At 59.2% G+C, this 57,671-nt stretch carries 50 protein-coding genes and 2 tRNA genes (1 of these 52 running past the window's edge); 33 read left to right on the top strand and 19 right to left on the bottom strand.

Annotated elements, in window-relative coordinates; translation table 11 throughout:
- The 3 genes in view from carB to JJD66_RS02075 are tightly spaced (at most 28 nt apart) and all read left to right on the top strand, a layout consistent with a single transcriptional unit that may run on beyond the window.
- Positions 1–2,827 carry the 3' portion of a carbamoyl-phosphate synthase large subunit gene (carB, locus tag JJD66_RS02085; protein WP_003194205.1) on the top strand. Its footprint begins 395 nt before the window's first position, so the window shows 2,827 of its 3,222 coding nt (coding positions 396–3,222); its start codon lies beyond the left edge, outside the window; its stop codon occupies positions 2,825–2,827.
- A 2-nt stretch (positions 2,828–2,829) separates the two neighbouring features.
- Positions 2,830–3,306: a transcription elongation factor GreA gene (gene greA / locus JJD66_RS02080; RefSeq protein WP_032873232.1), complete on the top strand. Its 477-nt coding sequence runs from the start codon at positions 2,830–2,832 to the stop codon at positions 3,304–3,306.
- A gap of 28 nt (positions 3,307–3,334) precedes the next feature.
- Positions 3,335–3,739: an MFS transporter gene (locus JJD66_RS02075; RefSeq protein ID WP_200647502.1), complete on the top strand. Its 405-nt coding sequence runs from the start codon at positions 3,335–3,337 to the stop codon at positions 3,737–3,739.
- 9 nt (positions 3,740–3,748) lie between these two features.
- Here JJD66_RS02075 and JJD66_RS02070 read toward each other — a convergent pair whose 3' ends face one another.
- Entirely contained in the window at positions 3,749–4,057 is a 309-nt protein-coding gene (locus JJD66_RS02070) for a YhbY family RNA-binding protein (RefSeq protein WP_003176146.1), read from the bottom strand.
- A gap of 107 nt (positions 4,058–4,164) precedes the next feature.
- Here JJD66_RS02070 and rlmE point away from each other — a divergent pair, with 107 nt between their 5' ends.
- From rlmE to JJD66_RS01990, 16 genes are all read left to right on the top strand, one after another.
- Positions 4,165–4,815 carry a 23S rRNA (uridine(2552)-2'-O)-methyltransferase RlmE gene (gene rlmE / locus JJD66_RS02065; RefSeq protein WP_003194199.1) on the top strand — a complete coding sequence of 217 codons (651 nt, stop codon included), beginning with the start codon at positions 4,165–4,167 and terminating at the stop codon, positions 4,813–4,815.
- 200 nt (positions 4,816–5,015) lie between these two features.
- On the top strand, positions 5,016–6,926 hold the full coding sequence (gene ftsH, locus JJD66_RS02060) for an ATP-dependent zinc metalloprotease FtsH (protein WP_034127004.1): 1,911 nt from the start codon (positions 5,016–5,018) through the stop codon (positions 6,924–6,926).
- 8 nt (positions 6,927–6,934) lie between these two features.
- Entirely contained in the window at positions 6,935–7,786 is an 852-nt protein-coding gene (gene folP / locus JJD66_RS02055; RefSeq protein ID WP_054898020.1) for a dihydropteroate synthase, read from the top strand.
- A gap of 16 nt (positions 7,787–7,802) precedes the next feature.
- Entirely contained in the window at positions 7,803–9,140 is a 1,338-nt protein-coding gene (gene glmM / locus JJD66_RS02050) for a phosphoglucosamine mutase (RefSeq protein ID WP_003194195.1), read from the top strand.
- 66 nt (positions 9,141–9,206) lie between these two features.
- The gene (gene tpiA / locus JJD66_RS02045; RefSeq protein WP_003194193.1) at positions 9,207–9,962 is read left to right on the top strand and encodes a triose-phosphate isomerase; all 756 of its coding nucleotides are present in this window, start codon (positions 9,207–9,209) and stop codon (positions 9,960–9,962) included.
- Between the two features lie 4 nt (positions 9,963–9,966).
- Positions 9,967–10,350: a preprotein translocase subunit SecG gene (gene secG, locus JJD66_RS02040; protein WP_186607183.1), complete on the top strand. Its 384-nt coding sequence runs from the start codon at positions 9,967–9,969 to the stop codon at positions 10,348–10,350.
- A gap of 22 nt (positions 10,351–10,372) precedes the next feature.
- Positions 10,373–10,458, top strand: a tRNA-Leu gene (locus JJD66_RS02035).
- A gap of 96 nt (positions 10,459–10,554) precedes the next feature.
- Positions 10,555–10,631, top strand: a tRNA-Met gene (locus JJD66_RS02030).
- Positions 10,632–10,771: 140 nt separating this feature from the next.
- Positions 10,772–11,230 carry a ribosome maturation factor RimP gene (gene rimP / locus JJD66_RS02025; RefSeq protein ID WP_032873230.1) on the top strand — a complete coding sequence of 153 codons (459 nt, stop codon included), beginning with the start codon at positions 10,772–10,774 and terminating at the stop codon, positions 11,228–11,230.
- A 47-nt stretch (positions 11,231–11,277) separates the two neighbouring features.
- Positions 11,278–12,759, top strand: coding sequence for a transcription termination factor NusA (gene nusA, locus JJD66_RS02020; protein ID WP_003194187.1), 1,482 nt, complete (start codon positions 11,278–11,280; stop codon positions 12,757–12,759).
- A 27-nt stretch (positions 12,760–12,786) separates the two neighbouring features.
- Positions 12,787–15,303, top strand: coding sequence for a translation initiation factor IF-2 (infB, locus tag JJD66_RS02015; RefSeq protein ID WP_003194185.1), 2,517 nt, complete (start codon positions 12,787–12,789; stop codon positions 15,301–15,303).
- Positions 15,304–15,462: 159 nt separating this feature from the next.
- Positions 15,463–15,858 carry a 30S ribosome-binding factor RbfA gene (gene rbfA, locus JJD66_RS02010; protein ID WP_003176137.1) on the top strand — a complete coding sequence of 132 codons (396 nt, stop codon included), beginning with the start codon at positions 15,463–15,465 and terminating at the stop codon, positions 15,856–15,858.
- Between the two features lie 3 nt (positions 15,859–15,861).
- Entirely contained in the window at positions 15,862–16,779 is a 918-nt protein-coding gene (gene truB / locus JJD66_RS02005; RefSeq protein ID WP_003176136.1) for a tRNA pseudouridine(55) synthase TruB, read from the top strand.
- A gap of 115 nt (positions 16,780–16,894) precedes the next feature.
- Positions 16,895–17,164, top strand: a complete 270-nt coding sequence (gene rpsO / locus JJD66_RS02000; protein ID WP_003177875.1) for a 30S ribosomal protein S15 — start codon at positions 16,895–16,897, stop codon at positions 17,162–17,164.
- 195 nt (positions 17,165–17,359) lie between these two features.
- Positions 17,360–19,465, top strand: coding sequence for a polyribonucleotide nucleotidyltransferase (gene pnp, locus JJD66_RS01995; RefSeq protein ID WP_200647501.1), 2,106 nt, complete (start codon positions 17,360–17,362; stop codon positions 19,463–19,465).
- Positions 19,466–19,758: 293 nt separating this feature from the next.
- Positions 19,759–20,379, top strand: a complete 621-nt coding sequence (locus JJD66_RS01990; protein WP_054898021.1) for a BON domain-containing protein — start codon at positions 19,759–19,761, stop codon at positions 20,377–20,379.
- A 284-nt stretch (positions 20,380–20,663) separates the two neighbouring features.
- Here the strand turns inward: JJD66_RS01990 and JJD66_RS01985 are convergent, their stop codons facing one another.
- The 13 genes from JJD66_RS01985 to dksA form a co-directional block, all read right to left on the bottom strand.
- Entirely contained in the window at positions 20,664–23,585 is a 2,922-nt protein-coding gene (locus JJD66_RS01985) for a DUF748 domain-containing protein (RefSeq protein WP_200647500.1), read from the bottom strand.
- Between the two features lie 88 nt (positions 23,586–23,673).
- Positions 23,674–24,690 (bottom strand): class I SAM-dependent rRNA methyltransferase, encoded by a 1,017-nt coding sequence (locus tag JJD66_RS01980; RefSeq protein ID WP_014719947.1) that lies wholly within the window; start codon positions 24,688–24,690, stop codon positions 23,674–23,676.
- Positions 24,691–24,782: 92 nt separating this feature from the next.
- Positions 24,783–26,720, bottom strand: coding sequence for an acetate--CoA ligase (gene acs / locus JJD66_RS01975; protein WP_200647499.1), 1,938 nt, complete (start codon positions 26,718–26,720; stop codon positions 24,783–24,785).
- A gap of 105 nt (positions 26,721–26,825) precedes the next feature.
- Positions 26,826–28,490: a glucose-6-phosphate isomerase gene (gene pgi / locus JJD66_RS01970; RefSeq protein ID WP_034127010.1), complete on the bottom strand. Its 1,665-nt coding sequence runs from the start codon at positions 28,488–28,490 to the stop codon at positions 26,826–26,828.
- Positions 28,491–28,713: 223 nt separating this feature from the next.
- Positions 28,714–29,565 (bottom strand): pantoate--beta-alanine ligase, encoded by an 852-nt coding sequence (gene panC / locus JJD66_RS01965; protein ID WP_198715326.1) that lies wholly within the window; start codon positions 29,563–29,565, stop codon positions 28,714–28,716.
- Positions 29,562–30,362, bottom strand: coding sequence for a 3-methyl-2-oxobutanoate hydroxymethyltransferase (gene panB / locus JJD66_RS01960; protein ID WP_034127012.1), 801 nt, complete (start codon positions 30,360–30,362; stop codon positions 29,562–29,564). Before panB ends, panC begins: the two co-directional genes overlap by 4 nt.
- Positions 30,363–30,726: 364 nt before the next feature.
- Positions 30,727–31,212, bottom strand: a complete 486-nt coding sequence (gene folK / locus JJD66_RS01955) for a 2-amino-4-hydroxy-6-hydroxymethyldihydropteridine diphosphokinase (RefSeq protein ID WP_200647498.1) — start codon at positions 31,210–31,212, stop codon at positions 30,727–30,729.
- A 2-nt stretch (positions 31,213–31,214) separates the two neighbouring features.
- Entirely contained in the window at positions 31,215–32,618 is a 1,404-nt protein-coding gene (locus JJD66_RS01950; protein WP_003194157.1) for a polynucleotide adenylyltransferase PcnB, read from the bottom strand.
- Between the two features lie 697 nt (positions 32,619–33,315).
- Positions 33,316–34,752: a sigma-54-dependent transcriptional regulator gene (locus JJD66_RS01945; protein ID WP_200647497.1), complete on the bottom strand. Its 1,437-nt coding sequence runs from the start codon at positions 34,750–34,752 to the stop codon at positions 33,316–33,318.
- 22 nt (positions 34,753–34,774) lie between these two features.
- Positions 34,775–37,729, bottom strand: a complete 2,955-nt coding sequence (locus JJD66_RS01940) for a sensor histidine kinase (RefSeq protein WP_003194154.1) — start codon at positions 37,727–37,729, stop codon at positions 34,775–34,777.
- The gene (locus tag JJD66_RS01935; protein WP_003176118.1) at positions 37,713–37,889 is read right to left on the bottom strand and encodes a hypothetical protein; all 177 of its coding nucleotides are present in this window, start codon (positions 37,887–37,889) and stop codon (positions 37,713–37,715) included. The genes JJD66_RS01940 and JJD66_RS01935 overlap by 17 nt, the downstream gene beginning before the upstream one ends.
- Before the next feature lie 62 nt (positions 37,890–37,951).
- The gene (gene gluQRS, locus JJD66_RS01930) at positions 37,952–38,839 is read right to left on the bottom strand and encodes a tRNA glutamyl-Q(34) synthetase GluQRS (protein ID WP_034127016.1); all 888 of its coding nucleotides are present in this window, start codon (positions 38,837–38,839) and stop codon (positions 37,952–37,954) included.
- 83 nt (positions 38,840–38,922) lie between these two features.
- Positions 38,923–39,366 carry an RNA polymerase-binding protein DksA gene (gene dksA, locus JJD66_RS01925; RefSeq protein WP_003194150.1) on the bottom strand — a complete coding sequence of 148 codons (444 nt, stop codon included), beginning with the start codon at positions 39,364–39,366 and terminating at the stop codon, positions 38,923–38,925.
- 320 nt (positions 39,367–39,686) lie between these two features.
- On the opposite strand from dksA, the gene JJD66_RS01920 reads away from it, so the two are divergent.
- The gene (locus JJD66_RS01920) at positions 39,687–40,859 is read left to right on the top strand and encodes a pyridoxal phosphate-dependent aminotransferase (protein WP_200647496.1); all 1,173 of its coding nucleotides are present in this window, start codon (positions 39,687–39,689) and stop codon (positions 40,857–40,859) included.
- Entirely contained in the window at positions 40,859–41,572 is a 714-nt protein-coding gene (sfsA, locus tag JJD66_RS01915; protein ID WP_014719939.1) for a DNA/RNA nuclease SfsA, read from the top strand. The genes JJD66_RS01920 and sfsA overlap by 1 nt, the downstream gene beginning before the upstream one ends.
- Here sfsA and JJD66_RS01910 read toward each other — a convergent pair.
- Complete coding sequence (locus tag JJD66_RS01910; RefSeq protein ID WP_105228494.1) at positions 41,569–41,886, bottom strand: Rieske (2Fe-2S) protein; 318 nt, start codon at positions 41,884–41,886, stop codon at positions 41,569–41,571. The two genes, sfsA and JJD66_RS01910, sit on opposite strands and share 4 nt — an antisense overlap.
- Positions 41,887–42,042: 156 nt before the next feature.
- On the opposite strand from JJD66_RS01910, the gene JJD66_RS01905 reads away from it, so the two are divergent.
- From JJD66_RS01905 to JJD66_RS01895, 3 genes are read left to right on the top strand one after another with little or no spacing between them, the layout of a single operon-like run.
- Complete coding sequence (locus JJD66_RS01905; RefSeq protein ID WP_105228492.1) at positions 42,043–42,921, top strand: heme/hemin ABC transporter substrate-binding protein; 879 nt, start codon at positions 42,043–42,045, stop codon at positions 42,919–42,921.
- The gene (locus JJD66_RS01900) at positions 42,918–43,955 is read left to right on the top strand and encodes a FecCD family ABC transporter permease (RefSeq protein ID WP_105228490.1); all 1,038 of its coding nucleotides are present in this window, start codon (positions 42,918–42,920) and stop codon (positions 43,953–43,955) included. Before JJD66_RS01905 ends, JJD66_RS01900 begins: the two co-directional genes overlap by 4 nt.
- On the top strand, positions 43,955–44,722 hold the full coding sequence (locus tag JJD66_RS01895) for a heme ABC transporter ATP-binding protein (RefSeq protein WP_200647495.1): 768 nt from the start codon (positions 43,955–43,957) through the stop codon (positions 44,720–44,722). Before JJD66_RS01900 ends, JJD66_RS01895 begins: the two co-directional genes overlap by 1 nt.
- Before the next feature lie 243 nt (positions 44,723–44,965).
- Here JJD66_RS01895 and JJD66_RS01890 read toward each other — a convergent pair whose 3' ends face one another.
- From JJD66_RS01890 to JJD66_RS01880, 3 genes are all read right to left on the bottom strand, one after another.
- A complete protein-coding gene (locus JJD66_RS01890; RefSeq protein ID WP_003194139.1) occupies positions 44,966–45,238 on the bottom strand; it encodes a TfoX/Sxy family protein in 273 nt (90 codons plus the stop codon).
- A 204-nt stretch (positions 45,239–45,442) separates the two neighbouring features.
- Positions 45,443–45,787, bottom strand: a complete 345-nt coding sequence (locus tag JJD66_RS01885) for a pentapeptide repeat-containing protein (protein WP_198715320.1) — start codon at positions 45,785–45,787, stop codon at positions 45,443–45,445.
- Positions 45,788–45,879: 92 nt separating this feature from the next.
- Entirely contained in the window at positions 45,880–47,436 is a 1,557-nt protein-coding gene (locus tag JJD66_RS01880) for a bifunctional aminoglycoside phosphotransferase/ATP-binding protein (protein ID WP_200647494.1), read from the bottom strand.
- A 118-nt stretch (positions 47,437–47,554) separates the two neighbouring features.
- On the opposite strand from JJD66_RS01880, the gene mrcB reads away from it, so the two are divergent.
- The 9 genes from mrcB (at position 47,555) to msrQ (ending at position 57,372) form a co-directional block, all read left to right on the top strand.
- The gene (mrcB, locus tag JJD66_RS01875; protein WP_105228482.1) at positions 47,555–49,879 is read left to right on the top strand and encodes a penicillin-binding protein 1B; all 2,325 of its coding nucleotides are present in this window, start codon (positions 47,555–47,557) and stop codon (positions 49,877–49,879) included.
- Between the two features lie 16 nt (positions 49,880–49,895).
- A complete protein-coding gene (locus JJD66_RS01870; protein WP_105228480.1) occupies positions 49,896–50,630 on the top strand; it encodes a tetratricopeptide repeat protein in 735 nt (244 codons plus the stop codon).
- Positions 50,630–50,959 (top strand): YqcC family protein, encoded by a 330-nt coding sequence (locus JJD66_RS01865; RefSeq protein ID WP_057975454.1) that lies wholly within the window; start codon positions 50,630–50,632, stop codon positions 50,957–50,959. The genes JJD66_RS01870 and JJD66_RS01865 overlap by 1 nt, the downstream gene beginning before the upstream one ends.
- A 432-nt stretch (positions 50,960–51,391) precedes the next feature.
- Positions 51,392–53,116 carry an acetolactate synthase 3 large subunit gene (locus JJD66_RS01860; RefSeq protein ID WP_014719928.1) on the top strand — a complete coding sequence of 575 codons (1,725 nt, stop codon included), beginning with the start codon at positions 51,392–51,394 and terminating at the stop codon, positions 53,114–53,116.
- A gap of 2 nt (positions 53,117–53,118) precedes the next feature.
- Positions 53,119–53,610 (top strand): acetolactate synthase small subunit, encoded by a 492-nt coding sequence (gene ilvN / locus JJD66_RS01855; RefSeq protein ID WP_003176102.1) that lies wholly within the window; start codon positions 53,119–53,121, stop codon positions 53,608–53,610.
- Between the two features lie 46 nt (positions 53,611–53,656).
- A complete protein-coding gene (ilvC, locus tag JJD66_RS01850) occupies positions 53,657–54,673 on the top strand; it encodes a ketol-acid reductoisomerase (protein WP_003194132.1) in 1,017 nt (338 codons plus the stop codon).
- A gap of 144 nt (positions 54,674–54,817) precedes the next feature.
- The gene (gene pssA, locus JJD66_RS01845) at positions 54,818–55,675 is read left to right on the top strand and encodes a CDP-diacylglycerol--serine O-phosphatidyltransferase (RefSeq protein WP_014719927.1); all 858 of its coding nucleotides are present in this window, start codon (positions 54,818–54,820) and stop codon (positions 55,673–55,675) included.
- A gap of 63 nt (positions 55,676–55,738) precedes the next feature.
- Complete coding sequence (gene msrP / locus JJD66_RS01840; protein WP_200647493.1) at positions 55,739–56,752, top strand: protein-methionine-sulfoxide reductase catalytic subunit MsrP; 1,014 nt, start codon at positions 55,739–55,741, stop codon at positions 56,750–56,752.
- Positions 56,752–57,372, top strand: coding sequence for a protein-methionine-sulfoxide reductase heme-binding subunit MsrQ (gene msrQ / locus JJD66_RS01835; RefSeq protein WP_200647492.1), 621 nt, complete (start codon positions 56,752–56,754; stop codon positions 57,370–57,372). Before msrP ends, msrQ begins: the two co-directional genes overlap by 1 nt.
- A 28-nt stretch (positions 57,373–57,400) precedes the next feature.
- On the opposite strand, the gene JJD66_RS27955 is transcribed toward msrQ, so the two are convergent.
- A partial coding sequence (locus JJD66_RS27955) for a hypothetical protein (protein ID WP_234452144.1) occupies positions 57,401–57,671 on the bottom strand: 271 nt, incomplete at its 5' end.

Here is a 57,671-nt window from a genome sequence, read left to right as displayed (position 1 = left end):
CGACAAGGCCATGAAGTCCATCGGCCTGGCGTGCCCACGTTCCGGTATCGCCCACAGCATGGAGGAAGCCAATGCGGTCCTCGAGACCCTGGGCTTCCCGTGCATTATCCGTCCGTCCTTCACCATGGGCGGCACCGGCGGTGGTATTGCCTACAACCGTGAAGAGTTCGAAGAAATCTGCGCCCGTGGCCTCGACCTGTCGCCGACCAAAGAGCTGCTGATCGACGAATCGCTGATCGGCTGGAAAGAATATGAGATGGAGGTTGTCCGCGATAAGAAGGACAACTGCATCATCGTCTGCTCCATCGAAAACTTCGACCCGATGGGCGTGCACACCGGTGACTCGATCACTGTGGCGCCAGCACAGACCCTGACCGACAAGGAATACCAGATCCTGCGTAACGCCTCCCTGGCGGTATTGCGCGAGATCGGCGTTGAAACCGGCGGTTCCAACGTTCAGTTCGGTATCTGCCCGGACACCGGCCGCATGGTCGTGATCGAGATGAACCCACGTGTATCGCGTTCTTCGGCGCTGGCCTCGAAAGCGACCGGTTTCCCGATTGCGCGTATCGCCGCCAAGCTGGCTATCGGCTACACCTTGGACGAGCTGCAAAACGAAATCACCGGCGGCGCTATGCCGGCGTCTTTCGAGCCGTCTATCGACTACGTTGTGACCAAGCTGCCGCGCTTTGCCTTCGAGAAATTCGCCAAGGCGGATGCGCGCCTGACTACCCAGATGAAGTCTGTCGGTGAAGTCATGGCCATCGGTCGCACGTTCCAAGAGTCCCTGCAGAAAGCTCTGCGCGGCCTGGAAGTTGGTGTTTGCGGCCTGGACGAGAAGCTCGACCTGAGCAACCCGGAAAGCATGAGCATCCTCAAGCGCGAGCTGACCGTGCCGGGCGCCGAGCGTATCTGGTATGTGGCTGACGCCTTCCGTGCCGGCCTGAGCGTCGAAGATATCTTCGGCATGAATATGATCGACCCGTGGTTCCTGGTGCAGATCGAAGATCTGATCAAGGAAGAAGAGAAGGTCAAGACCCTCGGTCTGTCGTCTATCGACCGCGACCTGATGTTCCGCCTCAAGCGCAAAGGCTTCTCCGACCAGCGTCTGGCCAAGCTGCTGGGTGTGACCGAGAAGAACCTGCGCACTCATCGCCATAAGCTGGATATCTTTCCGGTCTACAAGCGCGTTGATACCTGCGCCGCAGAATTCGCCACCGACACGGCCTACATGTACTCCACCTACGAGGAAGAGTGCGAAGCCGCGCCGACAGGCCGCGACAAGATCATCATCCTGGGTGGCGGTCCGAACCGTATCGGCCAGGGCATCGAGTTCGACTACTGCTGCGTACACGCCGCCCTCGCCCTGCGCGAAGACGGGTACGAGACCATTATGGTCAACTGCAACCCGGAAACGGTTTCCACTGACTACGACACTTCCGACCGCTTGTACTTCGAGCCGGTAACGCTGGAAGACGTATTGGAAATTTGCCGCGTCGAGAAGCCTAAAGGCGTGATCGTCCAGTACGGCGGCCAGACCCCGTTGAAACTGGCGCGTGCCCTGGAAGCTGCCGGCGTGCCGATCATCGGTACCAGCCCGGACGCTATCGACCGTGCCGAAGACCGTGAGCGCTTCCAGCAGATGGTTGAGCGCCTGAACCTGCGTCAGCCGCCGAACGCCACCGTGCGCAGCGAAGACGAAGCCATCCGCGCGGCCAGCAAGATCGGCTACCCGCTGGTGGTGCGTCCGTCCTACGTACTGGGCGGCCGGGCGATGGAAATCGTCTACGAAGAAGAAGAACTCAAGCGCTACCTGCGTGATGCGGTGAAAGTCTCCAACGACAGCCCGGTGCTGCTGGACCACTTCCTCAACTGCGCCATCGAAATGGACGTGGACGCGGTGTGCGACGGTACTGACGTCGTGATCGGCGCGATCATGCAGCACATCGAGCAGGCCGGCGTTCACTCCGGTGACTCCGCCTGCTCCCTGCCGCCGTACTCGCTGCCGGCGCACATCCAGGACGAGATGCGCGAACAGGTCAAGAAAATGGCCCTGGAACTGGGTGTGGTCGGCCTGATGAACGTACAGTTGGCGCTGCAAGGCGAAGACATCTACGTCATCGAAGTCAACCCGCGCGCTTCGCGTACCGTACCGTTCGTGTCCAAGTGCATCGGTGTGTCCCTGGCCATGATCGCTGCGCGTGTGATGGCCGGTAAGACCCTGAAGGAAATCGGCTTTACCAAGGAAATCATTCCGAACTTCTACAGTGTGAAAGAGGCGGTGTTCCCGTTCGCCAAATTCCCTGGTGTGGACCCGATCCTGGGCCCGGAGATGAAGTCCACCGGTGAAGTGATGGGCGTGGGCGATACTTTCGGTGAAGCGTTCGCCAAGGCCCAGATGGGTGCCAGCGAAGTGCTGCCGACCGGCGGTACTGCGTTTATCAGCGTACGTGATGACGACAAGCCACTGGTTGCAGGGGTCGCCCGCGATCTGATCAACTTGGGTTTTGAAGTCGTGGCTACCGCCGGGACCGCCAAGCTGATCGAAGCTGCCGGCCTGAAAGTACGTCGCGTGAACAAGGTGACGGAAGGCCGTCCGCATGTGGTCGACATGATCAAGAATGACGAAGTCACCCTGATCATCAACACCACCGAGGGTCGCCAGTCGATCGCGGACTCCTATTCCATTCGTCGTAATGCCTTGCAGCACAAGATTTACTGCACCACTACCATTGCTGCTGGCGAAGCTATCTGTGAAGCGCTGAAGTTCGGTCCGGAAAAGACCGTGCGTCGCTTGCAGGATCTACACGCAGGATTGAAGGCATGAGCATAACCAAATACCCGATGACCGTTCAGGGCGCGCGCGCCCTGGAAGAGGAGCACGCCCATCTGACCAAGGTCGTACGTCCAAAGCTGAGCCAGGACATCGGTACGGCCCGCGAACTGGGTGACTTGAAGGAAAACGCCGAATACCACGCTGCTCGCGAGCAGCAGGGTATGGTCGAGGCGCGGATTCGTGACATCGAAGGCCGTATGCAGAATGCGGTGATCATCGATGTCACCACCATCCCGCATACCGGCAAGGTGATTTTCGGCACGACCGTGGAAATCGCCAACGTCGAGACCGACGAAAGCGTAACCTACCAGATCGTGGGTGAGGATGAGGCTGACTTCAAGCAAGGCAAGATCTCTGTCGGCTCGCCGATTGCTCGCGCCTTGATTGCCAAGGAAGAAGGCGACGTGGTTGCCGTGAAAACGCCGAGCGGCGTCATTGAGTACGAGATTGTCGAAGTTCGTCACATCTGAAAGACGGCGCCCGCTGCGTGCGGGCGCCATGCTTTGGCAGCTCTCTCAGATGCTTTGGGTGGGTGGCCTATGGCTGTTACATATTGGCGTGTTGCCGGCGTTGGGCCTGATTGGCCTGGCGCCGCTGCTGATCGATGAGATCGACGGATTGCTGAGTGCGCTGCTGGTGGGTTTTGCGGCGGCGTGCGTGATGCTTCAAGCGTTGGTGCTGATCGCGGCCGAAGGCTTGAAGAGTTTGTGGCGGGATATTCGCGGGCAACTGCTGTTGATGGCGCTGTATGCATGCGCAATGTTTTGTATGGTGCATGTGTGGCTGCCGCAAGCGTTGCGCTGGCAGTTGTTCAGCTATCTTGTGCTAGGGTTCTCTGGCTTGGTGCTGGTTACGCAGCCTGCGCCGGGATGGAGTGGCGGGGCGCGCGAAGCACGCCCTTGACCCTTTTCATCATTTGAAGCGATGAACGTTCGACAGTTGCTTGTTGACGCTGAAGTTCTTGCGATACAGCAGCGCCATCTTGCCGATGACCTGAACCAGGTCCGCTTTGCCGACCTTGCACAGTTCTGCAACGGCAGCCAGGCGCGCTTCGCGATCAAGGATGTTGACCTTGATCTTGATCAGTTCGTGATCGTTCAGTGCGCGCTCGAATTCGGCTAGCACACCCTCAGTCAAACCGTTGTCTGCCACAATCAGAACTGGTTTCAGATGGTGGCCAATGGATTTGTACTGTTTCTTCTGCTCTTGAGTGAGCGGCATAATCTGACCCCTGCGTCTGATCTTGTAAAAAGCGGCGGCCAGTTTACCCGAGCGAGTCCGGGACCGCCCAGTTAATCACGACCCGTTTTATTTTTTCGAGGTGGCCCGTGGCCCGTTCCAAAACCAGCCTTAAGTGGCTACAAGAACATTTCAATGATCCTTACGTCAAAAAGGCGCAAAAGGACGGCTATCGTTCCCGGGCCAGCTACAAGCTGCTGGAGATCCAGGACAAGGACAAATTGATTCGTCCAGGCATGAGCGTTATTGATCTCGGCGCGGCCCCCGGTGGCTGGTCCCAGGTGACCAGTCGTCTGATTGGTGGGCAAGGTCGATTGATCGCTTCGGACATCCTCGAGATGGACAGCATCCCGGACGTGACCTTTGTTCACGGCGATTTCACCGAGGACAAAGTATTGGCCGAGATCCTGGAGGCTGTGGGAAATTCGCAGGTAGACCTTGTGATTTCCGACATGGCCCCCAATATGAGTGGATTACCGGCTGTTGATATGCCGCGTGCCATGTTCCTGTGTGAACTGGCGCTGGATTTGGCAGGTCGGGTGTTACGTCCGGGGGGTGATTTCCTGGTGAAGGTCTTCCAGGGCGAAGGTTTCGACGAGTACCACAAGAACATTCGCAAGTTGTTCGACAAGGTACAGACCCGCAAGCCGGACTCTTCCCGTGACCGGTCCAGGGAGCAGTATCTGCTGTGCCGTGGCTACCGCGGCGTTGAAGGCGCGGCAAGTGAAGAGCGTTTTTGAGAAATTCGAGAGGGGCGATAGGTTTTTTTATATCGCTTTCGTCACGAAGCTTTACGAATATTGTGTAGTCAAAGTTTCACAAAGGGTTACAGACGGCGCCTGCCAGAGTTGTAGGTAATGTAGTAAGTTAGGCCGGTGAATATCATGCGAAGCGCGCGCCAGTAGCGGAGCTTGCTTCAGAGGGTAGTTAATTGAACGATATGGCAAAGAATCTGATCCTGTGGTTGATCATCGCGGCTGTCCTGGTGACGGTGATGAACAACTTCTCCAGCCCTAACGAGCCGCAGACCCTCAACTATTCCGACTTCATCCAGCAAGTTAAGGATGGCAAGGTCGAGCGCGTAGCGGTTGATGGCTACGTGATTACCGGTAAGCGCAACGATGGCGACAGCTTCAAGACCATTCGTCCTGCCATTCAGGACAACGGTCTCATCGGTGACCTGGTGGATAACAAGGTCATTGTGGAAGGCAAGCAGCCTGAACAGCAAAGCATCTGGACCCAGCTCCTGGTGGCCAGCTTCCCGATCCTGGTGATTATCGCCGTGTTCATGTTCTTCATGCGCCAGATGCAAGGCGGTGCGGGGGGCAAGGGCGGGCCGATGAGCTTCGGCAAGAGCAAGGCGCGCCTGCTCTCCGAGGACCAGGTGAAGACTACCCTGGCTGACGTTGCGGGTTGCGACGAAGCCAAGGAAGAAGTCGGTGAGTTGGTCGAGTTCCTGCGTGATCCGGGCAAGTTCCAGCGCCTGGGTGGCCGTATTCCTCGCGGTGTGCTGATGGTGGGCCCACCGGGTACCGGTAAAACCTTGCTGGCCAAGGCGATTGCCGGCGAAGCCAAGGTGCCTTTCTTCACGATTTCCGGTTCTGACTTTGTCGAGATGTTTGTCGGCGTCGGCGCCAGCCGTGTTCGCGATATGTTCGAGCAGGCCAAGAAGCACGCGCCATGCATCATCTTCATCGACGAAATCGATGCCGTTGGTCGCCATCGTGGCGCTGGCATGGGTGGTGGTCACGATGAGCGTGAGCAGACCCTCAACCAATTGCTGGTAGAGATGGATGGTTTCGAGATGAATGACGGCATTATCGTCATCGCCGCAACCAACCGTCCCGACGTTTTGGACCCTGCGTTGCTGCGTCCGGGCCGTTTCGACCGTCAGGTTGTGGTCGGCCTGCCGGATATCCGCGGTCGTGAGCAGATCCTGAAAGTGCACATGCGCAAGGTGCCAATGGGTGACGACGTGGCACCGGCTGTGATCGCCCGTGGTACTCCCGGTTTCTCCGGTGCTGATCTGGCGAACCTGGTGAACGAGGCTTCGCTGTTCGCTGCCCGTACTGGCAAGCGCATCGTTGAAATGAAAGAGTTCGAATTGGCGAAAGACAAGATCATGATGGGCGCCGAGCGCAAATCCATGGTCATGTCCGAGAAAGAGAAGCAGAACACCGCTTATCACGAGGCAGGTCATGCCATCGTAGGTCGCGTTGTGCCAGAACATGACCCAGTCTACAAAGTGTCGATCATCCCGCGTGGTCGGGCGCTGGGTGTGACCATGTTCCTGCCGGAAGAGGATCGTTACAGCCTCTCCAAGCGTGCGCTGATCAGCCAGATCTGCTCGCTGTATGGTGGCCGTATTGCCGAAGAAATGACCCTTGGTTTCGACGGTGTGACCACTGGCGCCTCAAACGACATCATGCGTGCCAGCCAGATCGCACGAAACATGGTGACCAAGTGGGGCTTGTCGGAAAAGCTCGGCCCATTGATGTACGCCGAAGAAGAAGGCGAAGTGTTCCTGGGTCGTGGCGGCGGTGGGCAAAGCGCCAGCTTCTCGGGTGAGACAGCCAAGCTGATCGACTCCGAGGTTCGCAGCATCATTGATCAGTGCTACGGCACGGCCAAGCAGATCCTGACTGACAACCGTGACAAGCTGGACGCCATGGCTGATGCGTTGATGAAGTACGAAACCATCGATGCCGACCAGATCGACGACATCATGTCGGGCCGTACGCCGCGTGAGCCGCGCGACTGGGAAGGTGGTTCGGGTACTTCGGGCACTCCGCCTGTGGTGCAGAATGAGCGCCCTGAAACGCCTATCGGCGGCCCGGCAGCTGATCACTAAGGTTTGAAATGACTTCTGCTTTGTCCTCTACCCGGTTGCCTTGCGGCAACCGGGTTCTTGATTTGGCCCGGACGCATGTCATGGGCATCCTCAATGTAACCCCTGACTCCTTTTCCGATGGTGGCCGCTTCAGCCAGTTGGATGCCGCGTTGCGTCATGCCGAGGCGATGGTGGCTGCCGGTGCGACGCTGATTGATGTGGGTGGGGAATCGACCCGCCCCGGTGCCCGCGTTGTTTCTCCTTTGGAGGAGCTGGAGCGGGTGGCGCCCGTGGTCGAACGTATTGCCCGTGAGCTGGATGTCATCATCTCGGTAGACACCTCCACCCCGGCAGTGATGCGCGAAACCGCGCGGCTGGGGGCTGGGTTGATCAACGATGTGCGTTCGCTGCAGCGTGATGGAGCCCTTGATGCGGCCGCCGCAACTGGCCTGCCCGTCTGTCTGATGCATATGCTGGGTGAGCCCGGCAACATGCAGGACAATCCGCACTACGACGATCTGGTCGGCGAGGTGAGTGGGTTTCTTGCTGAGAGGATTGCCCAATGTGTGGCTGTGGGTATTGCGCCTGAGCAGATCATCCTCGATCCGGGGTTTGGCTTTGCCAAGACCCTGCAGCACAATCTAAGCCTGTTCAAACACATGGAAGCGCTGCACGCCCTTGGTCGCCCGCTGTTGGTCGGTGTTTCGCGCAAGAGCATGATAGGGCTCGCCCTGAATCGCCCGGTCGGCGAACGCCTGTATGGCGGCCTGGCGCTTGCGGCGCTTGCCGTGACCAAGGGCGCACGTATTTTGCGTGTGCATGATGTCGCCGAAACGGTCGATGTGGTGCGCATGCTCGCTGCTGTAGAATCAGCCGAATAAGAATGATGGAGCACTTATGACTAAAAAATATTTTGGCACCGACGGCATTCGTGGTCGGGTCGGCGAATTCCCGATCACTCCTGATTTCATGCTCAAGCTGGGTTGGGCGGCAGGCATGGCGTTCCGCAGCATGGGCGCGTGTCGCATCCTGGTGGGCAAGGACACCCGTATTTCGGGCTACATGTTTGAGTCTGCGCTGGAGGCCGGCTTGTCCGCCGCCGGGGCCGACGTGATGCTGTTGGGCCCTATGCCCACGCCGGCAATCGCTTACCTGACGCGTACCTTTCACGCCGAAGCCGGTATTGTGATCAGCGCTTCCCACAATCCTCATGATGACAACGGCATCAAATTTTTCTCGGGGCAGGGCACCAAGCTGCCTGACGAGATCGAGTTGATGATCGAGGAGCTGCTGGATGCGCCGATGACGGTGGTTGAGTCCAGCAAGTTGGGCAAGGTGTCGCGCATTAACGACGCGTCAGGTCGCTATATCGAATTCTGTAAAAGCAGCGTTCCGAGCAGCACCAATTTCGCAGGCTTGAAGATTGTTGTCGATTGCGCCCATGGTGCGACCTACAAGGTGGCGCCGAGCGTCTTCAAGGAGTTGGGCGCACAGGTCACCGTGCTGTCGGCTCAGCCCAACGGCTTGAACATCAACGACAACTGCGGTTCCACCCACATGGAGCAGCTGCAGGCTGCAGTGCTGGCTGAGCATGCGGACCTGGGCATCGCTTTTGATGGTGATGGCGACCGCGTGCTGATGGTGGATCACACCGGCACGATCGTGGATGGTGATGACCTGTTGTTCATCATTGCCCGTGACCTGCATGAGCGTAACAAGCTGCAAGGTGGCGTGGTCGGCACCTTGATGAGTAATCTCGGGCTGGAGTTGGCGTTGGCAGAACTGGGGATTCCCTTTATTCGCGCCAATGTCGGTGATCGCTATGTGATCGCCGAGCTGCTGGAGCGTAACTGGTTGGTTGGTGGCGAGAACTCCGGGCATGTGGTCTGCTTCCAGCACACCACCACGGGTGACGCTATCATCGCCGCGCTACAGGTGCTGCTGGCCCTGCGTCGCCGCGAGGAGAGCCTGGCCCAGGCACGCCAAGCCCTGCGCAAGTGTCCGCAAGTGCTGCTCAATGTGCGTTTTGCCGGTGGCGAAAACCCCATCGAGCACCCTGCTGTCAAAGAGGCTTGCGAGCGCGTGACCCAGGCAATGGCGGGGCGCGGGCGCGTGTTGCTGCGCAAGTCCGGCACAGAGCCGCTGGTGCGCGTGATGGTCGAAGGTGAGGACGAAACACAGGTTCGCGGCCATGCCGAAGACCTGGCAAAGCTGGTAACTGAAGTTTGCGCCTGAATTCGGCTTGCCAGTGGTGATGTGGTTGGGTAACATCTGCGCCCACTTTGACCGACGGGGTACAGCATGCGTCGCACTATGGTAGCTGGTAACTGGAAGATGCACGGTACCCGCGCCAGTGTCGCTGAGCTGATCAACGGCCTTCGTCACTTGGCCTTGCCTAGCGGTGTTGACGTCGCGGTGTTCCCGCCTTGCTTGCATATCAACCAAGTGGTTGATGGCTTGAAGGGTAAGTCGATTCAGGTCGGCGCGCAGAACTCTGCGGTGGAACCGATGCAAGGTGCGTTGACCGGCGAGATTTCGCCGAGTCAGCTGGTTGATGCGGGTTGTTCCTATGTGCTTGTCGGGCACTCCGAGCGTCGCCAGATGATGGGCGAGCGGGATGGGACGCTCAACCGCAAGTTCGCCGCAGCACAGGCTTGTGGCTTGATTCCGGTGTTGTGCATAGGGGAGACCCTTGAGCAGCGCGAATCGGGCAAGACTCTTGAAGTTGTCTCGCGTCAGCTGGGCAGCATCATCGAGGAGCTGGGTGTTGGTGCATTTGCCAAGGCGGTCATTGCTTACGAGCCGGTCTGGGCCATTGGCACCGGGCTGACTGCTACACCGCAACAGGCGCAGGATGTGCACGCAGCCATCCGCGCGCAGTTGGCGGCAGAGAATTCTGAAGTCGCACAAGGTGTGCGGCTTCTATACGGCGGCAGCGTGAAGGCGGCCAATGCGGTCGAACTATTCGGCATGCCGGATATCGATGGGGGGCTCATTGGTGGAGCTTCCCTGAATGCAGATGAGTTCGGTGCGATCTGTCGCGCCGCGGGAAACTGAAAAAATGCTGGAAACAGTCGTAGTCGTTTTTCATCTGTTGGCTGCCCTGAGCGTAGTTGCTCTGGTTTTGTTGCAACAGGGTAAAGGTGCGGATGCTGGTGCGTCTTTCGGTGCAGGTGCTTCAAATACTGTGTTCGGAAGCCAAGGTTCCTCTACCTTTCTTAGTAAGTTTACTGCTATACTTGCCGCAGGTTTCTTCATAACCAGCTTAGGGTTAGGTTACTTTGCTAAAGAGAAAGCTCAAGTGCTGACTCAAGTAGGTTTGCCAAACCCAGCGGTGTTGGAAGTTCCAAAAGCAAAACCGGCTTCTGATGATGTCCCGGTGCTTCAAGAGCAAAAGTCGGCTACTCCAGCGACTGACGTACCTCCAGCTCAAGAGCAGAAGTAAGAAGGGTTGTAAGCGCTGTATTGCCGAGGTGGTGGAATTGGTAGACACGCAACCTTGAGGTGGTTGTGCCCATAGGGTGTAGGGGTTCGAGTCCCCTTCTCGGTACCAATTATCAGGAGAGCCCGCTGTTGCGGGCTTTCTTGTAGGTGGAAGGTTACATTGACCCTGTAAGGGATCGGTCGTATACTTCCGCCCCAGCTTTGTCGCGGGGTGGAGCAGTCTGGTAGCTCGTCGGGCTCATAACCCGAAGGTCGTCGGTTCAAATCCGGCCCCCGCAACCAGTTTTAGCGGAGCCCCTTTTAAGGGGCTTTTTGTTAGCTGGACACTTTCAACGCCGCTGTTCGACGGCGTTTCAAGGATGGGCGTTTCGCCCATTTTTTTATTTTGCACAGCATGCACATACATGCACGAGGGGGTTCAGGTGTCGAGCAAGCTAGAAGAGTTGCAGGCCTTGTTGGCCCCGGTGGTCGTGGCCCTAGGCTATGAATGCTGGGGTATTGAGTTTTCGGCTCAAGGTCGCCACTCAATGTTGCGCGTTTATATCGATAAAGAGGGCGGCGTGCTGGTGGACGATTGTGCCATTGTCAGCCGTCAGATCAGCGGTGTGCTGGATGTTGAAGATCCAATCTCCGTTGAATACACCCTTGAAGTTTCCTCGCCAGGCATGGAACGCCCACTGTTCACTATCGAGCAGTTTGCTAAATATGCCGGTGAACAAGTGAAGATCAAGCTGCGTTCCCCCTTTGAGGGGCGACGCAACTTTCAGGGCCTTCTGCGCGGTGTAGAAGAGCAGGATGTCGTGGTGCAGGTAGAAGACCACGAGTTCCTGTTGCCGATCGATATGATCGACAAGGCCAACATTATTCCCAGTTTTGACTGAGACGCGGATCCCGCGGATCCAATGGCTTGCGAAAGGCGAGGCGTACGATGAGCAAAGAAGTACTGCTGGTTGTTGAGTCGGTATCCAATGAAAAGGGTGTACCGGCAAGCGTGATTTTTGAAGCGTTGGAGCTGGCCCTGGCCACTGCTACCAAGAAACGTTTTGAAGACGAAGTAGATCTGCGTGTGGAAATCAACCGCCACACCGGTGCCTATGAGACTTTCCGTCGTTGGACGGTGGTCGAAGAGGACGATCTTGATGATCCGGCCATCGAAACCTGGCCAAGCAAGGTTGCGCAAACGCATCCGGGCGCCCAGGTTGGCGATGTTGTCGAAGAAAAGATCGAGTCGATCGAATTCGGCCGTATTGCTGCACAGACCGCCAAGCAGGTCATCGTGCAGAAGGTTCGCGAAGCCGAGCGCGCTCAAGTCGTTGACGCCTATCGCGAACGCCTGGGTGAAATCATCTCTGGCACCGTAAAGAAAGTTACCCGCGATAACGTGATCGTTGACCTGGGCAACAACGCCGAAGCGTTGCTGGCCCGCGAAGACATCATCTCTCGCGAAACCTTCCGTGTCGGCGTGCGTCTGCGTGCGCTGCTCAAGGAAATCCGCACCGAGAACCGCGGCCCGCAGTTGATCCTGTCGCGTACCGCGCCGGAAATGCTGATCGAGCTGTTCCGTATCGAAGTGCCGGAAATCGCCGAAGGCCTGATCGAAGTGATGGCGGCGTCCCGTGACCCGGGTTCGCGTGCCAAGATCGCGGTCCGCTCCAAGGACAAACGCATCGACCCGCAAGGCGCTTGCATCGGTATGCGCGGTTCGCGCGTCCAGGCAGTGTCGGGCGAATTGGGCGGTGAGCGTGTGGACATCGTCCTGTGGGACGATAACCCGGCGCAGTTCGTGATCAACGCCATGTCGCCAGCTGAAGTGGCGGCAATTATCGTTGACGAAGATGCCCATGCAATGGACATCGCCGTTGGCGCAGACAATCTGGCTCAGGCCATTGGTCGTGGTGGTCAGAACGTGCGTCTGGCCAGCCAACTGACCGGTTGGACCCTGAACGTGATGACCGAATCGGACATCCAGGCTAAGCAGCAAGCTGAAACCGGTGACATCCTGCGCAACTTCATCGAAGAGTTGGAAGTCGATGAAGAGCTGGCACAGGTGCTGGTAGATGAAGGCTTCACCAGCCTGGAAGAGATTGCCTACGTACCGTTGGAAGAAATGCTCAACATCGACGGCTTTGACGAAGATATCGTCAACGAGCTCCGCGCTCGGGCCAAGGATCGTTTGTTGACTAAAGCCATCGCTACTGAGGAAAAGCTGGCAGACGCCCATCCGGCCGAAGACCTGCTCTCGCTTGAGGGTATGGACAAGGATTTGGCGATGGAACTGGCGGTGCGCGGCGTAATTACCCGCGAAGACCTGGCCGAGCAGTCTATTGACGATCTGCTCGACATCGACGGCATTGACGAAGATCGTGCCGGCAAGTTGATCATGGCCGCCCGAGCCCATTGGTTCGAGTAATTAGGCGCGGCCTGAGGAGAGAAGTGCATGACGCAAGTCACGGTGAAACAACTGGCCGATGAGGTCAAAACACCGGTAGAGCGCCTGTTGCAGCAGATGCGTGAGGCAGGTCTGCCGCACACCGCCGCCGATGAAGGTGTGAGCGATAGTGAGAAGCAGTCTTTGCTGACTCACTTGAAGAGCAGCCACAAGGCGAAAGTGGAAGAACCGCGCAAGATTACATTGCAGCGCAAAACCACCAGCACCCTGCGGGTTGCGGGTAGCAAGAGCATCAGCGTTGAAGTACGCAAGAAGAAAGTCTTCGTACAGCGCAGCCCGGAAGAAATCGAAGCCGAGCGCAAACGCGAGCTGGAAGAACGTCGCGCAGTAGAAAATGCTGCACGTCAGAAGGCTGAAGAAGAAGCCAAGCGTCGCGCCGAAGAAGAAGCGCGTCGCCAGCCTGCTGCTGCGCAACCTGCTGCCACTGACGCGGTCGCCGCCCCTGTTGAAGCTGTGCGTGAGGCTGCCCCGGCTGCCGCCGCACCTGCTCCTGCAGCAGACGCCCGCAAGCGCGACGAACCTCGTCGTCCGGACAAACCACGTGCTGACGATAACAATCGTCGCGGTGGTGGTGGCGATGGCGAGCGTAAAAACGCTCCGCACCGCGCCTCGGTCAAAGAGAAAGCGCCTGCGCCACGTGTTGCCCCACGTACTACCGACGAAGAAAGCGATGGCTTCCGTCGTGGTGGTCGCGGCAAAGCCAAGCTGAAGAAACGCAACGCCCACGGTTTCCAGAGCCCAACCGGCCCTGTCGTGCGTGAAGTGAAGATCGGCGAGACCATCACTGTGGGCGATCTGGCCCAGCAGATGTCGGTCAAGGCTGCTGAAATCATCAAGTTCATGTTCAAGCTGGGCACCCCAGCCACGATCAACCAGGTACTGGATCAGGAAACTGCCCAGTTGGTTGCTGAAGAGCTGGGCCACAAAGTGACCCTGGTCAGCGACACCGCCCTGGAAGATTCCCTGGCCGAGTCCCTGAAGTTTGAAGGCGAGGCAGTTTCCCGTGCGCCGGTTGTGACCGTAATGGGCCACGTTGACCACGGTAAAACTTCCCTGCTCGACTACATCCGTCGTGCCAAGGTTGCCGCGGGCGAAGCCGGTGGTATTACCCAACACATCGGTGCATACCACGTTGAAACCGAGCGCGGCATGGTCACCTTCCTCGACACCCCAGGTCACGCCGCGTTTACCGCAATGCGTGCCCGTGGTGCCAAGGCGACCGACATCGTTATCCTGGTGGTTGCAGCGGACGACGGCGTAATGCCGCAGACCATTGAAGCTGTCCAGCACGCCAAGGCTGCCGGTGTTCCTCTAGTCGTTGCCGTGAACAAAATCGACAAGCCGGGCGCCGATCTCGATCGCATCCGTAGCGAACTGTCGGTTCACGGCGTGACGTCCGAGGAATGGGGTGGCGAGACGCCATTCGTATCGGTCTCGGCGAAAATGGGTACCGGCGTTGACGAACTGCTCGAAGCGGTGCTGTTGCAAGCCGAAGTCCTGGAACTGACCGCTACTCCATCGGCTCCTGGCCGTGGCGTCGTGGTTGAGTCCCGTCTCGACAAGGGCCGTGGCCCGGTTGCCACCGTGCTGGTTCAAGACGGTACCCTGCGCCAAGGCGACATGGTACTGGTCGGTTCGAACTACGGCCGTGTACGTGCCATGCTCGACGAGAACGGCAAGCCAATCAAGGAAGCAGGTCCTGCCATCCCAGTCGAGATTCTCGGCCTGGACGGCACGCCGGACGCTGGCGACGAGATGAGCGTAGTGGCTGACGAGAAGAAAGCCCGTGAAGTGGCTCTGTTCCGTCAAGGCAAGTTCCGCGAAGTCAAGCTGGCCCGTGCTCACGCCGGCAAGCTGGAAAACATCTTCGAGAACATGGGCCAGGAAGAGAAGAAGACGCTTAACATCGTCCTCAAGTCTGACGTTCGTGGTTCCCTCGAAGCGTTGAACGGTGCCTTGAACGGCCTGGGTAACGACGAAGTGCAAGTGCGTGTTGTCGGTGGCGGTGTCGGTGGTATCACCGAATCCGACGCCAACCTGGCACTGGCCTCCAACGCTGTACTGTTCGGCTTCAACGTGCGTGCCGATGCTGGCGCTCGCAAGATCGTCGAGCAGGAAGGCCTGGACATGCGTTACTACAACGTCATCTACGACATCATCGAAGACGTCAAGAAAGCCCTTACCGGCATGCTTGGCAGTGACGTCCGGGAGAACATCCTGGGTATCGCCGAGGTGCGTGATGTGTTCCGCTCGCCGAAATTCGGTGCGATCGCCGGCTGTATGGTGGTTGAAGGCACTGTGTACCGTAACCGTCCAATCCGTGTACTGCGTGAAGACATCGTTATCTTCGAAGGCGAGCTGGAATCCCTGCGCCGCTTCAAGGATGACGCTGCCGAAGTACGTGCCGGCATGGAATGCGGTATCGGCGTCAAGAGCTACAACGACGTCAAGGTTGGCGACAAGATCGAAGTCTTCGAGAAGGTTCAGGTTGCTCGCAGCCTCTAACTCGCGCACTTCAGGAGCCGCGCAGCGTGTGGGCATGCAGATGCCCCGCACAGCGTCAGGACTCTAAACGCAACGCCCGGTCTGGCTTTTGTCAGGCCGGGCGTTTGCCGCTTTCAGACCCCACGGGTTTCACCGTGTGGCAGTAACAGGTAACAAGACATGGCAAAAGAATACAGCCGTACCCAGCGTATCGGCGATCAGATGCAGCGTGAGCTGGCCCAACTGATCCGCCGCGAAGTCAAAGACCCACGCGTTGGCCTGGTCACCATTACCGCTGTTGAAGTGAGCCGTGACGTGGGTCACGCCAAGATCTTCATCACCGTAATGGGGCAGGACAACAGCGAAGAAATCGCGCAAAGCATCAAGGTGCTCAACTCCGCCGCAGGTTTCCTGCGGATGCAGTTGGCCCGTGAAATGAAGCTGCGCAGCGTTCCACAGCTGCACTTCCACTACGACGAAAGCGTCGTGCGTGGCGCGCACCTGTCGGCACTGATCGAACGCGCCGTGGCTGAAGACAGCCAGCATCCGTCCACACCTGAAGACGCCAAGGAGTAAGCGGTGGCTCAGGTCAAACGTATCCGTCGCAACGTCAGTGGCATCATTCTGCTCGACAAACCCATTGGTTTTACCTCCAATGCCGCGTTGCAGAAGGTTCGCTGGCTGCTCAATGCCGAGAAGGCCGGGCATACCGGCAGCCTTGATCCATTGGCCACCGGTGTATTGCCGTTGTGCTTTGGCGAGGCCACCAAGTTTTCGCAATACCTGCTTGATTCCGACAAGGGTTATGAAACCCTGATGCAACTGGGCAAGACCACCACCACGGCAGATGCCGAAGGTGATGTTTTGCAGGTTCGCGACGTGACCGTTGGTCGTGCGGATATCGAAGCTGCCTTACCCGCTTTTCGTGGGCAAATCAGTCAGATACCGCCGATGTACTCGGCACTCAAGCGCGATGGCCAGCCACTTTACAAGCTGGCACGTGCGGGCGAAGTAGTGGAGCGCGAACCGCGTTCTGTTACTATTGCGCGCTTGGAATTGCTCGCTTGTGAAGGCGACACTGCCCGTTTGGCCGTGGACTGCAGCAAAGGCACCTATATCCGTACCCTGGTGGAAGATATTGGTGAGCAACTTGGCTGTGGCGCATACGTTGCCGAACTGCGACGTACACAAGCCGGACCTTTCACCTTGGCCCAGACGGTCACGCTGGAAGAGCTCGAGGCAGTGCACGCCGAAGGCGGCAACGAAGCGGTTGATCGCTTCCTGATGCCATCGGACAGCGGTTTGCTGGATTGGCCATTGCTGCACTTCTCGGAGCACAGCGCGTTCTACTGGCTCAACGGCCAGCCGGTACGCGCCCCGGATGCCCCGAAATTCGGCATGGTGCGAGTACAGGATCATAACGGTCGCTTTATCGGTATCGGTGAAGTGAGCGAAGACGGGCGCATCGCGCCGCGTCGGCTGATTCGGTCAGAATGACCGAACGAGTGTGGCTGTTAACAGGCATGGTCAACACTCATTTTTAGATACAGGGATTTGTCCCTGGCCTGTTGAAACTGCCCTTTGGGTGGTTTCCTGAAAAAAGGATTGCCTCATGGCTCTCGACGTTCAAGAAAAAGCACAAATCGTAGCTGACTATCAGCAAGCTGTTGGTGACACTGGTTCGCCAGAAGTGCAAGTTGCACTGCTGACCCACAACATCAACAAACTGCAAGGTCACTTCAAGGCCAACGGTAAAGACCACCACTCCCGTCGTGGTCTGATCCGCATGGTAAACCAGCGCCGTAAGCTGCTGGACTACCTGAAAGGCAAGGATCTGGGTCGTTATCAGACTCTGATCGGTCGCCTGGGTCTGCGTCGCTAATAAGCGATTGCGCTAGAGGTTGGTTGTCTGCCGCGTGTCATCGGGATTCCCGTTGGCCCGTGGTAGGCTCCCAGCCTCAAGTTTTATCTGGATACACGTTTTACCCTGGACGAGCGTCGGGCCGATTCCCGGCATTGCCCAAGAATTTCGCAAGAAGACAAGTTCCCCCAAGAGCCACAAAGAAGGTAGGACACCGTGAACCCGGTTATCAAAAAATTCCAGTTCGGTCAGTCGACCGTTACCCTCGAGACAGGCCGTATCGCCCGTCAAGCCTCCGGCGCAGTGCTGGTTACCGTTGACGACGACGTGACCGTATTGGTGACCGTTGTTGGCGCCAAGACCGCTGACCCGAGCAAGGGCTTCTTCCCTCTGTCCGTTCACTACCAGGAAAAGACTTACGCTGCCGGTAAGATCCCTGGCGGTTTCTTCAAGCGCGAAGGCCGTCCTTCCGAAAAAGAAACCCTGACTTCCCGACTGATCGATCGTCCGATCCGTCCGCTGTTCCCAGAAGGCTTCATGAACGAAGTGCAGGTTGTCTGCACCGTCGTTTCCACCAGCAAGAAGACCGATCCGGACATCGCTGCGATGATCGGTACCTCGGCTGCCCTGGCCATCTCCGGCATTCCTTTCGATGGCCCGATCGGCGCTGCCCGCGTTGCGTTCCACGAAAGCACTGGCTACCTGCTGAACCCGACTTACGAGCAACAGAAAGCATCGAGCCTGGACATGGTCGTTGCCGGTACGTCCGAAGCCGTATTGATGGTTGAATCGGAAGCCAAAGAGCTGACCGAAGACCAGATGCTGGGTGCCGTACTGTTTGCTCACGACGAGTTCCAGGTTGTGATCAAAGCGGTTAAAGAATTGGCTGCCGAAGCTGCCAAGCCGACCTGGACCTGGGCTGCCGCCCCGGAAGCGACCGAACTGCTGGGCGCTATCCGCTCCGAGTTCGGCGCTGCCATCTCCGACGCCTACACCATCACCGTCAAGGCCGACCGTTATGCTCGCCTGGGTGAGCTGAAGGACCAGGTCGTGGCCAAGCTGTCCGGTGAAGAAGGCCAGCCTTCTTCCAGCGAAGTCAAAGCTGCTTTCGGTGAGATCGAATACCGCACCGTTCGCGAAAACATCGTTAACGGCAAGCCACGTATCGACGGTCGCGACACCCGCACCGTGCGTCCGCTGAACATCGAAGTCGGCGTTCTGCCGAAGACTCACGGTTCGGCGCTGTTCACCCGTGGCGAAACCCAGGCCCTGGTCGTTGCGACCCTGGGTACTGCCCGTGATGCACAACTGCTGGACACCCTGGAAGGCGAGAAAAAAGACCCCTTCATGCTGCACTACAACTTCCCTCCGTTCTCGGTGGGCGAGTGTGGTCGTATGGGCGGTGCAGGTCGTCGCGAAATCGGTCACGGCCGTCTGGCCCGTCGTTCGGTTCAGGCCATGCTGCCTGCCGCTGACGTGTTCCCGTACACCATCCGTGTCGTATCGGAAATCACCGAGTCCAACGGTTCCAGCTCCATGGCTTCGGTCTGCGGTGCTTCCCTGGCTCTGATGGACGCTGGTGTGCCAATGAAGGCGCCGGTTGCCGGTATCGCCATGGGCCTGGTTAAAGAAGGCGAGAAGTTCGCCATCCTGACCGACATCCTGGGTGACGAAGACCACCTGGGCGACATGGACTTCAAAGTAGCTGGTACCGCCAAAGGTGTGACCGCGCTGCAGATGGACATCAAGATCAAAGGCATCACCGAAGAGATCATGGAAATCGCTCTGGGCCAAGCCCTGGAAGCGCGCCTGAACATCCTCGGCCAGATGAACCAGATCATTGGTCAGTCCCGCACCGAACTGTCGGAAAATGCTCCGACCATGATCGCGATGAAAATCGACACCGACAAAATCCGTGATGTCATCGGTAAAGGCGGCGCGACCATCCGTGCGATCTGTGAAGAAACCAAGGCTTCGATCGACATCGAAGACGACGGTTCGATCAAGATCTTCGGTGAAACCAAGGAAGCGGCTGAAGCAGCACGCCAGCGCGTCCTGGGTATCACCGCTGAGGCCGAGATCGGCAAGATCTACGTTGGTAAGGTTGAGCGCATCGTCGACTTCGGCGCGTTCGTCAACATCCTTCCGGGCAAAGACGGTCTGGTTCACATCTCCATGCTGAGCGATGCTCGTGTTGAGAAAGTGACCGACATTCTGAAAGAAGGCCAGGAAGTGGAAGTGCTGGTACTGGACGTGGACAACCGCGGCCGTATCAAGCTGTCCATCAAGGACGTAGCAGCAGCCAAGGCTTCGGGCGTTTAATCACCCGCAGGCTTCACGCTGAAAAAAGGACTCCTCGGAGTCCTTTTTTATGAGCGCGAGAAAATGAAGCAGAATCAGCTGTTTAGCGCCGCCCAAAAGCCGCAACTTGCATGCAGGCACGATGGGCTTCATGCAAGTTGCACGATTTCGAAAATTCACACATTTCATAACTCGTTGTTTATTAAGGAATTTAACCTGTTCGGCGAGTTGGCACACTGCCTGCAATATCCCTGGTAGCGCTGCAGCATGAAGGTTTACGCCTGCAGACTTTTAATAAAACAGGAGTTACTCGTATGAAGAAGTTCGCTCTCGCTACTGCTACCGCTCTGACCCTGGCCATGGGTGCTAACGTAGCCTTTGCTCAGACTTCCCAAGCCCCTATGACTTTGGCGGCCGGTGAAGCGACCAAGGCTAAGGAAAGCGTTTCGGATACTTGGATCACCACTAAAGTCAAAGCTGACCTGCTGACCGAAAAAGGCATTCCAGGTTCGGACATCAAGGTTGAGACCAACAAAGGTGTGGTTTCCCTGTCCTCCGACGTAGCTATCTCGGATTCGCAGAAAGAAATGGCTGTAGGGATCACCAAGAAAATCAAAGGTGTGACTGCTGTTTCTGCTGACGGCCTGCTGGCTGGCGGCGCTACCAAAGCTGACGGCATCGACAAAACCAAAGGCGCTGCCCACGACGCTAAAGAGACCACCAGCGATACCTGGATCACTACCAAAGTGAAGGCTGACCTGGTAACTGAAAAAGGCATTCCTGGCACCGACATCAAGGTTGAAACCAACAAAGGTGTTGTATCCCTGTCGTCGCCTACCGCTGTGACCGCTTCGCAGAAAGAAACGGCTGTAGCGATCACCAAGAAGATCAAAGGCGTTAAAGCTGTATCGGCCGATGGCCTGAAAGCAGAGTAATGCTGACGTTTCGTTTGAACTGAATAGCGGCGGCTTAGGGTGAGTTAGATATCCACCTGACGCACCTCTGGAGTTCATGCGACCGACCACACGGATGTGGTCATTACAGGCCCCGGCACTTGTGTCGGGGCCTGTTCTATTTCAGGCTGAAACAGAATGATCAGGCCAAAAAAATGTGGGAGCTGGCTTGCCTGCGATGCTGGCACCTCGGTCATTCAGTTGCACCGAGGTGATGCTATCGCAGGCAAGCCAGCTCCCACATTAGGATGGGCGGTGCTTAGAAGTTACTCAGCGTCCAAGTGCATTGGAGTGATCACTCGGCCATCTTTCTCGGCCTGCCCCAACTGCGCATCAATGAAGTACACGCGGTCATCTTCCAACTGGCCCTTGTCTACCAGGTAATCCTTGATCGTGCTGGCTCGGTCCTGCCCCAACTGGCGCAGTAGCACGTCACTGCCACTCCAGAACTTGATCACACCGTCCTTGAGCTTCGCCGAGCGCTCATCGCTGCCCAGGTCTTTCCATTCGGCCGGGGGTTGCTGTTTGAGGCGGGTGCGGTAGATGCCTTCCAGCAATGGTGCTTTTTCCTTCTCCGGCACCTCAAGCAACGAGGCCTGGGCCGGGACTTTGTCGCCACGGCGCTGGAGGATCTTGTAATAGTTGTATTGGTATTCACGTTCCAGTCGCTGTGCGGCCAGGAACGGCCCGTCGCTGCTGGCGGCAGCTGTGCCTTCAATTTCCAGGCGCAGGGCAGGGCGTTCTTTCAGCGCCTTGGCCAGGGTGTTCAGGGCGCCTTCGGCGTCTTTGTTCAGTTCACTGGAGCCTGCGGCGAACGACACATTGCCCAAGTCTTCAGAGCCGCCACCAGTGACCAGCCCACCAATGAACTTGAAGGGCGCGGTTGCCGCGCGCACCACGAGGTTGCGCAGGGTCTGCCATACAATCGGCATCACGCTGAATTGCGGGTTGTTCAGGTCGCCGCTTACCGGCAGTTCGATGGAGATCTTGCCGTCGGAGTCCTTGAGCAGGGCGACAGCCAGGCGAATCGGTAAGTCGACGGCATCAGAGCTGTCGACTTTTTCACCCAACTGCAGTTGCTCGACCACCACTTTGTTTTCAGCCTTCAATTGGCCTTTGGTGATCACGTAGTGCAGATCGAGATTCAGGCGGCCCTTGCGGATGCGGAAGCCTGCGAATTTACCTGAGTAAGGCGTCAGGTTGGTCAGCTCGACACGCTTGAAGCTGGTGGCGATGTCCAGCGCGGCCATCGGATCAAACGGATTCACGCTGCCTTTGATCGTCACTGGCGCGTAACGGTCCACCTTGCCTTTGATATCGACGCTGGCCGGTTTGGCCTGGCGACTGTCGATGGTGCCAATCTGGCCGTTGAGCTGTTGAATCGCGGTGGCAAAGTTGGGGGTGAGGCTGAAGTCGGCAAAGTTGGCCGAACCGTCGTTGATCGCGATCTGCCCGATATGAATGCCCAGGGGCTTGTCGTTACTGGCGGCAGGTTTGGCTGCCGACTTGCTGCCGCTGTCGGCCGGCTGCGGAATCAGCAGGTCGTCGATGTTAGTGGTGCGATCTTCGTTGATCATGAAGCGCGCATACGGCTGCAACAGGTTGACCTTGTCGATCGACAGGCTTTGGCCGTGCTGGTAGTTCACGCCCTCTAGCACCAGGCGCTGCCACTTGAGGAAGTCGCGGGTCTTCAGGGTGTCCAGGGTATGCAACTGGTCAACCTGGGCGCGGCCGGTGACCTGGAGGGCCAGTGGCTCGGTGCTTTTGAGGTTTACGTCCAGGTTGCTGCCCAGCATGCCGCTGCGCAATTCCAGGCGAATAAACGGGCTGATATAGGCCTGGGCGACCCGCAGGTCGATGTCCTGGGTGTTGACTTTCAGCTTGGCGCTGACCGGGTTGAGGTTAACTTCGCCTGTTGCCTGGATCTTGCCTTGCTTACCCAGGCCGGTGTCGACCTTCAAGGCGAAGGGGCTCTGGTTGAGGCTGTCAAAGTTTTGTACGTCGACATTCAACGGGCCCAGTTCCAGCGCGACCGCAGGTTTAGCCTGTCGGTCTGCCAGGTGAACCTGATAGTTACGCAGTTGCACATCCTTGAGCAGCACTTGCCACGGCTTGCTAGGTGCAGTCGGTTGCGCCGAAGGCGCGTCGGCAGCGGCTGGCTCCGGTGCCTTGGCCGGTTTGCTCGGTTGGCTGGCGAACAGTTTCTGCCAGTCCAGTTGACCATCGGCCTCACGGGCGGCCCAGGTTTCCAGCTTGTTGCTGCGGATCTTGCCGACAATGACCTGCTGCTTGGCCAGGTCTACTGTGGTTTCGCTGACGTCCAGGCGCTCCAGGCGTGCCAGTGGCCGGCCATCGGGGGCCTTGATCGCAAAGGGGGCGATGCTGGCGGCGGTGTTGGTCAGGTTCAGCTCGGTTTCTTTGGCCAGGCTGAATTTGTAGTCAGTGCTGAAGTTGAGCACCCCGTCTTCCAGCACCAGTGGCAGGGCGTCACGTACATACGGCCACCAGGCTTTCATCTTGCCGTCGGTAACCTTCAAGGTACCTTCGGAGGTGATCGGTACCAGGCTGAAGTTGCCTTTCCAGTCGATTTGCCCACCTTCGGGGCCGGCGGCGACCAGCGTCATGTCGGCATTGTCGTCAGGCAAGGTGCTGAGGTTTTTCAGCTCGAAGTCGAGTTCGTCGTAGAGGAATTCGATGGGCTCGCTGGGGCGCAGGTCCTGGAAGTGCAGGTTACCGCCCGCCAGCTTGATGCTGTCGATACGCAGTGGGAACGGCTTGGCATCGGGATCGTCCGGGGTTGGCTCGCTCGGTGGCAGTTTGAACAACTGCGCCAGGTTCAGTTGGCCGGACTTGTCGAACAGCAGTTCGGTCTTGGGCTTGTCCAGTTGCACATCGGCCAAGTGCAGGGCGCGGGTCCAGAGGCTGTCGATCTGCAGGTTGGCGTAGAGGCGTTCGAAACCTACTTGCTCTTTGCCTGGCTCACCGATCTTCAGGCCCCACAGCGTCAGTTCCAGGCTGAAGGGGTTGAGCTCGATGCGCTCGATTCGCGACGGCACCGTGGCGTAATTGGCCAACTGTTGGTTGGCAATGCGAAGGGCGATGCCGGGTAATATCAGAAAGCCCAGCAAGCTGTACAAAGCAAGGGCGGTCAACAAGGCGCCTACGGCGCGGATCAATCCTTTGGGCATGGGTGAACGCCATCTATGTCGAACGAGAGTGCCTTGGAGTATGGCACGGGAATTCGGTTCCGAAGAACCGTGGGCGCTGGGAAACTTCCTACAAATGCAGGATCAGCGTCTTCAGCGGAGGCTGTTGGTCCCTGGAGGGAAAGTCGGCTCCGGGTGTCATAACCTGCCATTCGCGCACCGGGCGCCCGGCTTTTTCTGCGCAGCGCAGCACCTGTTCACGCCAGTCCTCCATGCTGACCTTTGCCAGGTTGTTGCAGCAAATCAGCACGCCATTGTCGGCGGTGGCCAGCAGTGCGGGTTTGAGCAGGCTTTGATAGTCGCGCAACAGGTCGACAGTGCCGAAAGCGCTCTTGGCCCAAGCGGGAGGATCGAGCAGTACCAGGTCGTACTGGCGCTGCTCCAGGCGTGGATAGCTCGGCAGTTTCTGCCCGCGACGCTGGGTGATCGGCAGGCCCGCCAGTTGGCGAATCGCCGGGAAGTAATCGGACTGTACAAACTCCATGCTCGGCAACTGCGGGTTGAGCTGGCCGTTTTCACGCCCTACCGCCAGGTTGCCCTCGGCAAAATCCAGGTTGCACACCTCGCGTGCGCCGCCCGCTGCCGCGCTCAAACCTACACCGCAGGTATAGGCGAACAGGTTCAGCACGCTTTTGCCGGCGCTGTGGTCCTTGACCCAGCCCCGGGTGTTGCGCAGGTCGAGGAACAGCAGTGGGTCTTGCCCGGCGTGGCGCCCACGCACACGGTAGTTGAGGCCCCACTCGTGGCCGACCAGGTCTTCCAATGCGCCAGGCTCCGCGCGGTACACCGTGTCTTCGCGGTCGATGCGCGAGTTGCCGCGGGCACGGTCGTTGTACACCAGCAACAATTCCAGGCCCATGTATTGGTTGATCAGTTGGTGCAGGTCCAGCAGGTCTGCCGTTTCCAGGGACTGGTGGAAGCTTTGTACCAGCAATTGCGGACCGTAGCGGTCGATGGTCAAGCCACCGGCGCCTTCCTGGCTGCCGTGAAACAGCCGATAGCAGTCCGTACCCTGGGCGTGCAGCGTGTTGATCAGGTCTTGGCGGTGATCGAGGGCGGCGCGCAGCGCCTGATTCAAGGGAGTCATGGAGCGCGCCTTGCTGGTTGATGAATAAGAAAAATGGGGCGCGAAGTTTAACAGCTAACCCCGGCCTGCACAGGCCGGGGATAATTCTGGCGCTATCGGTTGAGGCGTTTGTCGATCAAACCGTCCACCACGCTGGGGTCGGCCAGGGTGGAGGTGTCGCCCAGGCTGTCCAGTTCGTTACAGGCGATCTTGCGCAAGATGCGCCGCATGATCTTGCCGGAGCGGGTTTTCGGCAGGGCAGGGGCCCATTGGATCAATTCCGGTTTGGCGAAGCTGCCAATCTCCTTGCTGACCAACTCCAGCAGGTGCTTTTTCAACGCGTCGCTGGGTTCGACGCCATTCATGGGGGTGACAAAGGCGTAGATGCCCTGGCCCTTGACGTCGTGGGGGTAGCCCACCACGGCGGCTTCGGCGACCTGATCATGCAGCACCAGCGCACTTTCCACCTCGGCGGTGCCGATGCGATGGCCGGACACGTTGATCACATCGTCGATCCGCCCGGTGATCCAGTAGTCGCCGTCTTCATCGCGCCGTGCGCCATCCCCGGTGAAGTAGTAGCCGGGGTAGGGCTTGAAGTAGGTGTCGATCATGCGCTGCGGGTCGCCGTAGACGCTGCGAATCTGCCCCGGCCAGCTTGATCTGATGGCGAGTACACCACTGCCGGCGCCACTGATTTCCTTGCCCTGTTCATCGAGCAACACCGGTTGTACGCCGAACATGGGCTGTGTCGCGCAGCCCGGTTTGATGCGCTGGGCGCTGACCAGCGGGCTGAGCATGATGCCGCCGGTTTCGGTCTGCCACCAGGTATCGACAATCGGGCAGCGCTGTTCGCCGACGGCGTTGAAATACCAGTCCCAGGCTTCCGGGTTGATCGGCTCACCTACGCTGCCCAGCAGGCGCAGGCTGGCGCGCGATGTGCTCTGCAGCGGGCCGTGGCCTTCACGCATCAGGGCGCGCAAGGCGGTGGGTGCTGTGTAGAAGATATTCACCTGGTGTTTATCGATGACCTGCCAGAAGCGCGAACTGTCCGGATAACTCGGCACGCCTTCGAACATCAGCGAGGTGGCGCCATTGGCCAGCGGGCCGTAGACGATATAGCTGTGGCCGGTGACCCAGCCCACGTCGGCGGTGCACCAGAACACTTCGCCTTCCTGGTAATCGAGCACGTACTTGAAGGTCATCGCCGCTTGCAGCAGGTAGCCAGCGGTGGTGTGCAACACGCCTTTGGGTTTGCCGGTGCTGCCGGAGGTATAGAGGATGAACAGCGGGTCTTCAGCGTCCATCGGCTCGGGTGGGCAGTTGTCGCTGGCGGCGTCCAGGGCAGCTTGGTACTTTAGGTCGCGGCCCTCGTGCCAATTCACGCCCGCCCCGGTGCGCTCTACCACCAGTACCGTGCTGACGTTCGGGCAACTGGCCAGGGCTTTGTCGACGTTCTGTTTCAACGCCACGGGCTTGCCACCGCGTACGCCCTCGTCGGCGGTGATCACGGTGCGGCAATCAGCGTCGAGGATGCGGTCGCGCAGGGCGTCCGGAGAGAAACCACCAAACACCACCGAGTGCACCGCGCCAATTCGCGTGCAGGCCAGCATGGCGTAGGCCGCCTCGGGGATCATCGGCATGTAGATGCAAACGCGATCACCTTTGTTCACGCCACGGCTTTTCAACACATTGGCCAGGCGGCTGACGTTTTGGTGCAGTTGACGGTAAGTAATCGTGCAGGATTTTGACGGATCATCGCCTTCCCAGATGAAGGCCGGCTGATCGGCGCGTTGCGCCAGGTGGCGGTCGATGCAGTTGTAGCTGACGTTCAACTGACCGCCGGCAAACCATTGGGCGGCACCGGTGTGGATGTCTGACTGCTGGACGTTGTGCCAGGGTTTTATCCAGTCGAGAAAACCCTTGGCCTGTTCGGCCCAGAAGGTGTCTGGCTGGTCGATGGATTGGCGATAGAGGCGCTGGTAGTCCTCTTGACTGAGTTGCGCAGCCCGGCGGACGGCATCGGCGGTGGGAAAGGTGCTGATATCGAACATGAGCGCTCCTTATTCTTGTTTTTGCGACAAGTCATAAAGATGCACCCTGGGGCGGGAGGGTTCAAGGCCAACGTCCAAACGCACGTTGGCCTTGAATGAACGGCTTCAGCCGCGGTGACGACCACGGAAGTAGTTGATCAAGCCCTGGGTCGAAGCATCTTCGGCCAAGGTTTCTTCGGCGCCGGTCAGGCGGTTGTACACGCCTTTGCCCAACTCCTTGCCCAGTTCAACACCCCATTGGTCGAAGGCGTTGATGCCCCACACCACGCTCTGCACGAACACCTTGTGTTCATACATAGCCACCAGTGCGCCAAGGCGACGCGGGCTGATGCGCTCGACCACCAGGGTGTTGCTCGGACGGTTACCCGGGATCACCTTGTGCGGTGCCAGCTTCTGTACTTCGGCTTCCGGCAGGCCCTTCTCACGCAGCTCGGTTTCGGCCTCGCTGCGGGTCTTGCCGAGCATCAGCGCCTGGCTCTGGGACAGGCAGTTGGCGTACAGCCACTGATGGTGGTCGGACACGGGGTTGAAGCTGACGATCGGCACGATGAAGTCGGCCGGGATCAGTTGAGTCCCTTGGTGCAGCAACTGGTGGTAAGCGTGCTGGCCGTTGCAGCCTACGCCGCCCCAGATCACCGGGCCGGTATCGGTGGACACTGGCGTACCGTCCTGGCGCACGCTCTTGCCATTGGATTCCATGTCCAGCTGCTGCAAATGCTTGGTGATGTTACGCAGGTAATGGTCGTACGGCAGGATCGCATGGCTCTGCGCACCCCAGAAGTTGCCGTACCACACCCCCAGCAAGCCCAGCAGCACGGGCATGTTGGCTTCGAACGGCGCGTTCAGGAAGTGCTGGTCCATGGTGTAGGCACCCGACAGCAGTTCCTTGAAGTTGGACATGCCGATAGCCAGGGCAATTGGCAAACCGATGGCAGACCACAGCGAGTAGCGCCCACCGACCCAGTCCCACATTGGGAAGATGTTTTCTTCGCGAATACCGAAAGCCACGGCCGCGGCATTGTTGCTCGAGACGGCGATGAAGTGGCGATACAGCTCGGCTTCCGAGCCCCCCTGGGCCAGGTACCAGGCGCGGGCGGCCTGGGCGTTTTTCAGCGTTTCCAGGGTGTTGAAGGATTTGGACGAGACGATAAACAGCGTGGTCTCGGCGCGCAGCTTCATGGTCAGTTCGTGGAACTCGCTGCCGTCGATGTTCGCCAGGTAGTGGCAACGCACGCCTTTATGGGCGTAGGACAGCAAGGCCTCCGAGACCAGTTCCGGGCCGAGGAATGAGCCACCGATACCGATGTTCACCACGTCGGTGATCGGCTTCTCGGTGTAGCCGCGCCACAGGCCGTCGTGGATACGGCCGACCAGGTCAGTGATCTGGTTCAGCACCTTGTGCACGTCCGGCATGATGTTCACGCCGTTGACCGACAGCTTGTCGCCCACCGGGCGGCGCAGGGCGGTGTGCAGGGCAGGGCGGCCCTCGGAGGAGTTGACCGGTTCGCCAGCGTACTGCGCGTCGATCGCCGCCTTGAGATTGACTTCCTTGGCCAGGCCCACTAACAGGTCGCGGGTTTCGCTGGTGATCAGGTTTTTCGAGTAATCGAGGAAAAGTCCGCAGCTGCTCAAGGTGAACTGGGAAAAACGCTGAGGATCGGCATTGAACGCCTCGCGCATGCTGAAATCCTGCATGGCTTGGCGATGTTGAACAAGCGCTTGCCAGGCGGGCAGCGCGGTAACGTCATGAGGGGTGCGGTAGTACGCCATCGCTGCGGGTTTCCTTTTATTACGGGGACTGCCTTTAGGACACTTCAAAGCCCGGAACATCCAGTCCTATCGCAAGGATTGGGTTCCAGACAGCGCTAACCATAGCGCAGGGCAGTTACATTAAACCTAGCGTGTGGATATGTCTTGGCTTTGTCTGCGCTGTGGCCGGTACTTTTTTATACCGGCACAGCCGTCGGGGCAACAGGTTGAGGTAAAGCGGGCGTCAGGCGAGGTTCAGGTGCAGGTTATCGATGAGGCGTGTTGCCCCCAGATAAGCGGCGACCAGGATCACCACATCACGATCTTCAGCCGTGGCTGGGCGCAGATGTACGCCTTGGCGCACTTCCAGGTAGTCCATGCGCAGCCCTGCGGCTTCAATCTGCTGGATGTGCTCGGCGCGAAGCCTGGCAAAATCGTGATTGCCACCTTGGATGGCCGTGGCGATCTGGCTGAGCGCGCGGTACAGCACTGGCGCGACCGCCCTTTGCTCATCGGTGAGGTAACCGTTGCGTGATGACAGCGCGAGGCCGTCCTCGGCGCGCACGGTGGGCTCGCCGATGATCTGGATCGGCATGTTCAGGTCGCGGACCATAGCGCGGATCACCGCCAACTGCTGGTAGTCCTTCTGGCCAAATACGGCCATGTCCGGCTGGACCATGTTGAACAGCTTGCTGACCACCGTGGCCACCCCTTCAAAGTGCCCTGGGCGGCTGGCGCCGCACAAGCCTTCGGACAGCTGAGGCACGCTGACGCGGGTTTGGCCGTTCATGCCGTCGGGGTACATTTCCTCGACCGTGGGCGCGAACAGCAGGTTGCAGCCGGCCTGCAGGAGTTTTTCCTGGTCGGCGGCCAAGGTGCGCGGGTATTTGTCCAGGTCTTCGCCAGCACCGAATTGCAGTGGATTGACGAAAATGCTCGCCACCACGAAATCCGCTTGCTGCGCGGCCTTGGTCACCAGGGTGGCGTGGCCGCTGTGCAGGTTGCCCATGGTGGGTACAAAGCCGATGCGCTTGCCGGCGCTACGGGCGTGGGTTACGGCAGCCCGCAGTTCGCGGACGGTTTTAACGGTGTTCATGCCGAGAATCCGTGTTCAACGCCTGGGAACGTCACGTTTTTGACTTCGCTGACGTAGGCGCTCAAGGCGGCGTGGATGCTGTCCTGGCCAGCCATGAAGTTCTTCACGAACTTCGGCACGTGGCCGGTGATCGACAGGCCGAGCATGTCGTGCAGGACCAGCACCTGTCCGTCGGTGGCGGAACCGGCGCCAATCCCAATCACGGGCACTTTGACGGCCTGGGTGATTTCGGCAGCCAGTTCGCTAGGCACGCACTCCAGCAGAATCATCGCTGCACCGGCCTGTTCCAGGGCGATGGCATCGGCGCGCATCTGGCGGGCCTGGGCTTCATTGCGGCCCTGCACTTTGTAGCCACCGAGGATATTCACCGACTGCGGTGTCAGGCCCATGTGCGCACACACTGGCACGCCGCGCTCGGCCAGCAGCCGGATCGACTCGGCCAGCCACACGGCACCTTCGACTTTGATCATGTGCGCGCCGGCCTGCATCAGCTTGCCGGCGTTCAGGAAGGTTTGCTCAAGGGTGGCGTAACCCATGAACGGCAGGTCCGCGATGATAAAGGCGCCATCGTTGCCACGCTTGACGCTGGCGGTGTGGTAGGCGAGTTCATCGGTGGTCACAGGCAGCGTGCTGTCATTCCCTTGAAGAACCATGCCCAGGGAGTCGCCCACCAGCAGCACTTCGACTCCAGCCTGGCAACTGGCGTGGGCGAAAGTGGCGTCATAGCAGGTCAGCATGGTGATTTTTTCACCTTTGAGCTTGAGGCTCTGCAAGGTGGTCAGGGTAATGTCTGGCATGAAAGGGTCCTCGTTCAGGCGCTTGGAAACAGCGAGTAACGCGCGTGAGTCTTCGTTTATACAGGCGCACTGTCTTGAAAGCAGTGCTTATATGGCCTGGATTGCGCCCTGTCGCGCCGGGTTGGCGGCAGCGGGACGCCTATAGTCGTGAGGAGGACACGGGAAGTCAATTGGATGTGTTACCGCATTGTTACGATGGCGGTGTTACCGCTGTTACTGACGCGATTCAGCAAGATGGGCACAGGTTGGGGGCGCACTGAATATCTGATGTGGGAGCTGGCTTGCCTGCGATGGCATCACCTCGGTGTGGCTGATACACCGTGTCGCTAGCATCGCAGGCAAGCCAACTCCCACATTGACCGAGTCATTCTTGAGGGAGGCGTTCCAGGCCGACGAACGGGCAGGCGGTGAGCAGGTCGCTCAAACGCTGGCCGTCAGGTAGCTGCAGGTCGGCAGGCGCCAACTCAGCCAACGGATACAGCACAAACGCGCGCAGATGCATCTGGTAGTGCGGCACCTTGAGGCGCGGCTCGTCGATCAGGCGATCACCGAACAGCAGGATATCCAGGTCCAAGGTGCGCGGGCCCCAGCGTTCCAGGCGTTCGCGGCCCTGATCGCTCTCGATGGCTTGCAGCGCATCAAGCAGGTCCAATGGCGCCAGGTGACTGTCCAGAGCCGCAACGGCGTTGGTGTAGCGCGGTTGGCCTGGCAGCAACGAGTCGCTTTGATAGAAGGCGGACACACCGGCGAGGTGGGTGCCAGGCAGTTGCGCCAGCGCCTCGACCGCGCTGCGCAATTGTTGTTGCGGGGCAGCCAGGTTGCTGCCCATGCCGATGTAGATACGTTCCACGTTTATTCGCCCGCAGCGCCCGACGCATCGGCACTGCTGCGTTTACGCTTGGTGCCGCTGCGGCGACGCTTTTTCGGCCCTTCGCCGGCGCTATCGCCTTTGCTGCCCAACTCGCGAATCATTTCGCGGCGCTGGCTGTCATTGGCGTCCTGATAATCGGTCCACCATTCGCCCAGGCCATCGGTCTGCTCGCCCGCGCTTTCACGTAGCAGCAGGAAGTCGTAGCCGGCACGGAAACGCGGGTTGTCCAGCAACAGATCGGCGCGTTTGCCGCTGCGGCGTGGCAGGCGCTCCTGCATGTCCCAGATTTCGCGGATCGGCATGGTGAAACGTTTGGGGATGGCGATGCGTTGGCACTGTTCGGCGATCAGCTCGTGAGCCGCTTCCTGCATGGCCGGGATCGGCGGCATGCCACGGTCCTGCAGGCGCAGTACGCGTTTGGGCAGGGCCGGCCACAACAAGGCGGCAAACAGGAATGCCGGGGTCACCGGTTTGTTCTGCTTGATGCGCAGGTCGGTGTTGATCAAGGCTTCGCTGATCAAGGTGTGGGTGTACGTCGGGTTGTACTCCAAGGCCTCGGCGCTGGCCGGGAACAGGGGGTCGAACAACTGCAGGTCCACCAGCATTTCAAAGGTGTCGGCGGCGTAGCCCGAAAGGAACAGCTTGAGCACTTCCTCAAACAGGCGTGCCGAGGGGATTTCCCGCAGCATCGGCGCCAGTTCGCGAATCGGCGCGGCGGTGTGTTTTTCGATGCCGAAGTTGAGCTTGGCGGCGAATCGCACGGCACGCAGCATGCGCACCGGGTCTTCCTGGTAGCGCTGCGTCGGGTCGCCGATCAGCCGGATCAGGTTGTTGCGAATGTCGTGTACGCCGTTGGCGTAATCGAGGATGCGCTCGCTGACCGGGTCGTAATACAAGGCGTTGATGGTGAAGTCGCGACGTTGCGCGTCCTCTTCCAGAGTGCCATACACGTTATCGCGCAGGATGCGCCCGCTTTCGTTACGGGAAGACTGGTTAGTGTCCTCCTCTTCATCGTTTTGCGGGTGACCGGCGCGGAAGGTCGCGACCTCGATGATTTCGCGACCAAAGTGGATATGCACCAGCTTGAAGCGCCGGCCGATGATTCGTGCATTACGAAACTCGGCGCGCACTTGTTCAGGCGTGGCGCTGGTGGCGACGTCGAAATCCTTGGGCGTGATATTGAGCAGCATGTCGCGTACGCAACCACCCACCAGGTAGGCCTGGTAGCCGGCGTTCTGCAAACGTTCGACGATGTTCACTGCATAACGGCTGAATTGAGCGCGCTGCAGCGAATGCTGGCTGCTGTTGAGCACTTCAGGCGTGCTGCGTTTGTGTTGCGTTCGACGCAAGGGAGAACGGAATGACTGGAACAACTTCTTCAGCATGGGATGCACTGTTTGAAGGAATGTTCGGCCATAACGAAGAATGACCGCATGATGGGCGGGGATTCTAGCATTTAGTCAGGGGATGGTGTAGGAACAAGCTAAAGGCATTGCGCCATAAGCGTTTGAAGGTCAAATCCCGGAAACTACAAGGGGAGCCGAAGCTCCCCCAGAAGTAGTTGCGTGCTCTATTTTTATTATTGATGTCGGGCTTCTTGTTTTTGTTGATCGCCCTCGCCACGAAGCTTCACCTTCATGACACTCCCAATCGGGAGCCAAGAGCAAACGGATTGCTTTGGTCGCTGTGTTGCTGATCTACGATCCAACCAGTTCAGGCTCTGCCTTAGGGCAGTTTTTGTTGTTCTCGGCCTGGTTGCGGGGCAAGCCCCAAATGCAACGCCTCTCCAAAAGAATCAGTTAGCTGCGCCTCCGCCGTGTTGTTTTTGTTATGCGTGAGTCGATTCGTCTTATTTTTATTGTCTTGTACAAAGCTTGTTATTGTTTTTGTACTAAGCATATAGCAGGGTGCGTGCCAACTTTTGCGCCGACCAGCAAAACCGGGGGTTTGGGTTGGTTTCGCCAGATTGAGGGCCAAAAAAAAGCCGGGGCTTCGTTACCGTAAGCCCCGGCTTTTGTTACGTGAAAAGTCAGCGGTAACAGTTTTTTCACATCAACAGGTGTTACCTGTGGGGCCGCACCCTCAGCTTTCGCTGGCCACCCCGGTCTTGCGCCGCGGAATGCCCAGGCGCTGACGCCGTTCCCACAGGCATTTGCGACTCACGCCCAGCTTGCGTGCCAGCTCGGTCTCGGTCATATGGTCCTGATGCTCGAGCACGAAGTGCTGGAAGTAGTCTTCCAGTGACAAATCTTCCGTCGGTTCATGGCTGGTATTGCTACCGCCGCCCTGCTGCGGGGCCAGGCCGATGAAGTCGTCGTCATCCAGGTCGCTGAGCTCAATGTCGATGCCCAGCAACTCGGCGGAGATCTCCGCGCTCTCCGACAGAATCACGGCGCGCTCGACGGCGTTCTCCAGCTCACGCACGTTCCCTGGCCACGAGTAGTGACGGATCGCCTGTTCGGCGTCCGCGGCAAATTTCAGGTCGGTGCGGTCAATGCGTGCGCCTTGGCGCAACAGGAACGCGTTGGCGATTTCGTTGACGTCGGCGCCACGCTCGCGCAGGGCCGGCAGTTTGAGCGCGATGACATGCAGGCGGTAATACAAGTCCTCACGGAACTGGCCGATCTTGGCCAGGCTCTTGAGGTCACGGTGTGTCGCCGCGATCAATCGAACATCGACCTTCTGCGATTGCACCGAGCCGACCCGGCGAATTTCGCCTTCCTGCAGCACGCGCAGCAAACGCGCCTGTGCTTCCAGGGGCAACTCGCCAATTTCATCAAGGAACAACGTGCCGCCGTCCGCGGCCTCCACCAGGCCCGCACGCCCGGCGCTCGCACCGGTGAACGCACCTTTCTCGTGGCCGAACAGCTCGGACTCGATCAGGGATTCGGGGATCGCCGCGCAGTTCACCGAGATCATCGGCGCCTTGGCGCGCTTGGACAGGTTGTGCAGGGCGCGGGCCACCAGCTCTTTGCCGGTGCCCGACTCGCCCTGGATCAATACATTGGAGTCAGTCGGCGCCACCTTGCGGATCTTGCTGTACAAGTCCTGCATCGGAGGGCAGGAGCCGATAATGCCGATCTCGCCATTGCTGTTGTTGGCACCTGGTTTTTCGGCGCCGCTGGTCTTGCCGGTGGGGCGTGGCTCGGCAGGCGCACTGCTGGCCGACACACGGTCACGCAGGATGCGGGCCACGGCCTGGAGCATCTCGTCGTGATCGAAAGGCTTGGCGATGTAATCCACCGCGCCCATCTTCATCGAGTCCACCGCCGAGCGCAGGCTGGCGTAGCTGGTCATGATCAGCACCGGGGTGCCCTGGCCCAGCTTGATCAGCTCGGTGCCCGGGGCGCCTGGCAGGCGCAGGTCACTGACAATCAGGTCGAACGTGGGAATGCTGAATCGCTCTTGGGCTTCCTGCACCGAGCCGGCTTCGCTGACCTGGTACTGATTACGTTCAAGCAGGCGACGCAAGGCAGAGCGGATAATGGTTTCGTCTTCGACGATCAAAATGTGCGGCATTGATTCAATTCTCTCGACGGTCTCAGTTCACAGCGGACGTCGCTTCGACATGACGCGGCAAGGTCACCCGGATACGGGTGCCGCGTTGGCTTTGTGTGTCAGCCGGGCTGTCGATGGTGATTTGTCCATAATGCTCTTCAACGATGGAATAGACCAGTGCAAGGCCCAGACCGGTACCTTCACCGGGGTCCTTGGTGGTGAAGAAGGGTTCGAACAATCGGTCCATGATGTTCTGTGGGATGCCGCTGCCTTCGTCTTCCACGATCAGGTCGACCGTGTGCTCGAAAGCCTCGCTCTTGACGCGTACAGCACTGCCGGCCGGCGACGCGTCGCGGGCGTTGGACAGCAGGTTGATCAGCACCTGGGCCAGGCGTTGTGAGTCGCCATCGACCCAATGGTCCGGATCGCACAGGTTAAAGAACTGTACTTCGAAATTGCGCCGGTTCAAGGCCAACAGCCCAATGGCATCCTGGGCCACTTCGGCCAGGCACACCGCTTCGTCCTGATTCTGATGGGCGCCGGAGTGGGCAAAGCTCATCAGCGACTGGACGATGCGTGAAACCCGCTTGGTCTGTTCAAGGATTTGCCCGCTGATTTCGGTGATTTCCCCGTCTTCTTCACGCTCTTCCCGCAGGTTTTGCGCCAGGCAGGCGATACCGGTGATCGGGTTACCGATTTCATGAGCCACGCCGGCCGCCAGGCGCCCAATGCTGGCCAGGCGTTCGGAGTGCACCAGCTTGTCTTCGAGCATCTGTGTATCGGTCAAATCTTCGACCAGCAGCACCAGGCCGCTGTTACCCGGCGCCAGGGGCTCGTCGATGGCCGCTTTGTGCAAGTTGAGCCAGCGGGTCTGGCCGTCGAGGGCCAAGTGCTGTTTGTGCAAGTGCTCGTCTGGCAGGTTGATGAAACCCTGCAGCAGCTCTTTCCAGGGATCGCCCAGGGTATTGAGGCGCGAACCCACCACCCGCTGGGCGGCGATGCCGGTGAGTTCTTCCATGGCCTTGTTCCACATCAGGATTTCCTGGTCCTTGGCCAGGGAACACACGCCCATCGGCAGTTCCTGCAGGGTCTGGCGGTGGTAACGGCGCAGGGCGTCGAGTTCGGCGGCCAGGCCCGTGAGACGTGAGTGGTAATCCTCCAGCCGGCTTTCGATGAAGTGGATGTCTTCGGTAACGTAGTTTTCGCCACCGGCCTTGTAGGGCAAGAAGGTTTCCACCATGTCCTGGGACACGCTCGGCCCCATCAAGCCGGACAGGTTGGCTTCGATACGGTCACGCAGGCGGCGCAGGGCATAGGGGCGGCGCTCGTCAAATGGCAGGTAGAGGTCGCGCAGCGCCTGTTCAACTTCCTTTTGTGCGGCCTTGGCACCCAGGGGCTTGGCCAGTTGTGTGGCGAACTCCTGGGGCGAGGCCGCATGCAGTTCGCGGCGTTGCGGGCGGCGCACGTTATCCACCGCGCAGGCTTCGGCGGCGCTGGTTTCTTCGGCGCTGGCGTTGGTGAACAGCGAGATCAGGGTAAACATCAGTACGTTGGCGGCCAGCGAGGCGATGGCAGCCATGTGCCAACTGGTGTCGTCCAGCACGTAAATCATGTTCAGCAACGGGATATAGAAGCCCTGCAAGTTGCCGACCAGCGGTAGCAGCATGGTCACGGTCCACACCAGGATCCCGGCCAGCAGCCCGGCAATAAAGCCACGGCGATTGGCGGTCGGCCAGTACAGCACCGACAACACGCCCGGCAGGAACTGCAAGGTGGCGACAAACGCGACGATGCCGAGGTTGGCCAGGTCTTGCCCGGCGCCCAGCAGCAGATAAAACGCGTAGCCGGCCATGATGATCGCGACGATCAGCGCGCGTCGGGTCCATTTCAACCAACGGTAGATATTACCCTCGGCTGGCGGCTGGTACAGCGGCAGTACCAAGTGGTTGAGCGCCATGCCCGAGAGTGCCAGGGTGGTAACGATGATCAGCCCGCTGGCGGCCGACAACCCCCCGACATAGGCCAGCAGCGCCAGAGCCGGGCTGTTGGCGGCAATACCGATGCCCAGGGTGAAATACTCAGGGTTGGTGGTGGCCCCCAGTTTCAGGCCGGCCCACAGGATCAGCGGCACCGCCAGGCTCATTAGCAGCAAGAACAGCGGCAAGCCCCAGCTGGCGCTAACCAGCGAGCGCGGGTTGAGGTTCTCGGTGAAGGTCATGTGGTACATGTGCGGCATCACGATCGCCGAGGCGAAGAACACCAGCAGCAGCGTACGCCATGGTCCCTCCTGCAAGGGCGTATGCAAGGCGGCAAGGGCGGTCTGGTTTTGCAGCAGCCACAGCTCCAGCTGTTGCGGCCCGTCGAACACGCCGTAAAGCGCGTAAAGGCCGACGCCGCCGATGGCGATCAGCTTGATGACCGACTCAAAGGCAATCGCAAACACCAGGCCCTGGTGTTTCTCACGGGTGGCGATATGGCGAGAACCAAAGAAGATGGTGAACAAGGTGATCAGCGCGCAGAACGCCAGGGCAACCCGGTGTTGCACGGGCTCGCGGGTCAGGATGCTGATGGAATCGGCCACCGCCTGGATCTGCAGGGCCAGCAACGGCAGCACGCCGATCAACATGAAGATCGTGGTCAGCGCGCCGGCCCAGGTGCTGCGAAAGCGAAAGGCAAACAGGTCTGCCAGGGAGGACAGTTGGTAAGTCCGGGTGATTTTCAGGATCGGATACAGCAGCACCGGCGCCAGCAGGAACGCGCCGGACACCCCCAGGTAACTGGAGAGAAAGCCGTAGCCGTACTGATAGGCCAGCCCCACCGTGCCGTAGAACGCCCAGGCACTGGCGTAGACGCCCAGGGACAAGGTATAGGTCAACGGATGGCGAATGATCGCCCGCGGAATCATTCCGCGCTCACTGATCCAGGCCACGCCGAATAACGCAGCCAGGTAGGCGGCGCTGATCAGCAGCATCTGGGTGAGACTAAAGCTCATCGGCATCTTTTTGGCTCTGCAGGATGAAGGTCACGACGATCAGGATCAGCCATAGCAGATAAGGGCGATACCAGGCGCCCGTGGCGTCGATCCACCAATCCATGATGGCGGGGGAGAACAGGTAGATCCCGACGACCAGCAGCAGGACCAAACGATAGATGTACATGTTGGCCTCTGATTAAAAATCTGCCGCGATGTTAACGGATGATGGGCAACCTGCAAGCGCCTTCAACTCAATTGCGCTTCGGCCAGGGTCAGTGTGCGTGGGATGCGGGTGGCGTCCCAGTGTGCAATGCCCCAATCCAGCAGTTCTCGTGGGCTGGCGTACTGCAACTGCGCGTCGGGCTGTTGGCCAAGGGCACGCAGCGCTCTGAGCAGCAAAGGCGTGGCTTGGTCGGCTGTCAACGGTGGAGAGCGGTAGGACTTGCCCAGCTTGTTGCCGTCTGGCTGCACGATCAGCGGCACGTGCAAGTAGCGGGGTTGGCGCAGGCCGAGCAGTTCTTGCAAGTAAAGCTGGCGCGGCGTGGAGTCGAGCAGGTCGGCGCCGCGTACGATATCGGTTACACCTTGCCAGGCGTCGTCGAGCACCACCGCCAGTTGGTAGGCGTAGAGGCCATCGCGCCGACGAATGATGAAGTCGCCGGCATCGCGACCCAGATGCTGCCGGAACTCGCCCTGGACGCGGTCGACAAAGTGATACTCCAACTCGGGCACGCGCAGGCGGATCGCGGCATCCTGCTGTTCGTGGCCGGCATTGCGGCACAAGCCTGGGTAAATCCCGTTGTAGGGCTCCAATTGCTTGCGCGAGCAGGTGCAGGCGTAGGCCAGGCCATGGTTGAACAGGTCGTTGAGCACTTTAGCGTAGGCATCATGCCGCTCGCTCTGGCGAACCAGTTCGCCATCCCATTCAAAGCCGTAGCTTTCCAGCGCATGCAGGATCGCCGCCTGAGCGCCGGGCTCTTCACGGGGAGGGTCAAGGTCTTCCATGCGCATCAACCAACGGCCGTGGTGGGCGCGTGCATCGAGGTAGGAGGCGAGGGCGGCAACCAGGGAACCGAAGTGCAAATGGCCGCTGGGTGTGGGGGCGAAACGCCCAATATAGGTAGAGGCTGTCATGGCCCGGATACTACTGCATAACCGGTAAACGCCAGAAACAAAAATGGAGCGTTCGCACGCTCCATTCGTTCAACTCGGCAAAGTTACTTGCCGACCTGTTTTTCCTTGATTTCAGCCAAGGTCTTGCAGTCTACGCACAGGTCCGCGGTTGGGCGGGCTTCCAGTCGGCGAATACCGATTTCGACGCCGCAGGATTCACACCAGCCGTATTCTTCGTCTTTGATCAGTTGCAGGGTCTTGTCGATCTTCTTGATCAACTTACGCTCGCGATCGCGGGCGCGCAGTTCGAGGGCGAACTCTTCTTCCTGGCTGGCGCGATCGGCCGGGTCAGGGAAGTTGGCCGCTTCATCCTTCATATGGTCAACCGTACGGTCGACTTCCTGCATCAAGTCCTGTTTCCACTTGTTGAGGATCTTGGTGAAGTGCTCGCGCATGGGCTCGCCCATGTACTCCTCGCCCTTTTTTTCGACATAGGGTTCGAAGCCGCCGAGGCCTTGAGTCTGCTGTTGCTTTGCTTGGGTGGACATGAATAGACCGCCTCTCACTCTTCTAATCCATTGCGCAGGATTGCAACGTCACCGACACCTGCCGGCCCTGCGGCTGCAAGCGGGCGAACTTACCAGATAGATTCAGGGTGCGCTACTCCCGGTTGTCGAGGCCCAAGGCAAAGGGGTTGCAAACTGCAGCAGCCCGCCATGACTGGGTATGTATCGCCTCGAATGTTGATTTTAGCTGTTTTACGAGCGCGCGCAGGGTGCACTTGCAGCCCCAATCAGGCAATAGAGCATGTTTTACCGTGAGGGTTCGGTAGAATCCAGATTTTGTCCTCACCGTCTAAGGAAGGCTAATGGCTCAGCCCTACAGTGCGCGTAGTCGCGCCATCGAACCTTTTCATGTCATGGCGTTACTGGCGCGTGCCAATGAGCTGCAGGCCGCCGGTCACGACGTGATCCACCTGGAAATCGGCGAGCCGGACTTCACCACCGCCGAACCGATCATCCAGGCCGGCCAAGCGGCGTTGGCAAACGGTAAGACGCGCTACACCGCCGCCCGCGGCTTGCCGGAGTTGCGCGAAGCCATCAGTGGTTTCTACCAGCAACGCTACGGTTTGAGCATCGACCCGCAGCGCATTCTGATCACCCCCGGTGGCTCCGGCGCGTTATTGCTGACCAGCAGTTTGCTGGTGGATCCGGGTAAGCACTGGCTGCTTGCGGACCCAGGCTACCCCTGCAACCGGCACTTCCTGCGCCTTGTGGAAGGCGCGGCGCAGTTGGTGCCGGTCGGCCCAGACGTACGCTACCAGTTGACCGCCGATCTGGTGGCCAGGCATTGGGACCAGGACAGTGTCGGCGCACTGGTGGCGTCGCCCGCCAACCCCACCGGCACGATCCTCACCCGGGACGAGTTGGCTGGGCTGTCGAGCGCCATCAAGGCGCGCAACGGTCACTTGGTGGTCGACGAGATTTATCACGGCCTCACCTACGGCACCGACGCCGCCAGCGTGCTGGAAGTTGATGATGACGCCTTTGTCCTGAATAGTTTTTCGAAGTATTTCGGCATGACCGGCTGGCGCCTCGGTTGGCTGGTGGCGCCCCCTGAGGCGGTGGGTGAACTGGAAAAATTGGCCCAGAACCTCTACATCAGTGCGCCAAGCATGGCACAACATGCCGCCTTGGCTTGTTTCACCCCGCAAACCCTGGAGATTCTGGAGCAGCGCCGTGCCGAATTTGGTCGCCGCCGTGACTTCCTGCTGCCGGCTCTGCGTGAGCTGGGGTTCGGTATCGCCGTGGAGCCCGAAGGAGCCTTTTATCTGTATGCCGATATCAGCGCGTTCGGCGGCGATGCCTTCGCGTTTTGCCGTCATTTCCTCAAAACCGAGCATGTGGCCTTTACGCCCGGGTTGGATTTCGGCCGCTACCAGGCGGGGCACCATGTGCGTTTTGCCTACACGCAAAACCTCGATCGGCTGCAAGAAGCGGTGGAGCGGATTGCCCGTGGTTTGCGGAGTTGGCAAGCCTGATGCGTTTTAATCCTCCTCTTGAAGAAGGGCGGCTGATCCGCCGCTACAAGCGCTTTCTCACCGATATCGAAACCGTTACCGGCGAGTTGCTCACCATTCACTGCCCTAACACCGGTTCGATGCTCAACTGCATGGTCGAAGGTGGCCAGGTCTGGTTCAGCCGTTCTACGGATCCCAAGCGCAAGCTGCCGGGCACGTGGGAAATTGCCGAAACGCCCCAGGGCCGGCTGGCGTGCGTCAACACCGCGCGTGCCAACCAGTTGGTGGAAGAAGCCTTGCTGGCCGGTGTGATCACTGAGCTCAACGGCTTTACTGCGTTGAAGCGTGAGGTGCCTTATGGCCAGGAGAAAAGCCGCATCGACTTTCGCCTGGATTACCCCCAGGGCGCTGCGTTTGTCGAGGTCAAAAGCGTCACCCTGGGCTTTGATGGCAGCTCAGTGGCGGCTTTCCCCGACGCGGTGACGCAGCGCGGTGCCAAGCACTTGCGTGAGCTGGCCCACCTGGCGCGCGACGGTATACGGGCGGTGCAGCTGTATTGCGTGAACCTGTCGGGGATCGACGCGGTGCGTCCGGCGGTGGAAATCGACGCCGGTTATGCGGCGGCGCTACGTGAGGCCAAGGCCGCAGGTGTAGAGGTGCTGGCCTACGGCGTACGCGTCACGCCTCAGGAGATTTACGTCGAGCGTCGGCTGAAGGTGCTGCTGGGCGATTAGAGATCGACCCACAATCCCTGTTCGTCTTCACGGCCGGGCAGGGCAGTGAGGTGTTGGCCTGCGCAGGGCCCGGCGATGCACTCGCCGCTTTCAATCAGAAACAATGCGCCATGGGTGGCGCATTGGATCAGGCTGGCGCTGTCGTCGAGGAAGCGATCAGGTTGCCATTCCAGCGGGATGCCACGATGGGGGCAGCGGTTGAGATAGAAGTACGCAATGCCGTCCCGACGCACCGCCAACAGCCTGTTGCCATCGATATCAAAACCGCGGCTGCTGTTGGGGGCGAGGTCGCCTGAGGTGCAGAGAAACTTCATTTCAATCCTTAAGTGCCTTGACGTTCAAATGCAAACAATTATCAAATGCCCGCTTCGCCCGTCAGTTGACTGGGTGCTCAATACGATGCCTGGCAGGGGTTATCTGTCACATCAATGAGTGCTTGAGTGGCCCTGCCCTAGGAAGGAAACCCTGTTATGCGCCTGAGTACCAGCGCTATTGCGCTTGTTGCCTCACTGCTGGTCAACCCTGGGGCGCACGCCTCTGAACTGCCGCAACGCTGGGTGAGTGCCGGTGGGGCGCTGTCGGAGTGGGTGACGGCCCTGGGCGGTGAATCGAAGTTGGTGGGAGTGGATACCACCAGTCAGCATCCCGCCTCGCTCAAGGCCTTGCCAAGCATTGGTTACCAGCGGCAGTTGTCGGCCGAAGGCATTCTCAGCCTGCGCCCGCAAATCCTTGTGGGCACGGAGGAAATGGGGCCACCGCCGGTGCTGGCGCAGATTCGCAGTGCCGGGGTGCAGGTGGATATGTTCTCGGCCCAGCCGGATTTGCCCACGCTCAAAGGCAACCTTGCACACTTGGGGAAACTGCTCGGCAGTGAGGCCCAGGCTAATGCCTTGTTTGCCGGGTATGAGCAGGCGCTGGCACAGCAAAAAAATTGGGTGGCCAAGGCCCAGGCCACACAAAAAGCTCCAGGCGTGCTGTTGCTGCTCGGCCATGCCGGTGGCAAGCCGCTGATCGCGGGTAAGGACACGGCTGCTGACTGGATGTTGCAGCAGGCTGGGGGGCGTAATCTCGCCACGCATGTGGGCTACAAGCCGTTTTCCGTCGAATCGCTGGCGGGGTTGAGCCCTGAGGTGCTGGTATTTGCCGATCGCGCCTTGACCGGTGACGCGGCGCGCGCAGCCTTGTTCAAGGAAAATCCGATCCTTGCCTCTACGCCGGCAGCCAAGAGTGGCCGTGTCTTCGAACTGGATCCGACCTTGCTGGTAGGCGGCCTTGGGCCCCGACTGCCGCAAAGCCTGGAGAAACTGTCTGCCGGTTTTTATCCGTCCCAGCCTAAGCCTGCTCCATGACCACTCTGGTTAAGCCAAAAACGCTGTTTATCGGGCTGTCGCTGCTGTGTGTATTGGCGATCTGGCTCTCATTGGCACTGGGGCCCGTCAGCCTGCCGTTAGTGGACACGCTCAGGGCTGCGTTAAGGCTGATGGGCGTACCGATTGAGGCCCAGGGGTTGGAGCAGGCCGAGTTGATCCTGGGGCAGATTCGCCTGCCGCGAACCCTGTTGGGGCTGGCGGTCGGCGGTGTGCTGGCGTTGTCGGGCGTGGCGATGCAGGGGTTGTTCCGCAACCCGCTGGCCGACCCTGGCTTGGTCGGCGTGTCCAGCGGCGCAGCGCTGGGTGCGGCGGTGGCGATTGTCGGTGGTTCGTTCTTTGGCGGGCTGCCGGATGCCTTCGGGCCGTATCTGTTGTCGCTGTGCGCATTTCTCGGTGGCCTGGGCGTCACGGCACTGGTCTATCGCCTGGGGCGTCGCAATGGCCAGACCAATGTCGCGACGATGTTGCTTGCCGGTATCGCGCTGACGGCCCTGGCCAGTTCAACCGTGGGCCTGTTTACCTATCTGGCAGACGATGCCACCTTGCGCACCCTGACGTTCTGGAACCTGGGCAGCCTCAATGGCGCAAGTTATTCGCGGTTGTGGCCCTTGCTGCTGGTGAGTGCGGGCGTGGCGCTATGGCTGCCGCGCCGGGCCAAGGCGCTGAACGCGCTGCTGTTGGGAGAGTCCGAGGCCAACCATCTGGGTATTGATGTTGAGGGGCTCAAGCGCGAGTTGGTGTTCTGTACAGCCCTGGGCGTTGGCGCCGCAGTGGCAGCGGCGGGCATGATTGGTTTTGTCGGTTTGGTGGTACCACATCTGGTGCGGCTGCTGGCGGGGCCGGATCATCGGGTATTGTTACCGGCCTCGGTGTTGGCGGGCGCGAGCCTGCTGTTGTTTGCGGACCTGGTGGCGCGCCTGGCGTTGGCGCCGGCGGAACTGCCGATCGGTATTGTCACTGCGTTTATCGGTGCGCCGTTTTTCCTCTATTTATTGTTACGAGGGCGCGCCTGATGTTGCGGGTAGAAGCGTTGCAGATCCGGCGCGGTGGTAAGACTGTGCTGGCCGATGTCACCTTGGACCTATTGCCGGGCGAAGTGCTGGGCGTGCTGGGCCCCAATGGCGCCGGCAAAAGTACCTTGCTTGGGGCGCTGTGCGGGGAGTTGCAGCCGGATCAGGGCAAGGTCTGGCTGGATCAGCAGGTGCTCAAGCACATGACCGGTGTGCAGCGTGCCCAGCGCCTGGCGGTGCTGCCGCAATCCTCCACCCTGGACTTTGCCTTTCGTGTCGAAGAGGTGGTGGGCATGGGCCGCTTGCCTCATCAGACCGGGCGAGTGCGCGACGACGAAATCATCAACGCCGCGCTGCAGGCTGCTGATGTAGGCCACCTGAGTGGCCGCAGTTACCTGGCTTTGTCGGGTGGCGAGCGGCAGCGTGTGCACCTGGCACGGGTATTGGCGCAGTTATGGCCGGGTGAGGCAGGGCAGACGTTGCTGCTGGATGAGCCCACATCAATGCTCGACCCTCTGCACCAACACACTACCTTGCAAGCTATCCGACATTTTGCCGACAGAGGCGCTGCGGTGCTGGTCATCCTGCATGACTTGAACCTGGCGGCGCGCTACTGCGACCGGATCCTGTTGCTGGAAAACGGCCACCCCCACGCGTTGGATACGCCCTCTAAAGTCCTGCAACCAGAGCCACTGAAGGCTGTATTCGGTCTGGATGTATTGGTACAGCCGCATCCGGAGCGTGGGCATCCGTTGATCATTGCGCGTTAAGGCCGGTTAATTCGCGGGCAAAAAAAGACCCGGCAAGAGCCGGGTCAAATAACCGTGATTAGCCTGATGAGGAGATAATCTGAGAGTCCGAACCAATGGTCTTTCAGTTATCGGCTGATCTCGCGACCAGTTGTGATAATCATAACGATTCTCATTTGAGAGTCAACATTTGTTTTTCTGCGTCATCCAGTTTTCTCAAACGCGCGTTTGTAATGCCCATCAACACTGGGTTTGAGCGCCACTCTAGTTCTTCTGATGCACTGAGATCGCTTCCAACTGACGGTTCAATGCCTCCTTGCGCTCCGTGGGTATGTCGTTCCAGTGCACATCCATCAATGCCCCTTCAATGGCATACAGCAGAACCTTCGAAGCTCGAAACCCGCGCGTGCGCACGGCTCGGTAGGCATCGACCGCCCCTAGCCGACGCAAGTCGGACGCGCTGTGGATGCCCACCGCATGCAGCCACTGTGCTGACGTCTTGCCAAGGTTTTTCAGGTGTTGCAGCTCATCGTTCATCAAGCCTCCTTGCGTTGGCCGAATGGTGCGGTGGGTGTCGTGACCAGGCAGCCTGAAAATGAGTGTAGCGCTCAGTAGGAAAAGCGTGGTTCTTTGGTCAGAAAGGGCTGAAAAGCTTATAAGGATGGCGCGACGACGCTTGCTTGCAGGCAGGCGCAAAGTGCCCGGCAGGCAGGGAGGCTGGCCGGAACTCAGTATGTGGGGTTACTTGGTGCGGTAGCGCAGGCGAGTACCGAAATTGACCGACATGAGTATTTCGTCAGCCGTGAGTTCGGGCGGGAAATAAGCCCCCGAAATCTGCGCATGGGCCAGGCTGGCGCCTTCCAGTGAGCAGCCACGCAAGTCCAGGCCGCGCAGGTCGGCAGAGCGAAAATAGGCGTCGGTGAAGTCAATACCGGTGGCGTTCAGGTCGCGCAGGTCCAGCCCTCGAAAGTCGCCACCGCGCATATCGATGGAGCCATTTTCAGGGCGCTCCTGGTTGAAGCCGCGAATGTCGTCCTTGTGCAGAAGGGCGTAGAGCGGGGTATCAAGAAGCTTTGGCTGACTCATGATCGCGACTCTGGTTGGCGTTATGGAGCCAGTATAGTGCCGCTATCGCTGGGTCGCGCGCCGAAGACGACGACGCGACCAAGAAATATTTCTTACAGGCCCGGCAGGTGCTGACGGATATGCCCGACCAACGCGTCGAGCGTCCCGCTTTCATTGGTCTCCACACGCTTGCTGAGCAGCAGCTCCTCGGCAGTCAGCGGATCACGACTGGCTTGTTGTTCTTCGATAACGACCAGTGTGGCGTCAGACGGATCGTTTTTATCCGCCTGACGTTGTGCCAGCCAACTGGTGATAACGGCTTGCGGGGCGTTGCAGTCGAGGATCAGGAACGGCGCGCCAGTGGCTTCGGCAACCTGGGCGGCGGCGTCACGCTGTGCGCGTTTCAGGAAAGTGGCATCCAGCACCACCGGGTAGCCGGCGCGCAGCACGGTGTCGGCAATCTCGTTCAGACGTGTGTAGGTGGCAGCGCTGGCGTCCTGATTGTAGATACCGGCCTGCAGGGTGTTCTCTATCTGTTGTTCGCCAAACAGGCGCTTGCGCTCTACATCCGAACGCAGGCGCACCGCGCCCAGGGCTTCGACCAGGCGCATGGCCACATGGCTCTTGCCCACCGCTGAAACGCCATGGGTGATTGCCAGGAAGCGCGAGGGGATGGTGCTGTAGCTTTCCGCCAGGTTGGCGTAGTTGCGGTACTGGCGCAGGGTGTTAGCGCGTTGCACCGGGTTGGCTTCGCTCGGCATGCTGAACAGCGCAACCTTGGCGCGCACCAATGCACGGTAGGCTTTATAGAAGTTCAGGAGTTCCAGGCCCTGGTAGTCTCCGGTCAATTCCAGGTACTGGCTTATGAAGCGCCGTGCCAGGCATTTCAGGCCGCGATCTTCCAGGTCCATCGCCAAAAAAGCGGTGTCGGCGTACACGTCGGTAAAGCGGAAAGGCTCGTTGAACTCGATGCAGTCGAAGATCACCACGCGGCCATCGATCAGCGTGGCGTTGCCCAGGTGAATGTCGCCGTGGCATTCGCGGGTATAGCCATCGAGCTTGCGCTGCGCAAGCAAAGGCTTGAGGCGTTCGAAGCTGCTTTCAGCCCAGGCTTGCAGAGCCTCCAACTGAGTCAGGTCGGCCTTGTCGCTGAGGAACGGGCGGATCTGGTCAAAGTTCTGGCGTACCGGAGCCATCACCTCTTCCGGCGTGCCGGCGGGGTGATCTTGCGGGACTTTGGGGGCGTTGAGGTGGAACTGGGCGATCTGCTTGGCCATCTCATCGATGTGCGCGCTGGTCAGTTCGCCGTTGGCTTGCAGGGTGCTGAGCATCTGGCTTTGCGGGAACTGGCGCATTTTCAGCGCGTACTCGATGGCCGGGCCGTCGCCACCCAGTTGCGGCGCCTCGGCAGTGCCGGTAATCGGCAACACTTCAAGATACAAATCTTCGGTCAGGCGCTGGTTGAGGCGCAGTTCCTCGCGGCAGAAATGTCCACGATCATCCAGGTGGGTGAAGTCCAGGAAGCCGAAGTTCATCGGTTTCTTCAGCTTATAAGCGTAGGGCCCCGTCAGTATCACCCAGGAAATATGGGTCTCGATGACTTGAAACGCTTCAACCGGATGAGGGTACAAGGCCGGGTTTTGCAGGGCAGCGATCAGGGTCTGGCTCACGGGCGATCCTTCAAAGTCTGGGGAAAATCATGGGGGGCATTATGGCTGCTGATGCCAGTCGTGCAAACCGCTGTCCGGCTCATGTTGATCATCAATAAAGTGCGTATAATCCGCCGCCATGACTCGAACCCGATCTCCCCGTTCCCGTAAAAAACCTCCTTCCCGCGGCCCGCGCCCTTGGCTGGGCTGGGTGATCAAGCTTGGCCTGGTGGGCCTTGTGGCGGTCGCCGGCCTTGCGGTGTACCTCGATGCCGTGGTGCAGGAAAAATTCTCCGGCAAGCGCTGGACGATTCCGGCCAAGGTGTATGCACGCCCGCTGGAGCTGTTCTCTGGCCAGAAGCTGAGCAAGGAAGACTTCCTTACCGAGCTCGATGCGCTGGGCTACCGCCGCGAACCCGTGAGCAATGGCCCTGGCGCTGCGGCGGTCAGCGGTAATACCGTCGACCTGAACACCCGTGGCTTCCAGTTCTACGAAGGCCTGGAAAAAGCCCAGCCGGTGCGCGTGCGTTTCTCTGGCGACTATGTGGCTGAGCTGTCGTCGCTCAATGGCTCCAAGCTGCCGGTGGTGCGTCTTGAACCGTTGCTGATCGGCGGTATTTATCCGAAGAATCTTGAAGATCGCATCCTGATCAAGCTCGATCAGGTGCCGCCGTATCTGCTGGAAACCCTGGTCGCTGTCGAAGACCGCGATTTCTATAGCCACTGGGGTGTGTCGCCGAAGTCGATCGCCCGTGCTATCTGGGTCAACACCTCCGGCGGCAAGATGACCCAGGGCGGCAGTACGCTGACGCAGCAACTGGTCAAGAACTTCTACCTGACCAACGAACGCAGCCTGACCCGTAAACTCACCGAAGCCATGATGGCGATGTTGCTGGAGCTGCATTACAGCAAGCAGGAAATCCTCGAGGCTTACCTCAACGAGGTATTCGTCGGTCAGGATGGCCAGCGCGCCGTGCACGGTTTTGGCCTGGCCAGCCAGTTCTTCTTCGGGCAGCCGTTGTCTGAGTTGAAATTGCATCAGGTCGCGTTGCTGGTGGGGATGGTCAAGGGGCCGTCCTATTACAACCCGCGCCGCAACCCGGAGCGTGCGCTTGAACGGCGCAACCTGGTGCTCGATGTATTGGAGCAGCAGGGTGTCGCCACCGCTGAGCAAGTTGCCGCTGCCAAGAAAATGCCACTGGGTGTGACAACCCGCGGCAAGCTGGCGGATAGCTCATTCCCGGGCTTTATCGACCTGGTCAAGCGCCAACTGCGCGAAGACTACCGCGACGAAGACTTGACCGAAGAAGGGCTGCGGATCTTCACCAGCTTCGACCCCATCCTGCAGATGAAGGCCGAAGCGTCGGTCAACGACACCTTCAAGCGCCTGACTGGCCGTAAGGGCTCGGATGAAGTCGAGGCCGCCATGGTCGTGACCAACCCGGAAACCGGGGAGGTCCAGGCCATGATCGGCAGCCGCCAGGCCAGTTTCGCCGGCTTCAACCGCGCACTGGATGCCGTGCGGCCGATTGGCTCGCTGGTCAAGCCTGCGGTTTATCTCACTGCACTGGAAAAACCCAGCAAGTACACGCTGACCAGTTGGCTGTCCGATGACCCGCTGTCGATCAAAGGCGCGGATGGCCAGGTATGGACGCCCAAGAACTTCGACCGCCGTTCCCATGGCACGGTGTTCCTGTATCAAGGATTGGCGCATTCCTACAACATCTCGACCTCGCGTCTGGGGCTTGAAGTGGGTGTGCCGAACGTGCTGAAGACTCTGGCGCGACTGGGAGTCGAGCGTGAATTCCCGGCGTTCCCGTCCATGCTCCTGGGCGCTGCGGCCATGACGCCGATGGAAGTGACCACCATGTACCAGACCCTGGCCAATGGTGGCTTCAATACGCCGATGCGCGGTATTCGCAGTGTGCTGACCGCCGATGGCGAACCGCTCAAGCGTTACCCGTTCCAGATTCAGCAGCGCTTCGACGCGGGCTCCATCTACCTGATCCAGAACGCCATGCAGCGCGTGATGCGCGAGGGTACGGGGCGTTCGGTCTACAGCGTGCTGCCGTCGAACCTGACCCTGGCGGGCAAGACCGGTACCAGTAACGACTCCCGCGACAGCTGGTTCGCAGGTTTCGGCCAGGATGTACTGGCCGTGGTATGGCTGGGGCGCGACGACAATGGCAAGACGCCGTTCACCGGTGCCACCGGCGCGCTGCAGGTATGGACCAGTTTCATGCGCAAGGCTGATCCGTTACCGCTCAACATGCCGCAGCCGGACAATATTGTGCAGGCCTGGATTGATCCGCACACCGGCCAAGGCTCCGATGCCAACTGTCCGGGCGCGGTGCAGATGCCGTATATTCGCGGCAGCGAACCACCACCCGGCCCTGCGTGCGGTGGCAGTGCCCCTGCTGACGCGGATTCGGTGATGGATTGGGTCAAGGGCTGGATGAATTAAGCAAAGAGGGTTTCAAGTGAACAAGTTGTGGATTCCAGCGATTGCGGCTCTGGCTTTGCTCGGCGGTTGCTCCAGCGTGCAGCGCGGCTCTATACCCGTGGTGGACGCGAGCACGTCCGTCTCCAACAACGACCGCATTTCGGCCAATGGCGGCTTCCGTCAGACCGTGGTCAAACGGCCTGCCCAGGCTGCAACCCAGGCAATTCCCCAGGATTCCGGCGTCGTAGTGATGGTGCCCGGCAGTGGGGCTGCAACCTCGGCGCCTATCAGTGCCGAGCCATGGACGCCAGGCCCGAGCACTTCCGGGCCGGTGAACTCCACGCCGATTCAAACTGCGCCGGTCAACCAGGGCACCTACAACATGCCTTCGACGCCGAGCGGTATTCCGCCATCGTCCAATGCGGGCGGGTTATCGGCGGACGAACAACTCGATGGCCCGGTGCTGGCGTTGCTCACCACCGCTCAGCAGCAGCAGGCGGGTGGCGATTTGAATGGCGCCTCGTCGAGCCTTGAACGTGCCCAGCGCGTGGCGCCGCGTGAGCCACAAGTGCTCTATCGCCTGGCCCAGGTGCGCATGGCCCAGGGCGATGCGCCCCAGGCGGAGCAATTCGCTCGCCGTGGCCTGAGCCTGGCCAATGGGCGCCCAGACCTGCAAGCCAGCCTGTGGGCCTTGATCGGTGATGCACGTGCCGCCCAGGGCGATGCCGCAGGTGCCGCCCAGGCGCGGCAAAAAGCCAAGGTCAGCCTCTGATGGATGCGCGTTTTCCCGCGATTGCCGAGCAGTTATTGCTGATCGAGCGCGAACTGCGCGTGCAGGGCTGGTGGGATGAAGTATCCCCCAGTGTTGAAGCCCTCAGCAGTGTCGAACCCTTTTCTGTCGATACTCTGGACTTCCACCAGTGGCTGCAGTGGATCTTCCTCGCGCGTATGAAGCAGATCCTGGAACAGGACCTGCCCTTGCCGAATGCGTCGGGGATCCTGGAAATGGCCGAGATGGTCTACGCCGACCGGCCGCGGGAGAGCCTCGGCTTGCGTAACGCGCTGAAAAAGTTCGATCAATTGATCGCCGACGCTCGTTAATTGCCTGACTGCCGGTTTTTCCGGCAGTCTTGCGCACATTTCTACCGCTTGACGACATTCAGGCGAGTTTTATCCCTCCTCAAAGCCCTTTCTTCTGCGTTCTCATGCGCTTAGTTGGAAAAAAGCGCAATTATTGCTTGACTTGAAGGGCGTGAAACAGAAGAATCCAAAGTCCGCTGTATCGGGACTGCCAGAAGCAGGCCCGCTCAGCAGATCATGAGGCGCACATCCGCGCCGACCTGTAACACCCGCAACGCGTTACCTCGCGCTGGGTGGGAAAAGCCCGCAACACTTGGGACGATCCCAATACTTGCTCAGTCAGTGCTGACGTAGTCGGCGACCACCGTCGCTCATGCTCTGTTGAGAAGTAAACCTATTAAGACCCGTCGGTTTTTTAACGGACGGTATTCTGGCGTTTTAGAGGTGAACAACGTGGAGCTTTTATCTGGCGGTGAGATGCTCGTCCGCTTTTTGCGTGACGAAGGCGTCGACTATATCTACGGGTACCCAGGTGGTGCTCTGCTGCATGTCTACGACGCACTGTTCAAGGAACCGGCTGTTACCCACATCCTGGTTCGCCACGAACAGGCCGCGACCCATATGGCTGACGGTTACGCCCGTGCCACCGGTAAAGCCGGCGTGGTACTGGTAACGTCCGGCCCAGGCGCAACCAATGCCATTACCGGCATCGCGACTGCGTATATGGACTCCATCCCGATGGTGATCATCTCTGGCCAGGTGCCTAGCACCATGGTCGGCACCGACGCTTTCCAGGAAACCGACATGATCGGTATCTCCCGGCCGATCGTGAAACACAGCTTCATGATCAAGCACGCGTCGGAAATCCCGGAAGTCATGAAAAAGGCGTTCTACCTCGCACAGTCCGGTCGCCCGGGCCCTGTGGTGGTCGATATCCCGAAAGACATGACCAACCCGGCCGAAAAATTCGAATACGTTTTTCCCAAGAAAGCCAAGCTGCGTTCCTACAGTCCGGCCGTCCGTGGGCACTCGGGGCAGATCCGCAAGGCGGCAGAAATGCTCCTGGCGGCCAAGCGCCCCGTGTTGTACTCCGGCGGTGGCGTGATTCTGGGCGGCGGTTCCGCGCCACTCACCGAGCTGGCCAAGCTGCTCAACCTGCCGGTGACCAACACCCTGATGGGCCTCGGCGCATTCCCGGGTTCGGACCGTCAGTTTGTCGGCATGCTCGGCATGCACGGCAGCTACACCGCCAACCTCACCATGCACCACGCCGATGTGATCCTGGCCGTGGGCGCGCGGTTCGATGACCGAGTGATCAACGGCGCGAGCAAATTCTGCCCGAATGCCAAGATCATCCACATCGACATCGACCCGGCGTCCATCTCCAAAACCATCAAGGCCGATGTGCCAATCGTGGGGCCTGTAGAAAGTGTACTGACCGAAATGGTCGCTGCACTCAAGGACATCGGCGAAACGCCGAACAAGGAGTCCGTTGCCAGCTGGTGGAAGCAGATCGACGAATGGCGCGGTGATCGCGGCCTGTTCCCTTATGACAAGGGCGACGGCAGCATCATCAAGCCACAAACCGTGATCGAAACCCTGTGCGAAGTGACCAAGGGCGACGCCTTTGTGACCTCCGACGTGGGCCAGCACCAGATGTTCGCGGCGCAGTACTACAAGTTCGACAAACCTAACCGCTGGATCAACTCCGGTGGCCTGGGCACGATGGGCTTTGGTTTCCCTGCGGCCATGGGTGTGAAACTGAGTTTCCCGGATGCCGACGTTGCTTGCGTCACTGGCGAAGGCAGCATCCAGATGAACATCCAGGAACTGTCGACGTGCCTGCAATACGGTCTTCCAGTGAAGATCGTTTGCTTGAACAACGGCGTGCTCGGCATGGTTCGTCAATGGCAGGACATGAGCTACGGTAGCCGTCACTCCCATTCCTACATGGAATCGTTGCCGGACTTCATCAAGTTGGTTGAAGCCTATGGCCACGTCGGCATTCGCATCACTGATTTGAAAGATCTGAAGCCGAAGATGGAAGAAGCGTTCGCCATGAAGGACCGCCTGGTGTTCATCGATATTCAGGTGGATACCAGCGAGCACGTCTACCCGATGCAGATCAAAGACGGCTCTATGCGCGACATGTGGCTGAACAAGACGGAGCGTACTTAATCATGCGGCATATTATCTCCCTGCTTCTGGAGAACGAACCCGGCGCTCTGTCTCGTGTTGTCGGCCTGTTTTCGCAACGCAACTACAACATCGAAAGCCTGACCGTGGCCCCGACCGAAGACCCGACCCTGTCGCGCCTGACGTTGACCACCGTAGGCCACGATGAGGTGATCGAGCAGATCACCAAGAACCTCAACAAGCTGATCGAAGTGGTCAAGCTGGTCGACCTGTCGGAAAGCGCTCACATCGAGCGCGAACTGATGCTGGTCAAGGTCAAGGCCACGGGTGCCCAACGCGCCGAGATCAAACGCACTACCGATATTTATCGCGGGCAGATCGTCGATGTGAGCGCCAGCGTTTATACCGTTCAACTGACCGGTACCAGCGACAAACTGGACAGCTTCATCCAGTCGATCGGGACGGCCTCGATTCTGGAAACCGTACGCAGTGGTGTCACCGGGATTGCCCGTGGCGACAAAGTACTCAGCATCTAACCCAATTAGCGAATGGCCTTACGGCCTGGATATATAGAGGAACCTCATGAAAGTTTATTACGATAAAGATTGTGACCTGTCGATCATCCAGGGCAAGAAAGTCGCCATCATCGGCTACGGTTCCCAGGGCCACGCCCAAGCGTGCAACCTGAAAGATTCCGGCGTGGACGTGACTGTTGGCCTGCGTAAAGGCTCGGCCACTGTCGCCAAGGCTGAAGCCCATGGCCTGAAAGTGACTGACGTTGCTTCTGCTGTCGCGGCTGCCGACCTGGTCATGATTCTGACCCCGGACGAGTTCCAGTCTTCGCTGTACAAGAACGAAATCGAGCCGAACATCAAGAAGGGCGCCACCCTGGCCTTTTCCCACGGCTTCGCAATTCACTACAACCAGGTTGTGCCACGCGCTGACCTCGACGTGATCATGATCGCGCCGAAAGCACCGGGCCACACTGTGCGTTCCGAGTTCGTCAAAGGCGGCGGTATCCCTGACCTGATCGCGATCTACCAGGATGCGTCGGGCAATGCCAAGAACGTTGCACTGTCCTACGCTGCTGGCGTGGGTGGCGGTCGTACCGGCATCATCGAAACCACCTTCAAGGACGAGACCGAAACCGACCTGTTCGGTGAGCAAGCCGTTCTGTGCGGCGGTACCGTTGAGCTGGTAAAAGCTGGTTTCGAAACCCTGGTTGAAGCTGGCTACGCGCCGGAAATGGCCTACTTCGAATGCCTGCACGAACTCAAGCTGATCGTTGACCTCATGTACGAAGGCGGCATCGCCAACATGAACTACTCGATCTCCAACAACGCCGAATACGGCGAGTACGTGACCGGCCCTGAAGTGATCAACGCCGAGTCCCGCCAGGCCATGCGCAACGCCCTGAAACGTATTCAGGACGGCGAATACGCCAAAATGTTCATCAGCGAAGGCGCTACCGGCTACCCTTCGATGACCGCCAAGCGTCGTAACAACGCCGCTCACGGTATCGAAGTCATCGGCGAGCAACTGCGCTCCATGATGCCGTGGATCGGTGCCAACAAGATCGTCGACAAAGCCAAGAACTAAGTCGTACGCATCAAGGGAAAACGCGGCTTAGGCCGCGTTTTTTCGTTTGAGGGGTTGGTTCTGGTATAAAGCTGCATCGTTTGCAGGCGAACACTCGCTGCAAGTATCTGTCGAATTTTTTCACACCGTTGCAAGGTAAAGTCCATGAGCGAACGTCCCGAAGAGCCAAACCAGGCTTCCGACGCCGAAAGCATGCTGCCGATCGATGAACATGTCGAAGAAGGGCATGACGCCGAAGGCCGCAAGGTCCGGCATCGTGGCATCTATCTGCTGCCCAACCTGTTCACCACGGCGAATCTGTTCGCCGGCTTCTACTCCATCATCAACTCCATGAGTGCCCAGAGCGCGCTGGCGGCGGGTGATGCGGCGAGTGCCAGCAAATACTTTGGCTTTGCTGCTATCGCAATTTTCGTGGCCATGGTGCTCGACGGCTTGGATGGTCGCGTGGCGCGTATGACCAATACTCAAAGTGCTTTTGGCGCCGAGTACGACTCGTTGTCGGACATGGTTGCCTTTGGTGTTGCCCCCGCACTGCTGGCGTTTGCCTGGGCATTGGGTGACATGGGCAAGGTCGGCTGGATGGTTGCCTTCATCTATGTCGCGGGTGCCGCTTTGCGCCTGGCGCGCTTCAACACCCAGGTAGGGACTGCCGACAAGCGCTACTTCATCGGCCTTGCCAGCCCGGCAGCGGCGGGTGTTGTCGCGGGGATTGTCTGGGCGTTCAGTGACTACGGGATTCAGGGATCGAAGATGTCGTTCTTGGTTGCCCTGATGGTGGCAGCGGCCGGCATGCTGATGGTCAGCAACATCAAGTACAACAGCTTCAAGGAATTTGACCTCAAGGGGCGCGTGCCTTTCGTGGCCATCCTTGTGGTGGTACTGGTGTTCGCGGTCGTGTTCAGTGATCCGCCGCGTATCCTGCTGCTGGCGTTTCTGGCCTACGCGGCTTCGGGTCCGATTCAGTACTTGTTGCGTCTGCGTCGGGACAAAACATTGTCTTAATGTAATTTCCCCCATACTCCGCAGTCTATTGGTGCATCAGTTCTCCAACGCTGCGGAGTTACCATGTTAATCAAATTACCCAAAGCGTCCGATTGTCACGAATCGGATGTCACGCCTGAATCCTTCTATCTCTCTCGCCGCAGCCTGCTCGGTGGTGCGCTTGCCGGTATTGCCGCCAGCAGCTTGCCGCGTTGGGCCAGTGCGAGCGATGCTTCGCGGTATGCCGATGTCGAGCCGGGCAGCGCGCCCAGCTGGTTTACGGAAAAACTTCCGAATACGAAGTGGCAAGCGGTGACGGTCAAAGATGAGGCCATCACGCCATTCAAGGACGCAACTCACTACAACAACTTCTATGAGTTCGGGACAGGCAAGGGCGACCCGGCAACGAATGCGGGCTCGCTCAAGACGCAGCCCTGGAGTGTGGTGATTGATGGTGAAGTCGCAAAACCTGGGCGCTATGCCCTGGAGGACTTCATGAAACCTTATGCGCTGGAAGAGCGCATCTACCGCCTGCGTTGCGTCGAGGCATGGTCCATGGTGATTCCGTGGATAGGCTTTCCCATCTCGGCGTTGCTCAAGCAGGTCGAGCCAACCTCCAAAGCCAAGTACATCCGTTTTGAAACCCTCCAGGATCCCAAGAGCATGCCTGGGCAACGCTCAAGTTTCGGCTTGATCGACTGGCCTTATGTGGAAGGGCTGCGCCTGGATGAGGCGATGAATCCGTTGGCGATCCTCGCCGTGGGCATGTACGGACGGGAGTTGCCTAACCAGAACGGCGCACCGTTGCGCTTGGTGGTGCCGTGGAAGTATGGCTTCAAGAGTGTGAAGTCCATCGTACGTATCAGCCTGGTCAGTGAGCAGCCGAAAACAACCTGGCAGAGTATTGCTGCCGATGAGTATGGGTTTTATGCGAATGTGAATCCTACGGTCGATCACCCGCGCTGGACCCAGGCGCGGGAGCGCCGCCTGCCGAGCGGCCTGTTTAGTCCGAATGTGCGCGAGACGCAGATGTTCAATGGCTATTCGGATGAGGTCGCTTCTTTATATACAGGCCTCGATCTGCGGAAGAACTACTGATGCGCTATCCCATCTGGCGCACCGGCGTGTTTGTAGCCGCAGCAGTGTGGCCATTGCTCTGGCTGTATGAAGCGTGGAGTTCTGCGCTGGGGCCTGATCCAGGTAAGGTGCTCGTTGATCGCCTGGGTTTGGGGACGCTCATTTTATTGCTGATCACACTTGCTATGACGCCGCTGCAGAAGTTGAGCGGGTGGGCGGGGTGGATAGCGGTGCGGCGACAGTTGGGGCTGTGGTGCTTTGCTTATGTTGTGCTGCACCTGGCGGCCTATTGTGTGTTTGTCCTGGGGCTGGATTGGTCGCAGCTCGGCGTAGAGTTGAGCAAGCGGCCCTACATCATTGTGGGTGCGCTGGGGTTTGTTGCTCTCCTTATGTTGGCCGTTACGTCGAACCGCTATAGCCAGCGTCGGTTGGGGAGTCGATGGAAGAAGCTGCATCGTCTGGTCTATGTGATTCTTGGGCTCGGTTTGCTGCACATGCTATGGATAGTGCGGGCGGATCTGAAGGAGTGGGCCATCTATGCTTCTATAGGTGCGCTACTTCTGTTGATGCGGGTGCCGCCGGTAATGCGTCGAATCCCTCGCCTTATTGCTAAAAAAGCGCCTTCTGCCACAAAAGCGTAATTAAGCCTTGACGGCAGATTCTGGAAGCCTATAATTCGCCCCACTTCCGGCGCAGTCGAAACGGAAAACTCCTTGGTAAACAATGAGTTATGCGGTTTTCGGCAGCAAGTTGCTTCAGTTCATCGAAGCCAGAAGGAAGTTGAAAAAGAGGTGTTGACAGCAGCGTGTAACGCTGTAGAATTCGCCTCCCGCTTACGAGAGATCGCAAGCGCAAGTGGTTGAAGTTGTTGAAGAAATCTTCGAAAACTTCTGAAAATAACCACTTGACAGCAAGTGAGGCTGCTGTAGAATGCGCGCCT

Source organism: Pseudomonas sp. MF6751, from assembly GCF_016613265.1.
GTDB classification, from domain to species: Bacteria; Pseudomonadota; Gammaproteobacteria; order Pseudomonadales; family Pseudomonadaceae; genus Aquipseudomonas; species Aquipseudomonas fluorescens_BV.
The sequence above is the reverse complement of the archived record's forward strand: the minus strand, read 5'-3'. Positions and strand labels throughout refer to the sequence as shown.

Bases quoted from the DNA above. Each gene is read 5' to 3' on its own strand.
- JJD66_RS02075 (WP_200647502.1), top strand. From the start codon at position 3,335: ATGCTTTGGCAGCTCTCTCAGATGCTTTGGGTGGGTGGCCTATGGCTG.
- JJD66_RS02070 (WP_003176146.1), bottom strand. From the start codon at position 4,057: ATGCCGCTCACTCAAGAGCAGAAGAAACAGTACAAATCCATTGGCCAC.
- ftsH (WP_034127004.1), top strand. From the start codon at position 5,016: ATGGCAAAGAATCTGATCCTGTGGTTGATCATCGCGGCTGTCCTGGTG.
- folP (WP_054898020.1), top strand. From the start codon at position 6,935: ATGACTTCTGCTTTGTCCTCTACCCGGTTGCCTTGCGGCAACCGGGTT.
- glmM (WP_003194195.1), top strand. From the start codon at position 7,803: ATGACTAAAAAATATTTTGGCACCGACGGCATTCGTGGTCGGGTCGGC.
- tpiA (WP_003194193.1), top strand. From the start codon at position 9,207: ATGCGTCGCACTATGGTAGCTGGTAACTGGAAGATGCACGGTACCCGC.
- secG (WP_186607183.1), top strand. From the start codon at position 9,967: ATGCTGGAAACAGTCGTAGTCGTTTTTCATCTGTTGGCTGCCCTGAGC.
- nusA (WP_003194187.1), top strand. From the start codon at position 11,278: ATGAGCAAAGAAGTACTGCTGGTTGTTGAGTCGGTATCCAATGAAAAG.
- infB (WP_003194185.1), top strand. From the start codon at position 12,787: ATGACGCAAGTCACGGTGAAACAACTGGCCGATGAGGTCAAAACACCG.
- rbfA (WP_003176137.1), top strand. From the start codon at position 15,463: ATGGCAAAAGAATACAGCCGTACCCAGCGTATCGGCGATCAGATGCAG.
- rpsO (WP_003177875.1), top strand. From the start codon at position 16,895: ATGGCTCTCGACGTTCAAGAAAAAGCACAAATCGTAGCTGACTATCAG.
- JJD66_RS01990 (WP_054898021.1), top strand. From the start codon at position 19,759: ATGAAGAAGTTCGCTCTCGCTACTGCTACCGCTCTGACCCTGGCCATG.
- JJD66_RS01985 (WP_200647500.1), bottom strand. From the start codon at position 23,585: ATGCCCAAAGGATTGATCCGCGCCGTAGGCGCCTTGTTGACCGCCCTT.
- JJD66_RS01980 (WP_014719947.1), bottom strand. From the start codon at position 24,690: ATGACTCCCTTGAATCAGGCGCTGCGCGCCGCCCTCGATCACCGCCAA.
- acs (WP_200647499.1), bottom strand. From the start codon at position 26,720: ATGTTCGATATCAGCACCTTTCCCACCGCCGATGCCGTCCGCCGGGCT.
- pgi (WP_034127010.1), bottom strand. From the start codon at position 28,490: ATGGCGTACTACCGCACCCCTCATGACGTTACCGCGCTGCCCGCCTGG.
- panC (WP_198715326.1), bottom strand. From the start codon at position 29,565: ATGAACACCGTTAAAACCGTCCGCGAACTGCGGGCTGCCGTAACCCAC.
- panB (WP_034127012.1), bottom strand. From the start codon at position 30,362: ATGCCAGACATTACCCTGACCACCTTGCAGAGCCTCAAGCTCAAAGGT.
- JJD66_RS01950 (WP_003194157.1), bottom strand. From the start codon at position 32,618: ATGCTGAAGAAGTTGTTCCAGTCATTCCGTTCTCCCTTGCGTCGAACG.
- JJD66_RS01945 (WP_200647497.1), bottom strand. From the start codon at position 34,752: ATGCCGCACATTTTGATCGTCGAAGACGAAACCATTATCCGCTCTGCC.
- JJD66_RS01940 (WP_003194154.1), bottom strand. From the start codon at position 37,729: ATGCCGATGAGCTTTAGTCTCACCCAGATGCTGCTGATCAGCGCCGCC.
- JJD66_RS01935 (WP_003176118.1), bottom strand. From the start codon at position 37,889: ATGTACATCTATCGTTTGGTCCTGCTGCTGGTCGTCGGGATCTACCTG.
- gluQRS (WP_034127016.1), bottom strand. From the start codon at position 38,839: ATGACAGCCTCTACCTATATTGGGCGTTTCGCCCCCACACCCAGCGGC.
- dksA (WP_003194150.1), bottom strand. From the start codon at position 39,366: ATGTCCACCCAAGCAAAGCAACAGCAGACTCAAGGCCTCGGCGGCTTC.
- JJD66_RS01920 (WP_200647496.1), top strand. From the start codon at position 39,687: ATGGCTCAGCCCTACAGTGCGCGTAGTCGCGCCATCGAACCTTTTCAT.
- sfsA (WP_014719939.1), top strand. From the start codon at position 40,859: ATGCGTTTTAATCCTCCTCTTGAAGAAGGGCGGCTGATCCGCCGCTAC.
- JJD66_RS01910 (WP_105228494.1), bottom strand. From the start codon at position 41,886: ATGAAGTTTCTCTGCACCTCAGGCGACCTCGCCCCCAACAGCAGCCGC.
- JJD66_RS01905 (WP_105228492.1), top strand. From the start codon at position 42,043: ATGCGCCTGAGTACCAGCGCTATTGCGCTTGTTGCCTCACTGCTGGTC.
- JJD66_RS01900 (WP_105228490.1), top strand. From the start codon at position 42,918: ATGACCACTCTGGTTAAGCCAAAAACGCTGTTTATCGGGCTGTCGCTG.
- JJD66_RS01895 (WP_200647495.1), top strand. From the start codon at position 43,955: ATGTTGCGGGTAGAAGCGTTGCAGATCCGGCGCGGTGGTAAGACTGTG.
- JJD66_RS01890 (WP_003194139.1), bottom strand. From the start codon at position 45,238: ATGAACGATGAGCTGCAACACCTGAAAAACCTTGGCAAGACGTCAGCA.
- JJD66_RS01885 (WP_198715320.1), bottom strand. From the start codon at position 45,787: ATGAGTCAGCCAAAGCTTCTTGATACCCCGCTCTACGCCCTTCTGCAC.
- mrcB (WP_105228482.1), top strand. From the start codon at position 47,555: ATGACTCGAACCCGATCTCCCCGTTCCCGTAAAAAACCTCCTTCCCGC.
- JJD66_RS01865 (WP_057975454.1), top strand. From the start codon at position 50,630: ATGGATGCGCGTTTTCCCGCGATTGCCGAGCAGTTATTGCTGATCGAG.
- ilvN (WP_003176102.1), top strand. From the start codon at position 53,119: ATGCGGCATATTATCTCCCTGCTTCTGGAGAACGAACCCGGCGCTCTG.
- ilvC (WP_003194132.1), top strand. From the start codon at position 53,657: ATGAAAGTTTATTACGATAAAGATTGTGACCTGTCGATCATCCAGGGC.
- pssA (WP_014719927.1), top strand. From the start codon at position 54,818: ATGAGCGAACGTCCCGAAGAGCCAAACCAGGCTTCCGACGCCGAAAGC.
- msrP (WP_200647493.1), top strand. From the start codon at position 55,739: ATGTTAATCAAATTACCCAAAGCGTCCGATTGTCACGAATCGGATGTC.
- msrQ (WP_200647492.1), top strand. From the start codon at position 56,752: ATGCGCTATCCCATCTGGCGCACCGGCGTGTTTGTAGCCGCAGCAGTG.